The sequence below is a fragment of the Sphingobium sp. AntQ-1 genome, assembly GCF_028538045.1.
Taxonomy (GTDB): Bacteria; Pseudomonadota; Alphaproteobacteria; order Sphingomonadales; family Sphingomonadaceae; genus Sphingobium; species Sphingobium cupriresistens.
Map to the genome: position 1 here is coordinate 1,800,624 of NZ_CP117158.1, position 53,544 is coordinate 1,854,167.

Genomic DNA, 53,544 nt, shown 5'->3' on the forward strand with positions numbered 1-53,544 from the left:
TATCTCGACGCTGTGCTCGCCGACACACCGCTGGTCGGCGGGCTGGAGCCGCGGCTCGGTGACCTCCATGTCCGCACACTGACCATCCTCGGCTTCCCGAGCCTTAGCCGGCCGGGCATCCTTGATGCGCTCAATCACCAGCATTTCGGCTATCGCTGGGTTACGCGCTTCATTGCGCTCGATAAGATGTTGGCGACCAAGACGCTGACGTCATTGCGCCGCCAGTGGTTCAACAAGCGCAAGTCGGTCACCGCACTATTGCGCGAAGTGCTCTACAACCAGCCGGCGCAGCTGCTCGACAGCGACGCCGACAACAAGGTCGTCGATGCCGACCTTGCCCTGCAGGCGCTCGGTGGCGACCATGTTGCGTTCGGCTATCTGACCACAACGATCACGGTCACCGATCCCAATCGCACCGCAGTGGAGGACAAGGTCCGCGCGGTCGAGCGGATCGTCAACGGCTTGGGCTTCACCTGCGTTCGCGAAGGCGTGAACGCGGTCGAGGCCTGGCTTTCATCCTTGCCCGGCCATGTCTACGCCAATGTCCGGCAGCCGCTGGTCCATACGCTGAACCTTGCACATCTGATGCCGCTCTCGTCGGTATGGGCCGGGCCGGTTCGTAACGCGCATCTCGACGGACCGCCGTTGCTGATCGCGAAGACCGCTGGCTCGACGCCGTTCCGGCTGTCCACCCATGTCGGCGATGTCGGCCACATGATGGTGGTCGGGCCGACCGGTGCGGGCAAGTCGGTACTACTCAGCCTCATCGCTCTCCAGTTTCGCCGCTACCCTGACGCTCAGGTCTACATCTTTGATAAGGGCAATTCCGCCCGCGCCGCGGTGCTGGCTATGGGCGGCGCGCATCATGCGCTCGGCTCCGCCGAAGCGGACGGCGAAACGCTCGCGTTCCAGCCGCTTGTCGGCATTGACGATGCCAATGAGCGCAGCTGGGCCGCCGAATGGATCGCGGCGCTGCTCGCCGCCGAGAATGTGCTGGTCACGCCCGAGGTGAAGGACGCGGTCTGGACCGCGCTCGGTAGCCTCGCCTCGGCGCCACGCGAGGAGCGGACGATGACCGGCCTCGCGCTGCTGCTCCAGTCGAACGCGCTGCGCATCGCGCTCCAGCCCTACACGCTGGAAGGGCCGCACGGCCGCCTGCTCGACGCGGCCGAACAGCATCTGGAGCTGGCCGACGTCCAGTGTTTCGAAACCGAGGCGCTGATGGGCATGGGCACGGCGGTCGCGCCGGTGCTGACCTACCTGTTCCATCGCCTGGAGGAGCGGTTCACGGGAAAGCCGACCTTGCTGATCCTCGACGAGGCCTGGATATTCCTCGACCATCCGCTGTTCGCTGCGCGAATCCGCGAATGGCTCAAGGTGCTGCGCAAGAAGAACGTCGCGGTGCTGTTCGCGACCCAGAGCCTCGCTGACATCGCCGGGTCGGCGATCGCGCCGGCCATCATCGAGAGCTGCCCCCAGCGCATCCTGCTGCCCAACGACCGCGCGATCGAGCCGCAGGGCCACGACATCTATGCGCGGTTCGGGCTCAACTACGCCCAAATCGAGCTGATCGCCCGAGCCATGCCCAAGCGGCATTATTACCTCCAGTCTGCGCGCGGCAACCGGCTGTTCGAACTCGGCCTCGGCCCTGTCGCACTGGCGCTGTGTGGATCGTCCGACCCGGTCGCGCAGGCGCGCATCGACGCTGTCCTCGCCGAGCACGGCCGCGCCGGTTTCGCCGCCGGATTTCTGCGCGATGCCGGGCTCGACTGGGCGGCCGACCTCGCTGTCGACTTCCCCGCTCCGGACCTGTCGACCTCCCAAGCCCCCCAAGAAGGAGAAGAGTAATGCGTATCCCCACTCGAAAGCACGTCATCGCGTTGGCCCTCGGCCTCGGGACCGTTGGTGCGCTCGGCATGGGCCTGGTGATGTCGGCCACACCGGCGCATGCCCAATTCGGCGGCGTGGTGTTCGATCCCAGCAATTACGCGCAGAACATCCTGACCGCCGCGCGCACGCTGCAGACCGTCAACCAGCAAATCCAGCAGCTCCAGAATGAAGCGCAGATGCTGGTCAACATGGGGAAGAACCTGACCCGCATCGACTTTCCGCAGCTCGATGCCCTCAAGCAGAAGCTCGCCGAGATCGACCGGCTGATGGGCCGGGCACAGGCGATCGACTTCCGGGTCGACCAGCTCGACGACAAGTTCCAGTCGCTCTACCGCCAGGACTTCTCGTCGGCGCTGCGCACCGATGCTCGTGTACGCGATGCCCGCTCCCGGCTCGACGCCAGCATGGGCGCCTTTCGCCAGACGATGACCGTGCAGGCGCAGGTCGTGGAGAATATCCACTCCGACACCGAGACGCTCGCCGACATCGTCGCGCGCAGCCAGGGCGCCGAAGGATCGCTTCAAGCCCAGCAGGCCACCAACCAACTGCTGGCGCTCACCGCCAAGCAGCAGTTTCAGCTCCAGCACATGATGGCTGCGCAGTTTCGCAGCGAGGCGATCGAACAGGCGCGCCGCGCTACCCAGGCCGCCGAGGCGCGCGCGGCGACCAAGAAGTTCCTTGGATCCGGATCGGCCTACACGCCCCAATAGCCCCCCGAGGGCCGACAGGCCCGATCCGGACCTGCGATCGGCGGCGCGCCCTCTCGCCAACGGTCGCCGTCGCGGGGCGCGGCCAGCTCCCCATCCGCGTCCCGCGACACCTTTTTAACGCCAGCAGGAAGGCAGCCAATTGAACGACCTCAACGTTATCGACCGCTTTCTGCAGGTGTTCATCACCTACATCGACAGCGGGTTCGGGCTGCTCGGCCCCGATGTCGGGTTCCTGACCGCGACGCTGATCGGCATCGACATCACGCTCGCGGGGCTGTTCTGGGCGATGGGCGGCGAGGACAATGTCATCGGCCGGTTCCTCCGGAAGATTCTTTATGTCGGCGCGTTCGCCTTCATCCTGAACAGCTTCTCTACGCTCGCCGATATCATTTTCCGCTCGTTCGCTCAGGCCGGCCTGACCGCAGGCGGCGGCACCCTGTCGGCTGACGACCTGCTCAAGCCTGGGCGCCTCGCCGGCACCGGCTTTTCGGCGGCCTGGCCGCTGCTCGAACAGGCAAGCGAGATGGTCGGCTTCACGACCTTCTTCGATAATTTTCTGACGATCATGGTGCTGCTGTTCGCGTGGGCGCTGGTGATCGTCGCCTTCTTCATCCTCGCCGTGCAGATGTTCGTCTGCATCCTCGAGTTCAAGCTGACCAGCCTTGCTGGCTTCATTCTCGTGCCGTTCGCGCTGTGGAACCGGACGAGCTTCCTTGCCGAGCGCGTGCTCGGCAATGTCGTGAGCTCGGGCATCAAGGTGATGGTCCTCGCCGTAATCGTCGGCATTGGCTCCAACTTCTTTACCGAGTTCGCGCAAGCGCTCCAAGGCCAGGAGCCCGACATCGGGCAAGCCATGAGCCTCGTTCTCGCCAGCCTGTCGCTGTTCGGCCTCGGCATCTTCGGCCCATCGATCGCCTCGGGTCTTGTCGCCGGAGCACCGCAACTCGGTGCCGGCGCGGCGCTGGGTACCGCGGTCGGCGCGGCCGGCGTGACCATGCTGGCCGGTGGCGCTGCCGCCGGTGGCGCACGAGCGCTTGGCGGGGCAGCACTCGGCGCAGTGCGATCAGGCACGGCAATGGGGTCCGCGGCATCGACCGCCTACCATCTCGGTCGCGAAACCGCCGCCACGCCTTCGGTCGGTGCGGGCCTTGGCGGGGTTGCGCGTGCCGCCGGCAATGCCGCCAAGTCACGCGCCACCAGTGCGCTCGGGTTGGGCGAGGCCGCAGCCGGCGGACGTAAGGCGGCATGGAACGCGCTCAACGAGAACTCGACCCAGATTTCTTCGGCGTCGTCTCAGGGTGGACCGAGCGGTGGCGGGGCAACCGGCATGCCCGCCTGGGCACGCGCGATGCGCGACCAGCAGACCGACCGGCATCGGCGTCAACTTGCCATCCACAGCATTAGCCAAGGCGATCGCGGCGGCGCCTCCGCCACCCCCGACATCAAGGAAAGGAACGACTGAGCCATGTTCTTCAAGCGAAGTGCGCAGCGCTACGGGCGCACACCACCCCCTGAGACGCCGTACCAGCGTGCGGGCCAACTCTGGGACGACCGGATCGGCTCGGCGCGGGTGCAGGCGCGCAACTGGCGGCTGATGGCGTTCGGCTGCCTCGCCCTGACCGCTGGCACCTCCGTCGGCCTTGCCTGGCAGTCGCTGCAAAGCCGCGTGACGCCCTATGTTGTCGAGGTCGATCGGCTCGGTGAGGCGCGGTCGGTTCAGGCCGCCGATGTCGATTACCGGCCGACCGATCCGCAGGTTGCCTGGCACCTGTCGCACTTCATCAGCAATGTCCGCTCGATCTCGCTCGACCCGGTTCTGATGCGCCGCGGCTGGCTCGAGGCTTATGACTTCGCCACCAAGCGTGGCGCGCAGTTCCTAGACGACTATGCCCGCTCGGCCGCGCCCTTCGCCAATGTCGGCGAGCGCACCGTGTCGGTGCAGGTCACGAGCATCGTGCGGGCGTCGGACAAGTCGTTCCAGGTGAAGTGGACCGAGACGGCCTACGAGCGTGGCTCGCAGTCCAGCACCAGTCGCTGGACAGCCATCCTCACCACCGTCACGCGCCCGCCGGTCTCGGCCGATGTACTGCGCAAGAACCCGCTCGGCATCTACGTCCATGCAATCGACTGGAGCCGCGAACTGGACGGCGACGCCCGCGTGCACCCTGCGCCCGCCGCGTTACCCGCTCACGCATCCTCGACTGTCGCAGGCTCGACCCGACCAGACCCGACCGATGTCCCGTCGACGCTCAGCCCCGCGCCCGACATCCCGGCCGGCAACACCCAGGAGACACAGTCATGAAGCCGACCACCCTGATAGCGCTTTCCAGCATTTTCGCCGCCATGCCGGCACTCGCCCAGCCTCAGGTGACTTCGGGATCGATCCGCCATGTCGCGACTGCAAACCGTGTCGCGACGTTCCGGCCAACGCCGTCCGGGTTCATCGGCGGCGCGCAGGTCTATCCCTGGAGCGAGGGCACGATCTACACCGCCTACACGGCGCCCGGCATGGTGACCGACATCGTCCTCCAGCCCGGTGAATTGCTGATCGCAGTGGCGAGCGGCGATACCGCGCGCTGGGTGATAGGCGATACCACCAGTGGCTCCGGCGAAACGAAGCAGACGCATCTGCTCGTGAAGCCCTTCTCGGACGGTCTCGCTACCAATCTTGTCGTGACAACGGACCGTCGCACCTATCATGTCCGGCTTGTCAGCACTTTGGCGACCGCGCTGTCGTCGATGCGTTGGACCTATCCGCAGGATGAGTTGCTGGCGCTCCGTCGCAAGGCGGAAACCGAGCGAGCCGCCGCGCCGGTCGCGACGGGATTGTCGGTCGAAACGCTCAACTTCAATTACACGATCCGCGGGGACAAGCCGGGGTGGCGTCCGATGCGTGCATTCGACGACGGCCAGCGCACCTATGTAGAGTTTCCCGCATCGCTGGGGAGCAGCGAGGCACCGCCCCTGTTCCTTGTCGGTCGCGACGGCAAGGCCGAACTGGTCAACTACCGGCTGAATGGCCGCTTCTACATCGTCGACCGGATCTTCGACGCCGCCGAACTCAGGCTTGGTCTGAAGAAGCAGCAAATCGTGCGCATCGACCGATTTACGCCACCGGCCAAACGGAGGGGCGCATGACCGAGACCGGAGCAACCGCGCCAGCCGGATCGGGCGTGGCGCCCCAAATCGGTCCGGCAAAGCTCGATCCCGAGACCCTGGCCCTCCGTTCGCGGCCGGCACGCGCGATCCGCTTCCGCAAGGGTGCAATCATCGCGATCGCAGCGCTTGGGTCGGTCAGCCTGATGGGGATCGCCTGGATGGCGCTGAAGCCGCAGATGTTCATCAGGCAAGCCCAGGAAAGCGAGTTGTCCCAGCCGATGTCGAAACCGGCATCCGACGCGCTCTCCGGCCTACCGTCCAGCTACGACGACGCGCCGAAACTCGGACCGCCGCTTCCCGGCGACCTTGGTCGGCCGATCCTGCGGGCGCAGCAACAAGCAGAGGGCATTGCCCCATCCACGCGGGTCGATACCGCCGAAGCCGAACGCCAGCAGCATCTCGCCGATCTCAAGGCCGCGCGGGAATCTGGATTGATGGCGCAGATGCAATCAAGCCGCGCTGCTCCCGTTTCTCTGGAAGTCGATCCCGCCTCAAGCGTGTCAGGTGCAATGCCAAGTCCAGCCGCAACCGGCACGCGCAAGGAGCAGTTCGCTTCCGCGCGCGATAACGACAGCAACCTAAACTCCGGCAATGTGGTCGCGCCGGTCTCGCCTAACAGCCTGCTTGCAGGCAGCGTCATCGCGGCCAGCCTCATCACCGGTCTGAACTCCGACCTGCCCGGCATGGTCACGGCGCAGGTGACCCAGAACGTCTTCGACACGGTGACGGGCAATATTCTGCTGGTGCCACAGGGGGCCCGGCTTATCGGCAAATATGACTCCATCGTCGCGTTCGGCCAGCGTCGCGCGCTCGTCGTGTGGCAGCGCTTGATCCTCCCCGATGGCGGCTCGATCCGGCTCGACAATATGCCCGCGACCGATCCTTCTGGCTATTCGGGTGTCGCCGACAAGGTCGACTTCCACACCTGGACACTTCTGAAGGGCGTTGCGATCGCCACTTTGCTTGGCATTGGCTCAGAACTGTCGATCTCGGGTGAAAGCGATCTCGTCCAGGCAATCCGCGAATCCGCCCAGTCGAACACCGCCCGCGCCGGCGACCGGATCACACAGCGCAACCTCGACATCCAGCCGACCGTCACGATCCGGCCCGGGTCACCCGTTCGCGTTCTCGTGACCCGCGATCTCATCCTGGCACCCTATCAGAGCAGGACAAGCTGACATGGCCGAACTCAAGCTAGGGAAGCTGCCCGACCGCACGCCGGTCAAGTTGACCATCACCATCACCCCCGACTTGCAGGCCAGGCTTCAAGCCTATGCTGCTGTCTATGCCTCGACCTATGGTGTTGAAGAACCGGTCGTGGATCTTGTGCCAGCCATGCTGGCCGCGTTCCTCGAAAGCGATCGCAACTTTGTGCGATCGCGCGAAGCTGCGGCACGGAGGCAGACATGATCGAACGCGCTTGGGAGAAGAAGATCGAGCCGCTCACCGTGCGTATATCGACCGCTGTTCGGATCACTGGCCTCAGTCGGTCCCGGATCTATGAACTCATCCAATCCGGAGACCTTGAAACAACAAAAGTCGGGCGAGCCACCTTGGTCCAGTATCGAAGCCTGAAGCTGCTGACGGACAATGCCGGTCCCGTCATTGATGGACCGCCCTAGAGCCGCCTGGGAAGTTGCATCCCTGGCTGTTGGACGGCCACAATTCCGAACAGGGGCGCACAGGCCAGGACGGCGCGCATGGCGCAGGTTAGCGCACCCCAGTTCCGTCAATTGGGGAGAATGACCGTTATAAAGAGGGGATTTTCATGCCTGCCATGTCGATCATTTCCATCACGTTGAAGCTTTGATCGACCGGGCGCAAAATCGCTCGTCTATGATGGCATGCCGAATGCCGCACTGCGAACCTGTCATGCAAGCCAGCGGCATTTTTGGACATACGCGCTTTGGTCGGCCTTGGACGGACCTATGGCCTATTCCCGAAAATGCCTTCTTGAGCGGAACTGGCCGGCGCAACCGGCGACGGGACCAGAGGGACCGGCCGCATGCCGCATCAGCGCAGTTGACTATCCTTGCTGCCCCGGCGGTTGATCGCGCCGAGGGCTACATGCGCGCGGTCGCGCTCGCTCTGACAAGCAACGCAGGTGCGCGCACCCGGCAGCGCCTCGCGACGCTTCTTGGGGATTTCTTCACCGCACACTTCGCAGTCCTCGAGGCTTTCGCCACTCGGCAGGCGACTGCGCGCCGCATCAAGAGCATCCTTGATGCTGTCGTCGATCTGCTCCTGAACGGCGCCATCGGGCGCCCAGCCATTGGCCATGCGTGATCTCGTTTGTCGCTGTGGAATTGCTTCCCCGATATGGGGACCGGCGCGCGAACTTCCAAGTGCGGGAGAGCGGTGCCGGGAGGGTGGAGTGCCAGCAAAGGTGAAGGAATAGGGCCGGACTATCAACTCGTCCGGACCATCTCGCCGACGCTGACCGACGCCAGCCCCAGCCAGATGGCCATCCGGTCGAGTTCGATCGTCAGCCGTTCCACCGTTTCGGGCGGAGCGTTGGGTTCGAGCGCGATGCGGTGTGCGCGCAGCACGCCGGCTTGGCGGTCGGCCTTGAGATCGACGCGCCCGACCAGTGCCTCGTCGAGCAGGAATGGCAGTACATAATAGCCATGGGTGCGCTTGTCCTGCGGCACATAGATTTCGATCCGATAATGGAAGCCGAACAGCCGCTCGGCGCGGCCGCGTTCCCAGATCAGTGGATCGAATGGTGCGAGCAGCGCGGCGCCCTGGCGAGGGCGTGGGAACTTTGCGTCGCGGTGCATCCAGGCTTTCTGGCTCCAGCCCTGAACCTTGACAGGCACGAGGCTGCCCTGTTCGGCGAGGGCGGCAATGGCGTGGTCGCCCTCGTTGGGCTTGAGCCGAAAATAGCCGCGCAGGTCAGCGGCAGTCGCGACGCCCATTGCGCGGGCGCTGCGGTCGATCAGATGACGCTGCGCCGTGGCGGCGTCGGGCGTCGGAAGGTCTCGGATAGCCTGCGGGATGACCCGCTCAGGCAGGTCATAGACCCGCGCAAAGCTGCCGCGCCGCGTTGCGGTGGTGATGAGGCCGGCCCAGAACAGCCATTCGAGGGCATGTTTGGTATGGCTCCAGTCCCACCAGCCGCTCCTGCTCTTGCCGTCCTCGAAGGCGGCGGCGGTGAGCGGGCCATCGATCCTGATTCGATCCAGGATCGCGTCGGCTTCGGCGCGGCGCTCGGTCGCGAAGCGTCGAAGGCCGACATAGCCCGCTTCGCCGCGTTCAGCCTTGGCCATCCGCCAGCGCAGATTCGGGTGGAGATCGAGCGGCAGCAGCGACGCTTCGTGCGCCCAATATTCGAACATGCGACGCTGACGCTTGGGGCCCCAGGCATCGCGTTCGAGCAAGGCGGGATCGTAATTCCCAATCCGCGAAAAGGCGGGAAGATAATGCGCCCGGGTGAGGACATTCACGCTGTCGATCTGGAACAGGCCGAGCCGGTCATGGGTGCGTCGAAGCTGCAAAGCGCTGGCTTGCGGCAGCCCGCGCTGGCCGAACCCCTGCGCTGCGAGCACGATACGTCGGACCTGCTTTTGCGAGAGGCTGAGGGTCACTGGGGTCGGTGGCCGGGTCGTGTTCAGAAGCCGGAGCAGCGCGACGCGAGCGCCGCGGCGCTCAGAATCTCGATGCCGCTGCCCTGGTCCTGCAACTCTTGCGCTTTGCGGTATTGCGCGTCGTAGCGGACATAACCGAAAGGCTCTTGAGCGCAGACCGCGAGAACCGTGGTCGTCTTGCCGACCGCGGCTACGACGCGGCCGCCCTGCGCGGCGATACGTTGCGCAAGCGCACCATGGCGCGGCTCACCGAGAATAGCGATGCGCTGGCCGACGAGCGGACCACCGGGCGCGGGCTTTGGTGCCGGTGGAGCCGACGGGCGTTTAGGAGCGGTGAGCCAGCCCTGCAGTGGAATACCGGTCACCTCGCTCGCCTTCACGACGATGAGCCCGGCGGCGCGGGCGTCGCTCAGCGCGTCATGGTGCTTCAGGCGAATGCCGAGATGCTGCGAGACGACGTTGAGCCGATGGCTGGGCAGTTCGGGCCAGACCCGTTTTGCGACGCGAACGCTGTCGAGCCAGGTCGCCTCGATCGCCGTGCGGTCGTGCACGCGGCAGGCGGCGCTCAGCGCGCCCTTGTCGAAGTAGCTATGGGCGACCGTCACCCGCCCCGCGAGGTGACCATCGATGATCTGGTGGAGATCGCCGAAGCACGGCTTGCCCGCGACTTGGGTTGCGGTGATGCCGTGAATGCGCGTGTTGAAGCTGCTGAAATAATCTCTCGGATTGATCAGCGTCTCATATTCAAAAGCAATCTTGCCCCCGCGGAAGCCGACGATTCCGATCTGGCAGATGCTGCTAACGCGTCCGCATGCGGTCTCGACATCGACCGCCACGAAATCGAGGGCGTCTGGATCGACTGCGGGCGCGCAAAGGGCTGTCGGATCGCTAAGGACAGGACGGGACGACGAAAGGAACATAACGCGATCATAGCTTCCTGCGATCGCAGTTCCAAGCAGGAATGACGGCCACTCGGCCTGCTGATCGGGCGGCGGCACGACGTGGCGAAGCGAGGCTCCGCCACGTCTTAGTGTCGACAATGCGATGGGCTGACGATCAACCTGTTGCGCGTGCGGCTTTGAAGTCTGGGCGCAGCACCGTTCCACCATCCCGCAGCCGATCCAGATAGTCCGACCAGTGCTGCATCATTTCCACGCGCTCATCCCAATATTCGCCACGCGCATAAGCGCGCCGAACCTGATTGGTATCGACATGCGCCAGTTGGCGCTCGATCGCATCAGGATTCCACTGCCCCATTTCGTTGAGCAACGTGGCGGCCATTGCCCGGAAGCCGTGCGCGGTCATCTGGTCGGTCGTATAGCCGAGCTTGCGAAGGCCCTGGTTGACGGCATTCTCTGACATGGCCTTGCGCGGCTTGCCGAGGCACGGGAACAGATATTTCCACCAGTGCGTGTGCTCGTGGAGTTCTTTCAGCATCGCGATCACCTGCCGCGACAACGGCACGCGGTGCGGCCGCCGCATTTTCATCCGCTCCGCCGGAATGAACCAGATCGCCTCGTCGAAATCGATGTCGGTCCACTCTGCCTGTCTCAGTTCTCCCGGGCGGAGCAGCACGTGCGGGGACAGGCGCATCGCCATGATCGTGACCTTGTGCCCGCTATATCCGTCGATGGCACGCAACAGCTGCCCGACTTCCGACGGCTTGGTGATTGCGGCGAAATGCTTCACCTTAGGCGCGGCGATCGCACCGCGCAGGTCGGCTGCGACGTCCTTGTCGCACCGCACGGTCGCAACGCCGTAACGGAACACCCGGCTGAGTACGCTACGCATGCGCCGCGCGCTCTCATAGGCCCCGGTCGCCTCGACCTTGCGAAGGACGGCGAGCGCCTCATGCGGCGTGATCTGCGCGATCGGGATGGTGCCGATCAATGGATAGGCCTTGGCAAGCAACCAGCGAATCTTGTCGATAGTCACGGGCGCGAGGCCGTCACGCTCGCATTTGACGAGCCATTCCTCCGCCACCGCCTCGAAAGTATTGGCCGCGGCATATTTGGCGGCGATCCTCGCGCGCTTTTTCTCCAGCGCCGGATCGATCCCCTCGGCAATCTTCTTCTTGGCTTCGTCGCGCCGGACACGCGCCTCCGCGAGGCTTATGGTTGGCCACCCCCCGAGATGAAGCTTCTTCTGCTTGTCCAGAAAACGGTAGTTGAAGCGCCATAGCTTCGAACCGTTCGGCTGGATGACAAGATAGAGGCTCTGAGAATCGCTCAGGGTCCAAGCCTTCTCTCTCGGCTTGGCGGCATTGATCTGGATGTAGGTCAGCATGGTCGTTTTCCCAGCAAGGCCGGGTCGATCCGAGGGCAACAAAAAGAGCAACATCTTGTGGTCGCTGCTGTTGCCCTTAGCCGGATTTCGCCGGACGGTGTCTGGCGATCTTCGGTCAAGAAATGCTGTGAAACCAGCCGCTTACTGGACTTATCTGGACGCTGCCAGAGCCAGTATTGGTGCCCAGAAGAGGACTCGAACCTCCACGACCTTGCGATCGCCAGCACCTGAAGCTGGTGCGTCTACCAATTCCGCCATCTGGGCACGGGGTAGGAGGGCGCCTCTAACCGGGTCCCCCAAAGCTGTCAACGCATTGTCTCCAATATTTTTCTCGCCATCGCAAAAAGCCCGTCTAAGGCGGGATCGTCATCGCAAGATCATGAAGGATGCTGAACGTGAATGATATTCCCGCCACCCCGCCCGCGCTGTTCGCCCGGCCCGATGGGCTGCGCCTGGCCTATCGGCGGCAGGTCGGCAGCGGACCGACGATCGTCTTCCTGCCCGGCTACATGTCCGACATGGAGGGCGGCAAGGCGGTCGCGCTGGAGCGGTGGGCCGTAGAGCAGGGCCGCGCGATGCTGCGGATGGATTATGCGGGTTGCGGGGCCAGCGAGGGGCGGTTTGCGGACGGGACGCTGGCGGGTTGGCGCGACGATGTGCTGCTGTTGCTGGATGCGCTGGTCGAGGGGCCGGTGGTGCTGGTCGGATCGTCCATGGGCGGCTGGCTGGCATTGCTGGTGGCGTTGGCGCTGCCCGATCGCGTTGTGGGGCTGGTCGGCATCGCCGCGGCACCCGACTCTACCGAATGGGGCTTTACCGACGCCGACAAGGCGCTGCTGGCGACGGAGGGACGGATCGAGGAACCGTCTCCCTATGGCGAAGATCCCTATGTCACGACGCTGACCTTCTGGCAGTCGGGGCAGGCGTTGCGGCTGCTGGAGGGCGCAATCGCGATCGATTGCCCGGTGCGACTGCTCCACGGGCAGCAGGACCGCGACGTGCCCTGGTATGTGGCGGTCAAAACGGCGGGGCTGGTGCGTTCATCCGATGTGCAGACGCTGCTGATTAAGGACGGCGACCATCGCCTGTCGCGCGACGGCGACATCGCGCTGTTGATCCGCACCGTCGCCGATCTGGCCCAAAAGGTGGATATCCTCTGATGCCCTTTCTCCTGCCGCTCCTGCTCCAGGCCTATTCCCCCGAAACCGAGGCGGTGATGAATCGCAGCCGCAGGGAGAAGCAGGAAGAGCGCGCCGCTGCGGCAGCGGCCGTGAATCCTGCGGCGACGGCTCCCGCGCGGGCGGACGGAAAAATCCCTGTCCCCGCCAAATTCGCCGAACCGTTTCAGGCGTGCCTGGACCAGGCGATCGAATCGCCCGATGCCGGGATCGCCTTCGCCCAGAAATGGCGGATCGACGGGGGCAGCTTCTATGCGCGCCATTGCATGGGCTTTGCCTATGCGCGCGCCGAGCGCTGGACGCCGGCGATCGTGGCGTTCGAGCAGGCGGCCGAGGAGGCCGAGCGCAGCGGTGAAATGGTGGAGGCGGCGCGGCTCTGGGCGCAGGCCGGCAATGCCGCCATGGCCAGCGGCGACCTGCCCAAGGCGCGCGGCGATTTCGACGCGGCGCTGGCGCGCGGATTGCCCGACGGGCTGGAAAAAGGCGAGGTTCATCTGGACCGGGCGCGGGCGCTTGTCGCGCTGAACGAGCCGGATGCCGCGCGCGATTCGCTGGACGTTGCGCTGGCGCAGGCGCCCAAAGACCCGCTGGGCTGGCTGTTGTCGGCAACGCTGGCGCGCCGGTCAGGCGAGATGCGCCTGGCGCAGGCGCATATTGCGCGGGCGGTGCAATTGTCGCCCGACGATGCTTCGGTCGCGCTGGAGGAGGGCAATATCGCCGTCCTGACCGATCATGAAGATATTGCGCGCGCGGCCTGGGCGCGGGCGGTGAAGCTGGCCCCGGACAGCCCGTCCGGCAAGGCGGCGGCGGACAATCTGTCGCGGCTTCCCGTCGCCAAGCCTGCCCGTTAAGATCACCAGCAAGACTTTGTAACGGAACCGCTTTCGCCTTTGCCCCGTTCGCTCGACCGCAGCGGGATTGCACGAAGGAGACAGCGAGTTGGACAGTTATTGGAAGAAAGGCGCGGCGATCGGCCTGCTGCTGATCGGTGCGATGGCGACGACCGCCTGTTCGCGCGGCGCGACCCGCGGCGGCCTGATCGGCGGCGCGGGCGGCGCGGTCGTGGGTAGCGCCACCGGTCTTGGCACGGTCGAAGGTGCGGCGATCGGTGGCGCCGTCGGCGCGGTCATCGGCGACAAGGACGATCGCTGTTCGCGTCGGGATCGTCGCCGGGGCCGGTGCTGATAAGGCCGATTATTTGAGGTAGAAGTCGACGGTCGTGACGACGCGCACCTTCTTGTAGGGCGTGTCGCTCGATCCGTCGCCGCCCTCGCCATCGCGGGCGTCGATCGAAAAATAGCCCTGGGTGGCGCTCTTGATGCCCCCTACCCCGGACCCCGAATCCTTGGCGAATTGTTCGGCCGCGGCGCGCGCGTCGCGGGTGGCGGCGGCGACCATGTCGGGCTTGACGTCATTCAGCTTGGTGAAGCTGTATTTCATGCCCGACCCTTCCTGCAGCGTCACGCCCCGGCGGACCAGGTCGAATTGCTGCGCGACCGCCTTTTGCGCGCGGGCGATGTCGGTCGTGCGCAGCAGCATCCGCTGGGTGATGGTGATATTGTTGACGCCATTGTTGAGATATTGGTTCACCCCTGCGCCGGTCGGGGTCAACTCGCCCGGCTTGAAGCCCAGGTCTTTGAAATAGCTCTGCAATTCGCGCGTATTATTGTCGATTTCGGCGCGGACCGTCGGCAGGTCGAAACCAGTGGCCGAATAGCTGATCGACCAGGTGGCGAGGTCCGCCGTCACATCCTTTTCCGCCAGACCGCGCACCGTGACCGAGCGGTCCGCCGCCTTGGCCCGTTTCAACCCGTCGCCCAGCAGATAACCGCCCGCAATCGTCCCCAACGCCAGCAGCGCCGCGCCGCCCAGCACAATCTTGTCCCGCATTTCCAACGCCATTATCCGCTTTCCTCTTCCGTCTGGTGATGCGCGACCTTATCTTGGGGCTGTATCTAATACTCCTGAGGTGAACCGTTGCTTGACAGCGACGAACGGAGAATATCTTGCCCAAATTCCTGCATAGCATGATCCGCGTGCGTAACGTCGACAAGACGATCGCCTTTTTCGAACTGCTGGGCCTGGAGGAGGTCAAGCGCTTCGACAGCGAACAGGGCCGCTTCACGCTGGTCTATCTCGCCGCGCCGGGCGACGAGGACGCGCAGGTCGAACTGACCTATAACTGGCCGCCGGCCGATGGCAGTGCAGCCGAAACCTATGATGGTGGGCGCAATTTCGGCCATATCGCGTATCAGGTCGAGAATATCTACGACACCTGCCAGCGGCTGATGGACGCGGGCGTGACGATCAACCGGCCGCCGCGCGACGGGTATATGGCCTTCGTCCGCACGCCGGACGATATCTCGATCGAATTGTTGCAGGATGGACGGCTGGCGCCGGCCGAACCCTGGGCGTCGATGCCCAATATCGGGATTTGGTAAGCCATGCTGGAGGTCGTCCGCATCCCCGTGCTGACCGATAATTATGTCTGGCTGTTGCATGATGCCGCCGGCGGCGAGACGGTCGCGATCGACCCCGCAGTGGCGGAACCGGTGCTTGAGGCGGCGGCCGCGCGCGGCTGGACCATCAGCCAGATCTGGAACACCCATTGGCATGGCGACCATGTCGGCGGCAATGCGGCGATCAAGGCGGCGGCAAAGGCATGGGGCGGCTGTATGATCACCGGCCCGGCCGCGGAAGCCGAGAAGATCGGCACGCTGGACCGGACGGTGGATGAAGGCGACACCGTGCGGATCGGCGACCATATCGCCACGGTGATGGCCGTGCCGGCGCATACGGCCGGGCATATCGCCTATCATCTGGCCAACGATCGCGTGATCTTCGTCGGCGACACGCTGTTCGCCATGGGCTGCGGCCGGCTGTTCGAAGGAACGGCGGCGCAGATGTTTGCCAATATGGCGCGCTTGGCCAAGCTGCCGGACGAGACGATCGTCTATTGCGCGCATGAATATACGCTCTCCAACGGCCGCTTCGCGCTGGGCGTGGAGCCAGACAATGCGGCGCTGGCGCAGCGTGTGGCAGCAGTAGAGGCGGCGCGGGCGCGAGGCGAGGCGACGGTGCCGACCAGCATCGGGATCGAGCGGGAGACGAATATCTTCATGCGCGCGCGCGATGTGGCGCAGCTGGCGGAACGGCGCGCGGCTAAGGACGCGGCCTGACGGTTTTTGCGCTATAGTGCCGTCCTATGGTCGATGTAGGGAGAATCACGATGCGCGCGTGGATGGGGATGGCGCCGCTGCTGCTGGCGGCCTGCGCCGGCAGCTATGAGCCGGCACCGCTGACCGAAAAGCAGACGGCGAAACTCGACAAGGCGTTGGCGGGCAAGGTCGCCGGCGAGAAGGTCGGTTGCATCAATCGCGAGCCGCAGAGCAACCTGACCGTCATCAGCAATAATGTGCTGCTCTACAGGGTCAGTCGCAGGCTGGTGTACAAGAATGAACTGATCGGCAGTTGCAGCGGCCTGACCTATGGCGACACGATGATCGTGCGCAGCTATGGATCGCAAATGTGTCGGGGCGACTTCACCACGACCGCCAATTTGCAGACCGGCATTACGACCGGCGCCTGCGCGCTGGGCGACTTCATCCCCTATCGCGAACCCAAACCGTAAGACGGATCAATCTCCGATCGCCCTGGCAAGGGCCGTACGGATAGCCATGAGCCGGGCCAGAAGATCAGGCAGGTCGGACGGCTCAGCCTTGGCGACGGGGGCGTGGCCATTGCCGTCCACTAGCGCCTTTTGCGCGCCTTTGACGGTGAAGCCCTCGACATTGAGCAACTGGTGGATGCGGCGCGCCAGCGCGACGTCGGTGGGCCGATAATAGCGGCGGTTGCCCGATCGCTGGAGCGGACGCAGTTGGGGAAAGCGCGTTTCCCAATAGCGCAATATATGCTGGGGAAGACCAAGTTCGCCCGCCAGCTCGCTGATGGTCAGAAATGCACCCTCTGCCTTTTCCATGACAGCGATGTTGCACCCATAATTGTACAGACGTCAACTATGGTAAAGCAATGGTAATGCTGGAAAAGCGGCCAGCCGCCATTTAAACCGAGGCGACCCGGTCGCGCATCGTCTGGCTGGCGCGGAAAGTCAGCACCCGGCGCGGTTCGATCGGTACTTCCACGCCGGTCTTGGGATTGCGCCCCATACGCTGCGTCTTGTCGCGCAGGACGAAGGTGCCGAAGCTGGAAATCTTCACATTTTCCCCGCGTTCGAGCGCGCAGGACATATGTTCAAGGATCGATTCGACCAGCGCAGCGGCTTCCGCCCGCGACAGGCCGACATGGCGGTTCACGCTCTCAGCCAGATCGGCCCGCGTCAAGGTTGCATTGCCGCTCATAGACCATCCCCACTTCTTCGCCCCAGCGACCATCTTCGCGGACGATCTGCCTGAAATGTGATCGATTCGCAGCGCTTTGGCAAGCGCCGCCTATCCTGCATCCAGCCCTAGAGACGCAGGACGCATGCGCCCCAGGTGAAGCCGCCGCCCATCGCTTCCAGCACGACCAGGTCGCCCATCTTGATCCGGCCGTCGCGCATCGCGACGTCGAGCGCCAGCGGCACGGACGCGGCGGACGTGTTGGCGTGGCGATCGACCGTCACCACCACGCGATCGGGTGACAATTTAAGCTTGCGCGCGGTCGCGTCCAGGATGCGGGCATTGGCTTGATGCGGGACCAGCCAGTCGATCTCGTCCGTCGACAGGCCCGCTACGTCCATCACTTCCCTGAGCACCGAGGCGAGGTTGACCACGGCGTGGCGGAACACTTCCTGCCCCCGCATCCGCAGCTTGCCTACGGTCTGGGTCGTGGACGGACCACCATCGACATAGAGAAGCTGGTTGTGGCGCCCGTCGGCATGGAGCTTGGCGGCCAGGATGCCGCGCTTGCCGTCCACGCTTTCTTCCGCGCCCAGCACGATCGCTCCCGCGCCGTCGCCGAACAATACGCAAGTGGTGCGGTCTTCCCAGTCCAGGATGCGACTGAAGGTTTCCGAGCCGATCACCAGGGCGCGGTTGGCCGCGCCAGACCGGATCATGCTGTCCGCCACGGTGACGGCGTACAGAAAGCCCGAACAGACCGCCGCCACGTCGAAGGCGACGCAATCATCGATGCCGAGCGCAGCCTGGACCTTGGTCGCGGCGGCCGGGAAGGTCTGGTCGGGGGTCGCCGTCGCCAGGATGATGAGGTCGATATCCTGTGCGGCGACGCCCGCCGCCGCGATCGCCTGACGCGCGGCTTCCGCGCCCAGGCTGGCGGTGGTTTCGCCCTCACCCGCAATATAGCGGTTGCGGATGCCGGTGCGCTCGACAATCCATTCGTCGCTGGTGTCGACGGTCTGCGCCAGTTCGGCGTTGCTGACCGCACGGACGGGCAAGGCCGAGCCGGTGCCCAGCAGGATGGAGCGGCGGATCACTTGACGGGCTGCTCCAGCTTGGACGCGGCGGCCGACAGCGACTGGATGCCGGCCATGTCGGCGGCGATCCGACGGGTGATGTCTTCCTCCAGCAGCCGGGCGGCGACATGGACGGCGTTGGCCACGCCCTTTTCGTCCGCGCTGCCATGGCTTTTCACGACCACGCCGTTGAGGCCCAGGAAGACCGCGCCATTATGGTTGTTGGGATCGAGATGATGTTTAAGCAGGTGCATCGCGGGCTTCGAGATCAGGAAGCCGATCTTCGAGCGGATCGAACTGGTGAACGCCTTGCGCAGCACGTCGGTGACGAAGCGGGCGGTCCCCTCCGCCGTTTTCAGGGCGACATTGCCGGAAAAGCCGTCGCACACGATCACGTCGGCGTCGCCACGGGATATCTTGTCGCCTTCGGTGAAGCCGTCAAATTGCAGCGGCAGGCTGGTCGCGCTGCGCAGCACGGCGGCGGCTTCGCGAATCTCGTCGGTGCCCTTGAGATCTTCGGTGCCGATGTTGAGCAAGCGCACACGCGGCCGTTCAAGATCGAAGGCGATACGCGAATAGGCCGCGCCCATCACCGCGAACTGGACGAGGTTGCGGGCGTCGCATTCGGTGTTGGCGCCCAGGTCCAGCATCACGACGTCATTGTCGCCCAGCGTCGGCAGCAAGGCCGCCAGCGCAGGACGATCGACGCCCGGCATGGTGCGCAGCGCCAGCTTCGCCATCGCCATCAGCGCACCGGTATTGCCGGCGGACACGGCGGCGCCCGCCTGGCCCGATTTCACGGCGGCGATCGCCATGCTCATCGAGCTGCTTTTCTTGCGAATCGCCACGCTCGGCTTGTCGGAGCCCGCAACCACGGCGTCGGCGTGGACGATTTCCGACGCCGCCCGCAGATTCGGGTGATGATCGAGCGCAGCCTTGATCTGCGTCTCGTCGCCAAACAGGGTGAAGCGGAGCCCATCATGACGGTGGCGGGCCAAAGCCACGCCCGCCATCATCACGCGCACGCCTTCGTCCCCGCCCATCGCGTCGACTGCGATTCGCGGCTGACTGGACACTTAAGATCACCCCTTTGCGGAGATGGGGATGGGCTTACGCCCCGACGGCGACGATTTCGCGGCCGTTATAATGCCCACAGGCGTCGCACAGATTGTGGGGACGCTTCAATTCGCCGCAGTTGGAGCATTCCTGAAATGCTTCGACGCGCAGCGAATCGTGGCTACGGCGCATGCCGCGCTTGGAGGGGGACGTTTTCCTTTTGGGGACAGCCATGTCGGCACCTTGTTCCGTATAATATCAAGTTGTGCGACCGGCCAGTTCCGAACAGAAAAGCGGACGCCAACGGCGCCGCAGACCCATGCGGCCCGGTGATCGCGAAGCCCTGCGCCTATAGCGCTTTTTGTCCGCGGCGCAAGGGTTTCCTTTCCCTTTGGGCTTGCCCCCTTGCCCATGCGGTCTAGGATATGGCGCTAGAAACGAGGGGATATTCCATGCTGCTGCCGATCACGCTGACCTTTGCCGCCGCCTGCGCGTTGCTTAACCTGTGGATCGCGACTCGCTGCGCGCGGATTCGCATCGCCGACAAGGTGATGCATGGCGATGCGGGCAACGACCTGCTGGCGCGGCGGATGCGCGCGCACGCCAATTTCGTGGAATATACGCCGATCGTGCTGATCCTCTTCGCGCTGGTCGAAATGGCCGTGGGCGCGTCCCTATGGCTGTGGATCGGCGCCCTGGTCTATGTGGTGGCGCGGGTCGCTCATGCGTTCGGCATGGACGCGGACAAGCCCACGGTCTGGCGCGCGGGCGGCGCGCTGCTGACCTGGGGCGTGATGGTCGCGATGGCGATCGCGGCGCTGATGATCGCCTATATGGCGACGCGGGAAATGCCAGTGCCGCCGGCGATGGCGGCGCGGGGATAATCAACCCGCCAGCACCGAATCGGCGACGAAGGGGTTGGTGCGGCGTTCATGGGCGAAATTGCTCATCTGGCCATGGCCAGGCACGAACGCCGTCTCGCCGCCCAGCGGCCACAGCTTGCCGGTGATCGCGTCGATCAGATCCTGATGATTGCCGCGCGGGAAATCGGTGCGGCCGATCGAGCCTTGGAACAACACGTCGCCGACGATAGCCAGCTTGCTGGGCGCATGGTGGAAGACGACATGGCCGGGCGTGTGGCCGGGACAATGATAGACATCGAAGGTCAGATGGCCGACCGTCACCCGATCGCCGTCGCTCAGCCAGCGATCCGGCTCGAAACTCTCGCCTGGCACGCCCCAGCGCTCGCCATCCTGCGGCAACCGGTCGATCCAGAAACGGTCATCCTCATGCGGCCCCTCGATCGGGACATTGAGGTCGCGCGCCAGAACGCCAGCTTGGCCGCAATGGTCGATATGACCATGGGTGACGAGGATCTTCTCGATCGTTACCCCCTTATCGGCGGCCGCCTTCTTGAGCACCGGCAGATCGCCGCCCGGATCGACAAAGGCGCCGCGCATCGTTTCGGTGCACCAGAAGAGGGTGCAATTCTGCTGCAACGGAGTGACGGGGATCAGGACGGCTTTGAGCGGCGGCATGGTCATGGGAATGATGTGGCGAAGGTGACGCGCTAGCGCAAGGCTCAGGCCTCATCCATCGTCGCGAACGGTTCGGCCAGGCTGATGCTGTCCAGCACCTTGGCCGTCTCGTCGCGCACGCGCAGCATCACACGGTGCAGGCGACATTCCGATTCGGGCAGGCAGTTGGTGCAGCTTTCATGCGCAAAGCGGCTGGCGCAGGGCGTCAGCGCGAGCGAGCCGCGGGTCAGCCGGACGATGTCGCCATAGCTGACATCCACCGGCGCCAGCGCCAGCCAATAGCCCCCGTCCCGCCCCCGCTGGGTCGCGACCAGTCCTTCCCGCGACAGTTCCGATAGGATCACGGTCAGGAATTTGGACGGGATATTCTGGCGCGTCGCAATGTCGTTGAGGGGCACTGGACCCTGGCGGTAGCGATCGGCGAGATGCTGAAGCGCACGGATGGCGTAACGGGTCTTCTGGGACAACATGCGGCTGTTATTCGCCCGCCCACCCGCTTTGGCAAGTCAAGCGTGGCGAGAGAGAAAGAAGTTTTCGGTGTGGCAGCCGGCAGAGTGAAGAACGAATGACTGATTAGCGCACCGACTCCAGCGCAGCCTTCACCTGCCCCGGAAAATCGCTGAAGACGCCATCGACGCCGGTGGCCGCAATGGCGCGGACCCAGGAGGCGAAGTCGCCACGGCCCTGCGGGTCGTCGGCACGCTGATATTGGGCGGGCAGGAAGATGTTTTCCATCCGCAGCGTCCAGACATGCACCTGCAGGCCCGCATCATGGGCGCGGCCAACCAGCGCGGTGGGGCCTTCGGGCGCGATGATGAGCGCCGCCGACGGACCAACGCCATCGGCATAGGTGGCGATGTCGGTGAGGCCCTGGACCGTCAGCATGTCGGCATAGGTCGTGCCGGGCAGGTCGGCCGGGCCGCCTTCCGCATCGACCAACTGGATCAGGCGCAGGCGCGAGGCGGCGCGCAGCGCTTTCAAATTGCCGACCTCGAACGACTGGATGAAGACGGGGTCGGCCTCGATTTGATAGCCGTAGCGGCCCAGCAGGTCGAGCAAGGCGGCCTGATGCGGCAGGCCGATGCCCGCAAAATAGCTGGGATGCTTGGTTTCGGGATAGAGGCCGATGCGACGGCCGGCCTCGGCCTCCTTCGCGCGGACCAGCTTCAATATCTCTTCGAAGGTCGCGATCGGATAGAGATCGTCAAAGCGCCTGTTCGCGGGACGCACATCGGGCAGCCGTTCGCGGGCGCGCAGGGTGCGCAGTTCGGCCAGGGTGAAGTCCTCGGTGAACCAGCCTGTCATGGCGACGCCGTCGATCGTCTTGCTTGTCTTGCGATCGGCGAATTCGGGATGATCCGCGACATCGGTCGTGCCGCCAATTTCATTTTCATGCCGGGCGACCAGGACGCCGTCCTTGGTCAACACCAGGTCGGGTTCGATAAAGTCGGCCCCCTGGTCGATCGCGCGCTCATAGGCGGCGAGCGTATGTTCGGGCCGTTCGCCGCTGGCGCCACGATGGGCGATCAGGATCGGTTCGGCCTGAACCGCAGAGAGGGGAATGAGGCTCATCAACAGATACAGTCCGATGCGCGCCAGCCCCCGCCCGATCATGCCTTCACGCCCTGCAGTGCATTTTCATAGGTCGTCGCCTTGAACCCGACGAGGGTTTCGCGGCCGGTGTCGAGGATCGGGCGCTTGATCATCGATGGATTGGTGATCATCAGCAGGATCGCCTTGTCCGCGTCGATATGCGCCTTGTCGCCCGCATCCAGCGCCTTGAAGGTGGTGCCGGACCGGTTGAGGATGGTTTCCCAGCCATGTTCCATCACCCACTCTTCCAGCTTCGCCTTGTCGACGCCCGCGACCTTATAATCGTGGAAGCTGTAGCTGACCCGTTCATTGTCCAGCCAGTTGCGGGCCTTCTTGATCGTGTCGCAATTTTTGATGCCATACATGGTAATCATGATGCGGTGCTCCTGTTACCCTTTGAAGGCGGTGACTTCGATTTCGATCTTCATGTCCGGCTTGACGAGACCGGCGATGACGCAGCTGGCCGCAGGGCGGATGTCGCCGAACACGGAGCCGGCAATCTCGCCCATCACGTCCCAATAGGCCGCGTCGGTGATATAATAGGTCACGCGCACCACATCGGCAAAAGCAAAGCCGGCCTCGTCCAGCGCCTTGCCGATCACCTTGAGCGCGTTCCTGCCCTGCGCCACCACATCGTCCGGCATGGCCTTGGTTTCGGGATCGGCGCCGGTGGTGCCGGCGACGAAGCACCAGTCGCCCTGGACGACGGCGCGCGAATAGCCGACCTGCGCCTCGAAGGGCGAGCCGGAGGAAATGAGCTGGCGGGGCATGGGAGATTCCTGCTGCAGTGCGAAAGGATCAGAGCGGCCTTTGCCTCCTTGACGAAAGACTGTCCAGTCATTTCCGGGCCAGTCATTTCCCCGGAACGGCGGGCGCGCAAGGCCGTTGGGGAGGGATCGGGCATCAGGCCCCAAGGAGACATGCGATGGACCGCCCTACCCCCGACCGCGAACTGGAAGACAATAAGGAACAGGCCGAAGCCGGCACCCAGGCGCAGGATGTCGCGGACGATGCGCAGGCGCGCTCCACCGACCTTGCCGAAGAAAGCGAGCATGGCGGGCGTACCAACCCGGCGCAGATCATCCCCGACGACACGCCCGACCTGGTCGACAAGATGACCGAGATGGACCGGTCCGGCCGGATCGACATGGACGCCTATGCCGGCGAGCCGCAAATGGATGACGAAGAGGAAGAGATGGGGCCGACCGAGGAGGACGAATAGCGCCGGGCGCCCGCGACGGCGTTCATCCTTTAAACGCCGTTTCGGATGATCCCGAACGGGATGGCAGCTCGCCGGGCCATGGCGTTGACCGGCGTCAAATCGGATCGCCGCCGGATCGGTGAAAAGCTGGATCGGCTTTAACGCCCTGTTTGCCGGACGCTCGATAGAGCGGGGGCATGGCGAGACAGAAATATGCGCGCGGCCGGCAGGTCCGATCGGGATTTAGCGGGCCGGCGCTCCTCTATATGCTGTGCCTGGGCTTGCTGCTTGGCTGGTACGGGCCGGACTGGATCGCGCGGATCGACCTGCCTCCGATCGCTGCGCCGGCGCCGGAGGTTGCGGCCGACGGCCTGCGGGCCGATTTCAGCTTCTGCCATAGCGGCGGCGGGACCAATTGCGTTGTCGATGGCGACACATTCTGGTTCCGCGGCGAGAAATATCGCATCGCCGACATCGACACGCCCGAAACCCATGGTCCGCGCTGCCTGGCGGAGGGCGAATTGGGCGCGCGCGCGACGCGGCGGTTGCAGACGCTGATGAATGATGGCGCCTTTTCGCTGGAAAGCGGCGATCGCGACAGCGACCGCTATGGTCGCGCCCTGCGGATCGTGACGCGCGGGGGCCAGTCGATCGGCGACCAACTGGTCGCCGAAGGACTGGCCCGACGCTGGGATGGCAGTCGCCACCCCTGGTGCTAGTGCCGACTTAGCGGCAGTTGACGCCGCCGCGGTCGATTTCACGGCCCAGCAGTGCGCCGGCGCCGCCGCCGATCAGGATGCCCGCGACGTTGGACTGGCCGCGGTCGATCTGGCTGCCGAGCAGGCCGCCCAGCGCCGCGCCGACGATCAGGCCGGTGGTGCCGTCCGACCGGCGGCAATAATAGCGGTCGTCATAGCCGCGGTAGATGCGAGTGCGGCGATCGACCCGGATTGGGGCGTAGCCGGTGCGATAATAGCGGTCGGGCCGATAGGAACGACCATAGCGCGGATCGGGACGGTTCCAGTCATAGCTGTAGACCGGGCGGCCGGGACGGCGATAGTCGGCGCGACGATTGTCCGCGCGGCGATCCTGGCGCCAATCGCGGCGGTCGGCCCGACGATCCTGGCGGAAATCACGGCGGTCGGCGCGGCGATCCTGCTTGAAGTCGCGGCGATCCTCGCGCTTTTCCTGGCGAAATTCACGACGATCTTCGCGCCGCTCCTGGCGATGTTCGCGATTATTATGGCCGGGCTGGGCGAAGGCCGGGGTGGCGGCGATGCCGGTCAGCGCCATCGCGCCAAGCGACAGGGCGGCGATGGCCTTGTGCAACGAAAATCTCACGGGTGGGACTCCTTCCCTCTGGGTATCGTGGCGGTAGAACCCGTGAGATTAGGGGATGTTGCATGAACGGAACAAAACGCATCGTTCAGTCCGGAGACAGGGACGAAAAGCGGCGACGCGGGCATCCGGAACTTCATGCCTGTCGATCATGGCAAGTTTTTTGCAGGACGATTTCCCCCTCGCGCGGCGGGATGCGGCCTGACGATGCGAAGGAACGGGCAGAGCATAGCGTAGCGGCGGCATGTAGGACAGCGCGGACGGGATCGGCCGGATGCGCCCAGAGCGCCAACGGCGTCAGAGCGCGTTGGCGAGGGCGGCGCGCTGGTCGTTGGTGAGGCCGTCGGCGGCAGCGTTGTCGTCCTGCGCGCCGGGACTGTCGTCGCCGGAGCCGACGAACTGGATGGCGGTCAGGATCACCAGCAGCGCCCAGAGCAGCGCGAACCAGCGGCTGGTGAAGAGCGAGCGGAGGCGGACGCCGAAGAACATGGCGCGCAGGATAAGCGAGCGGGGTTAAGGAAGCTTCACCCCGGCGACGCGGTCCTTTGCGGGATCGGGGCCGGATCGGGGGCGGCAAAGGTGATCGGGCTGGTCAGCACGACCCGGTCGAGCCGCGTGGCGCTCATGCAGCGATGACACCAGCACTGGTCGAAGACGACCTCCAGCACCCATTGCTGCGCCGCCATGTCCCACGCCGCCCAGGCATCGCGCGTGACATGGTCGCTGCCGCAGACATTGCAGATATAGCTGTGGCGGCGGGACGTGTGAGGGGGCGGGGCTGGCTCGGTCATGGGGCGAGCATAAAGCGGATTTCGCCATTTTGGCGGAAGATGGGTCCGTTATGGACGCAAAGCGCCGGTCCCGCCGTCGGAGGCATATTGGAAGCGTAAAGGTGGCGCCATCGCATCGGCGCCACCTTGGATCATTGTCACTCCGCCGCGATGCCCGCCGCCTTGAACATGTCCGGGTCGCTTTCGTCGGTGTTGGCCGCGTCGCTGCCCTTGACCTTCTGGCGGCGGTCGAAGGCGTCCCAGACGTCATTCCACTGGCCGCGCGTCGCGCCCTTCGAATATTCGGTCGCGCGGGTTTCGAAGAAGTTCGCGTGCTCGACGCCGTTCAACAGCGGGGCGAGCCAGGGCAGCGGATGCTCGTCGATCATGTAGATGGGCTTGAGGCCCAGCTGGCCCAGGCGCCAGTCGGCGATGTAGCGGACATATTTCTTGATGTCCTTGGGCGTCATGCCGGGCACCGGCCCCATTTCGAAGACCAGATCGACGAAGGCGTCCTCGATCCGCACCGTCTTCTGGCACATGTCCATGATATCGTCCTTGACCGCCGGGGTCAGGCAGTTGCGTTCCGCGCAGAAGGCGTGGAACAGCTTGATGATGCCTTCGCAATGGAGCGTTTCGTCGCGGATCGACCAGGTGACGATCTGCCCCATGCCCTTCATCTTGTTGAAGCGCGGGAAGTTCATCAGCATCGCGAAGGAGGCGAAGAGCTGCAGCCCTTCGGTAAAGCCGCCGAACATGGCGAGCGTGCGGGCGATATCCTCGTCCGTGTCGACGCCGAACTGCTGCAGATAGTCGTGTTTGTCCTTCATCTCCTTATACTGCATGAAAGCGCTATATTCGCTTTCGGGCATCCCGATCGTGTCGAGCAGATGCGAGTAAGCGGCGATGTGGACGGTTTCCATGTTGCTGAACGCGGTCAGCATCATCTTGACCTCGGTCGGCTTGAACACGCGGCCATATTTTTCGTGGTAGCAATCCTGCACCTCCACGTCGGCCTGGGTGAAGAAGCGGAAAATCTGCGTCAGCAGGTTGCGCTCATGGTCGGACAGCTTCTGCGCCCAGTCGCGGCAATCCTCACCCAAGGGCACTTCTTCGGGCAGCCAGTGCAGCTGTTGCTGGCGCTTCCAATATTCATAGGCCCAGGGATATTCGAAGGGCTTGTACACCTTGGAGGCTTGAAGAAGGGGCATGGTCGGTTACTCCGCGAAATCTGTTCATTCCCTCTCCCATCGGGAGAGGGAGGGACCCGCGCCGTCAGGCGTGGGAGGGTGAAGGTGTTTGATCGCCCGGCCATTTGCCCTCACACTCTCGGCGCTTCGCGCCTCCTTCCCTCTCCCGCAGAGAAAGGGAAATCCGGGTCAGGACTCCGTCCAGATTATCCATCACGTCATGGTTCCAAAAACGCAGAACCTTATAGCCTTGCGTTTCGAAATAGCGGGTGCGCACGTCATCCTGTTCGATGCTTTCCACATGGGTAGCACCGTCTGCTTCCACGATCAGCTTCGCCGAAAAGCAGAGGAAGTCCGCAACATAGAGGCCATGGGGGACCTGACGACGCCATTTGTAGCCAGCCAGTTTTTCTCGCAGTGCGCGCCATAACAGCTTTTCAGCGTCGGTGGCGTTGCGACGGAGAGCGCGGGCCTTGCTGACAGACCCGGAGGACAGATTGCGATAATTGCGCACCAACCTCACCCTTCCGCCGCTTCGCGGCTCCCTCCCTCTCCTGAAAGGAGAGGGAATCATGGCATCACTGACAGGCCAGACATTCGTCATAGTCGGTGGTCTCGCCGATTTCGAACTTGGGTGCGTCGATCGTATTGTCAGCCTCCACGCCGCCGGCGAAGCCCGCGCGCTGAACCGATTTCGACCGCAGATAGTAGAGCGACTTGATGCCCAGTTCCCAGGCGCGGAAGTGGAGCATGAGCAGATCCCATTTTTCCACATCAGCCGGGATGAACAGGTTCAGCGACTGCGCCTGGTCGATATAGGGCGTGCGGTCGGCGGCCAGTTCGAGCAGCCAGCGCTGGTCGATTTCGAAGCTGGTCTTGAACGTGTCCTTTTCTTCCTGGCTCAGGAAGTCGAGATGCTGGACCGAGCCGCCCTTTTCCAGGATCGAGTTCCACACCGCACTGCTGTCCTTCGCCTTGGCGACCAGCAGCTTTTCGAGATAGGGATTCTTGATCGAGAAGCTGCCCGACAGCGTCTTGTGGGTGTAGATGTTCGCCGGGATCGGTTCGATACAGGCCGACGTGCCGCCGCAGATGATGGAAATCGATGCGGTCGGCGCGATCGCCATCTTGCAGGAAAAGCGTTCCATCACGCCCTGATCGGCGGCGTCGGGGCACGGACCGCGCTCCTGCGCCAGCATCATCGACGCTTCGTTCACCTGGGCGTTGATATGTTTGAAGATGCGCAGGTTCCACGACTTGGCCATCGCGCCTTCGAAGGGAAGCCCACGCGCCTGGAGGAAGCTGTGGAAGCCCATGACGCCCAGGCCGACCGAGCGTTCGCGCATCGCGCTATATTTGGCGCGCGCCATTTCGGGCGGGGCGCGGTCGATATAATCCTGCAACACATTGTCGAGGAAGCGCATGATATCCTCGGCAAAGGTCGGATGATCCTTCCATTCGTCCCAGGTTTCCAGGTTCATCGACGACAGGCAGCAGACCGCCGTGCGATCATTGCCCAGATGGTCGCGGCCGGTGGGCAGCGTGATTTCCGAGCAGAGGTTGGAGGTCGATACTTTGAGGCCCAGATCGCGATGATGTTTGGGCATCATGCGGTTCACCGTGTCGTTGAACACGATATAGGGCTCGCCGGTGGCCAGCCGTACTTCGACCAGCTTCTGGAACAGGGCGCGGGCGTTGACCGTGCCGCGGATCGACTGATCCTTGGGGCTGCGCAGATGGAAGTCCGCGCCGTCGCGCACCGCTTCCATAAACTCGTCGGTCAGCAGGACGCCATGGTGGAGGTTGAGCGCCTTACGGTTGAAATCGCCCGACGTCTTGCGGATTTCCAGGAACTCCTCGATCTCCGGATGGGAGACGTCGAGATAGCAGGCGGCCGAACCACGGCGCAGCGACCCCTGGCTGATCGCCAGGGTCAGCGAATCCATCACCCGGACGAAGGGGATGATGCCGCTGGTCTTGCCGTTGAGGCCGACCGGTTCGCCGATGCCGCGGACATTGCCCCAATAGGTGCCGATACCGCCGCCGCGCGAGGCGAGCCAGACATTCTCGTTCCAGGTGTTGACGATACCTTCCAGGCTGTCGTCCACGCTGTTGAGATAGCAGCTGATCGGCAGGCCGCGGCCAGTGCCGCCGTTCGACAGGACCGGCGTCGCGGGCATGAACCAGAGGCGCGAAATATAGTCATAGACGCGCTGGGCGTGGGCGGCGTCGTCCGAATAGGCGGCCGCCACGCGAGCGAAGAGATCCTGATAGGATTCGCCGGGCAACAGATAGCGGTCGTTCAGCGTATCCTTGCCGAACTCCGTCAGCAGCGCGTCGCGCGACGAATCGGTTACGACGGGGAAGCGCCGCGCCTGCACGGTCGAGGAGGTCAGCACCTCCGGCTCGGCCCGCGCTTCCACCGGCGCCGCTGAGGCCTGCGCCTTCATATCGTCCAAAAGATCGTCCATCACAGTCGCCACGTCGCCAGCACCTTGTCCACTATCTCGAAAATCCATGCGAGCCCCCGATGTTCCTGTTCCGTTCGATTCGGTCAAGCGGGTCGCGACAAGCCGCGCATCCTAGCATGAACCGTACCGCGCCGGGGACGGAAAAGGCCCAACCGAGCGATTGCAGGGGCAGGAATCCCCCCGCGCTGGAAATTTCACCAGCGACGCAATCACAATCTGTTGGGTGACCCCCGTTAACCCGATACCACAGATAGTGCCATAGCCCGTTGCAGGCGCAAGAGGGTAAATGACAATTGAAAGACTCGGCACATCGCCAACGGAAGCCATTTCGCTGTCAGGCGCGCAGGCGACGCATGGACTTGCCTTGCCCCCAAAAAAGGCAAGGGGGATATGCAGGCCGAAAAATAAATTTCGCTTGTCAGCCAAATTCAGACCGAGGTCTAAACGGTTGTGACGATCGATCGTCAGCGCCGCCCGCCATGGACGGGGCGCGCCATGCCCGGCTGCTGCCAAATGTGCAGATATTGCTGTTATACGGAGAACGCCCGATGATTCTCTATTATCACCCCCTCTCCTCCTATTGCTGGAAAGTTCTGATCGCGTTCTACGAAAATGGCGCTCCCTTTGCCGCGCGGACTCTGGAGGAAGCGGACGTCGCGCAGGAATGGATGACGCTGTGGCCGATCGGCAAATTTCCGCTGCTGCGTGATCCGGCGCGCGACGCCACAATCGGTGAAGCGAGCATCATTATCGAATATCTCGCCCAGCACGAACATGACGTAATCGCGGGAGCGCCGGCCACGGGCCATGTGCACGAGATTAGTGGAAGGTTGGTTGCCCCCCGATAAGATGAAGAACGGGCTCACGATTTTGGACCGGGCCCAGCATCAAATGGAGGACAACCGTGGATCAGCATATAGGACTCGACGTCTCCTTAAAAGATACTTCGATATCGGTTCGTCAGGATGGCAAGCGCGTTTGGCGTGGCAAGTGTGCATCCGACCCAAAGTTGCTCGCAGAAATTATTCGCAAGCGCGCGCCGAATGCAAAGCGTGTGGTATTTGAGACCGGACCGTTGTCAGTCTGGTTCTACCATGCGCTCATAGCGGAAGGCTTGCCAGCGATCTGCATAGACGCGCGCCATGCCAAGGCTGCTCTGGATATGGCTGCCAACAAGACCGATGCGAACGACGCTGACGGTCTGGCGCACTTGGCTGAGGTCGGTTTTTATCGGGAGGTTCGCGTCAAAGGCTTCGACAGCATGTTGATGAGGACGCTGATTGCCGCCCGCCGCCAACTTATGAAGATGCGAGTGCAGATGTCGAACCAGATACGCGGGCTGATGAAGACGTTCGGGCTGGTCGTACCCAAAGGCGCCGGCAGCGTCTTTGAGCGCAACGTTCTGACGCTTCTGGAAGCCGAAGACGATTTGTCGCGCATCATTCTACCGCTCCTTAAAGCTTGGGGCGATATTCGGCTTCGCGTTGCGGAGTTGACCAAGCAGCTGGTCGCGATGGCGGGCACGGATCAACGCTGCCGCCTGCTCACTTCAGTGCCTGGTGTGGGAACGGTCACCGCCACGGCCTTTGCAGCAGCCGTAGAGGATCCGATCAACTTCAAGAACTCGCGCGCTGTAGGCGCCTGGGTCGGTCTAACCCCGAAGCGATATCAGTCGGGAGAGGTTGACTATGAAGGCCACATCTCGCGTCGCGGCGACGCAAAGTTACGCACCTTGTTGTACGAGGCGGCTTCGGTCATTTTGAACAGGTCGACGGAGACGAACACCTTGCGCACCTGGGCTCTGGCGCTGAAGGAACGGCTCGGTTTCAAACGAGCCGCCGTCGCCCTCGCGCGCAAACTGGCAGTCATCATGCATGCGATGTTGAAGTCGGGCGAGCTGTTTGATCCCAATGCTGGAGCCGCCGTGCCTACTTGATCTACATCGGCACACCTTCACCAGCACATCTAACGTTTCACTGATAGCGTCCTTTGAGGACGCGCCGAGCCGTCCCTGCCGGGACGCGGCTGAGATCATTCCGCGAAGCGGGAAGCAACTGCCCTCGTGAGCAGATTGCGTCACGAACATAGGAAGATCTTGCCTACGGAACACATCCTGCGGCGATCAACTTGCGTCGACCGCGTAGACGACCCTGTACCCGGCATACGCATGGCTTCAGTTATAAACGATTTGATTTGGCTGGCTTGACAAAGGGGCGATTAGACGACCCGGCACCTTCCGCCCCATCCCTGCCGATCCCGACGCGGCGCTGGAGGTGCGGCTGATGGACCGATTGTTCGACAATTATGTCATGGCGCCGATGCAGGCGATCGTGGCCGACCGGTTGCGGCCGCAGGAGCAGCGCGATTCGCTGGGCGTGGCGCAGGCCCGCGACCTGCTGGCCAAGGCCTATGCGATGTTGGAGGCGCGGATGGCCGGGCGGCGCTGGGCGGTGGGCGAAGCCTTCACCCTGGCCGATTGCGCCGCCGCCCCGGCGATCTTTTATGCCGACCAGATCGTGCCGCTGGGTACGGATTTTCCGGTGCTCGCCGCCTATCTGGCGCGGCTGGAGGCGCGACCCAGCTTTGCCCGCGTGCTGGAAGAGAAAGAGCCATGGTGGCGCCTCTTCCCCTTCGCATGAGCAGAGAAAGGGCGGGGATGGACGAGGTGCCCGAATCGCGACTACAGCGTCGCCCACAAGGGCGGCCGCACAGACGGACGGTCCAAACCGTTAACGCAGAGACTATTCGCCCATGCCCGTCCAGATCCGCAATGCGCCAGACAATGATGTCCGCATTCCCGAAGATTTCCTTGCCAACCAAGGCGGCGTCGTCACCTTCACGGGCAAGGGCGGGTCGATCGAGATCGGCGCGGACTGCTACGCCGCGCAGATCAACCTGACGATAGGCGACGGCTGCGCCGTTCGCATCGGCAATGGTTGCCGGCTGGGGGCGATCACCATCCACACTGTCCGCGACTCCACCGTGTCGATCGGCGACCTGACCGGCTTCACCTGGACCTGCAACATGCAGTGCCATGAGTCCTTCGACATCAGCATCGGCAACGGGTCCCTGTTCGCGGGCGGCACATGGATCACGGTCAGCGACATGCATTCGGTGGTTGACGTCGCCAGCGGGCGGCGCATCAATCCGGGTGGAAACGTCCAAATAGGCGATCGGGTCTGGGTGGGGGATGGCGCCGCGATCCTGAAGGGATGCAGCATCGGCGCGGGCAGCGTCATCGCCGCGCGTGCGTTGGTGAGCAAGTCCGTGCCGGCGCAATGCGTGGCGGCCGGGGTGCCCGCACGCGTCGTGCGCACCGGCACGAGCTGGGATTTCCGGCTGCTGCCGGTAGAGGTCGAAACGGAAGAGGTCGATCCTGCGCCGCGTCGGGCCGGATGGTTCCGGCGACTGCTGGATGCGGCGCGCGGCTGATCGGGTCGCGCGGTAGTGGAATCTCCGGCATCCTCCAGATTCGGCGCCTTCTGGACTTGAACGGCCAAATGCCTATAGCCGCGCCTGCATGGACCCGCTGTGCAGAGGCGGGCCGCAGATAAGGACCAGGGTAGATGACGCTCATCAAAACCGCCGACCTGATCGAGAGCGTGGCCGACGCGCTCCAGTTCATCAGCTATTATCATCCGATGGATTATATCCGCGCGCTGGGCAAAGCCTATGACGCCGAAGCCAATCCGGCGGCCAAGGACGCCATCGCCCAGATCCTGACCAACAGCCGCATGTGCGCGGAAGGGCATCGCCCGATCTGCCAGGACACCGGCATCGTCAACGTCTTTATCAAATGGGGCATGGACTGCCGGCTGGACGATAACAGCCGTTCGATGCAGGAGATCGTCGATGACGGCGTGCGCAAGGCCTATCTGAACCCGGAAAACCGCCTGCGCGCGTCGATCCTGCGCGATCCCGCCTTTGCGCGGCAGAACACCAAGGACAACACGCCCTGCGTGCTGAACGTCGAAATGGTGCCGGGCAACAAGGTCGTCATCGACGTTGCGGCCAAGGGCGGCGGGTCGGAGAATAAGACCAAGTTCAAGATGATGAACCCCAGCGATTCGATCGTCGATTGGGTGCTGGAGATGATCCCGCAGATGGGCGCAGGCTGGTGCCCGCCCGGCATGTTGGGCATCGGCATCGGCGGCACCGCGGAAAAGGCGGTGGCGCTGGCCAAGGAAAGCCTGATGGAGCCCATCGACATGGGCGAATTGAAGCTCCGCGGGCCGCAGAACAAGATCGAAGAGATGCGGATCGAGATTTTCGACAAGGTCAATGCTCTGGGCATCGGCGCGCAGGGTCTGGGCGGGCTTTCCACCATCCTCGACGTCAAAATCCATGACTATCCCTGCCATGCGGCGGGCAAGCCCGTGGCGATGATCCCCAATTGCGCCGCGACGCGCCACGCGCATTTCACGCTCGACGGGTCCGGCCCGGCTTATCTGGAAGCGCCCAAGATTTCCGAATGGCCCGACGTGAACTGGGCACCGAGCAAGGAAGCGATCAGCGTCGATCTGAACGCCCTGACGCCGGAAATCGTGCAAAGCTGGAAGCATGGCGACCGGCTGTTGCTCAACGGCAAGATGCTGACCGGGCGCGACGCCGCGCACAAGCGGATCAAGGACATGCTGGCCAAGGGCGAGAGCCTGCCGGTCGATTTCAAGGGCCGCGTGATCTATTATGTCGGCCCGGTCGATCCGGTCGGCGACGAAGTGGTCGGCCCGGCCGGTCCCACCACCGCGACCCGCATGGACAGCTTCATGGACATGATGCTGGAACAGGGCCTGCTCAGTTGCGTCGGCAAGGCCGAGCGCGGCGTGGCGGCGACCGCGGCGATCGCCAAGCATAAAAGCGCCTATCTGATGGCGGTCGGCGGCGCGGCCTATCTGGTCGCGCGCGCGATCAAGGGCGCCAGGGTCGTGGGCTTTGAGGATCTGGGCATGGAGGCGATCTACGAGTTCGACGTGCGGGACATGCCGGTGACAGTGGCGGTCGACAGCGAAGGACAGAATGTCCATCACCTTGCCCCGCTGGTCTGGCAGGAGAAGATCAAGCGCGAGAAACTGCTCGAAGGCGCGTGACCCTCATCAACCCTCCCCGTCGCCAGATGGGGAGGGTTTGAAGAATCACGCTAACCCCGATCAAGTCCCCTGCCGACACCGGAACTCGCCCCCTCATCCCGCATTGTCACCGGCAGCCTCATACCGCCGGAGCAGCGCCCATGTCCTTTACCCAACTCGATCCGCCCCTGCCCGTCCATGTCGAGGGCAAGGGAAAAGGCTATGCCCTGGCCGTCATCGATTATGGGCAGGAACATAATCTGATCTGGGTGACCGGCCTGACCGATTCGGGCGAAATCTGGTGCGCGCCCAATCCGCTGGTGCGGATGGAGGCGAACTGGACCATGGGACGAACGGGTTTCCCGCACGCGCTGCCGCCCGGCGCGAAGCCGAGTTGATACCAGCCGATCAAGCCGTCTGGCATCCGTCATACACCGCTGATAGTCTCCCGATCCATGACGGGGGAAATCGAAGCGGCGGGTGACGCGATCACTGGGGGGATGCTGGCGCGCGCGGTCGAGCCGGGCCATGGCGAAGCGCATGACGCCGGCCATGGCGGGTGCCTCAATTGCGGGGCGGCGATCAACGGCAATTATTGCGCGCAATGCGGTCAGGCGGCGCATCTGCATCGCAGCTTCGGCGCGATCGGCCATGATCTGGCCCATGGCGTGCTGCATTTCGAGGGCAAGATATGGACCACCCTGCCTGAACTGGCGCTGCGGCCGGGTCATCTGACGCGGCGCTATATTCACGGCGAGCGTGCGAAATTCGTGTCGCCCTTCGCCCTGTTCCTGTTTTCCGCTTTCCTGATGTACGCGATCTTCTCGCTCACCAGCCATGGCCCGGAAGCCGGGAAAATGGTGCAGATGGACAAGGGCGAGATCGCCGAACTGAAGCAGGAAGAGGCCAAGGCCGACGCGCAGATCGCCAAGATCGAGGCCAAGCTGGCGGCGCCTGGCCTGTCGGCGTCACGCAAGGCGGCGCTGACCGAAAATCTGGTTGAAGCGCGCGAGGAGCGGCAGGGCCTGACCATGGCGAGCGGCCTGACCGACGCTCTGAGGGGCGAAGGCGTAAATGGCGGCGTGGCGCAGACCGTCGGCACGGCCATCAGCGCCGCGGCCAAGAATCCCGAATTCGCTTATTACAAGCTCAAGGCCAACGCCTATAAATTTTCCTGGGCGCTGATCCTGATTTCACTGCCCTTCATCTGGCTGCTCTTCCCCTTCAACCGCCGCTACAAAATGTACGATCATGCGATCTATATCACCTATTCGATCGCCTTCATGTCGCTGCTCTTTTCGCTGTCGATGGTCCTGACGACGGTCCATGCGACCAGCGGGCTGGTGACGCTGGCGCTGCTGCTCTTCGCCATCTGGCATATGTATCGCCAGTTCAAGGACGCCTATGCGCTCTCGCGGATGGGGGCGCTCTGGCGGCTGCCTCTGCTTTACGGCTTTGCCTGCGTGTCGCTGTCGCTCTTCTTCACCTTCCTCGTGATGATGGGGTGACGGGCTGTGTCCACCCTGTATAGGGCGGGCATGATCACATCCCCGATCTGGTTGCCCGCAACGCTGATCGCCGGGGCCGTGCAGGCTTGGCGCACAGCGATCCAGCGGCGCGTCAGCCACAGCCTGTCGATCAATGCGGCGGGGCTGGTCCGCTATCTCTACGGCATCCCTTTCACCTTGTTGCTGCTCGGCGGCTATGCCCTGCTCGTCCCCGCATCGCTGCCCGCTATAGCGCCGACATTCCTGCTCTTCTGCGTCGGCGGCGGGCTGGCGCAGATCGTCGCCACCAATTTGCTGATCGCCGCGTTCAAGCATCGCAATTTCGTGGTCGGCACCGCTTATTCCAAGACGGAGGCGGTTCAGGGGGCCATCCTGTCTTTCCTGCTGCTGGGCGAACGGCTGCATCCACTGGCCTGGGCCGGGATCGGCTGCGGCGTGACCGGCGTGATGCTGCTGTCCGCCGGGGGCAAGCGCATGGGGCCGGGCGATTTCCTGCGCGCGCTGGGGCAACCGGCAGCGAAGGCGGGCATGGCGTCGGGATTTTTCTTCGCGCTGACCGCGATCGGCATCCGCCGGGCGACGCAGGCGGTGGGCGGGGACGACCGCATTCTCGCCGCGCTGCTGGTGCTGGTCGCCACGGTGCTGGTCCAGACGCTGATGCAGGGCGCCTGGCTGATGGCGCGCGAGCCGGGCGAGATGCGGCGGGTGCTTGCAAGCTGGCGGGTGTCGGGACAGGTCGGATTGCTGTCCGCGCTGGGCAGCGCCTGCTGGTTCGCGGGCTTCGCCACCGCGCCGGTGGCGCTGGTGCGGATCGTGGGTCAGGTCGAGGTCGCCTTCACTATGGCGTTCGGCCATTTCTACCTGAAGGAGCGGATGCGGGGAAGCGAGGCGGCCGGGCTGCTGCTGGTCGTCGTCGGCGTGGCGCTGGCGTTGATGGGCGCGCTCTGAACGGCGCGCCGCATCGCTAAGCTTTCCTTTACCATGGACTGTTAGCCCTGTTTATGTGGGAAAAGAAGCGCACTCCGAGAACGTCGCCAGAGCGGTGATGAAGGTCGCCAAATTGTCTGGCGATTTGGGCATCCGCACGCTTGATTTGCAGGCGGACATCAGCGAACTGGCCGATCGGGTGACGCACCAGGCGCGCACGATCGAGGCGATCAGCGGCGCGGCCGCGCAATTGTCGCGCGACGGCGACAGCGTCGCGATGGCCGGGCAGGAAGCCCGCGTGCAGGCGGTGGCCGCCCGCGGCATCATCGACGATTCGGGGCGGCAGCTTTCAACAGCCAATCATAATTTCGTTGGCCTGATCGACCAGGTGAGCCTCATCCATGCGCGGCTGGACGGCTTTGGCGAGGCGCTCAAGACCGTAGCGCATGTCACCAGCGTCATCAGCGGCATCGCCAGCCAGACCAATCTTCTCGCGCTCAACGCCACGATCGAGGCGGCGCGCGCCGGCGACGCGGGGCGCGGCTTCGCCGTGGTCGCGTCAGAAGTGAAGAAACTGGCGCAGGAAACGGCGGCGGCGACCCATACGATCGAGCAGTCGATCGCGGCGCTGACCGGTGAAGCAGGCGGCATGTTGGCCAGCATCACACATGGCGCGCAGACCGCGCGCACCGCGCTCAACGACACCAAGAATATCGAGGCGCTGGTCGATCGGCTGGGCACGCTGATGCAGGGGCTGTCGAACAATAGCGAGGCGGTGGCCGAACGAATCGCGTCGATGGTGGGATCAGCCGGTGAGATTCGCGGCGGGCTGGCCGCGCTCGCCAGCACGTCTACCGACAATGCCGACGGGCTGCAGCGCCTGTCGGGCCGCGTCTCCACCGCCAGCGACGACACCAACGAATTGCTGCAATATCTGGCCGAAAGCGGCGTCGATATTCCCGATTCGCCCTATATCCGTTTCAGCCTGGAGAGCGCGCAACAGGTCGGCCGCGCGATCGAGCGCGCGATCGACGCGGGCGCGGTCAGCGAGGCGGCGATCTTCAGCGACTATTATGCGCCCATCACCGGCACCAATCCGCCGCTCTTCACCCACCCGGTGCAGGAGGCGATGCTGCCCGCCGCGCGCACCGCGCAGGAAAAGGCCCGCACCTTCCCTGGCCTGTTCGGCATGACCTTCACCGACCGCAACGCCTATGGCGCGGTCGCCATGCCGGAACGCGCGCAGCGGCAGCGCCCCGGCGACGACAGCTGGAATCTGGAACATGCGCGCCAGGGCGTGATCTTCGACTTTCCCGACACGCGCGAGCAGGCGAAGATCACCAAACCCTTCTGCATCAAGGCCTATCGCCGCCTGACCGCGCAGGGCGACGTCATCCTGCTGAAACAGGTGATCGCATCCATCCATGTGAAGGGTCGCCACTGGGGCATATTGCAAATGGCCTATCAGGATCAGAGCTGAAGCGACGACAGGTCAGTCGAGCAACGGCGCACAAACAAAGGCGGCCCTCTTGAGCATGGCGATGTCTGTGATGGCGTCCAACCCCCTATAACCAACCTCCGCCCTTGCTCCATCGTCGCCTTGCGCTATGTCGCTGTCGTCATCTTCAGGAGCAGCCATGGGTCGCCTTGTCAGCATCGTCCGGGGCGCAGGGATCGCGCTGCTGTTCGCCGTGATCGCCCTGTGCCTGGCGGTGACGATCGTTCCGCCGTTCCTGGACCGCATCTATTATCAGGGACCGGTCAGCCGCCATTATGACGGCGCGCATTTTTTCAATCCCGATGGGGCGATCGACGTACCCGCGCCTCCCGGCGCCAGTCGGCAGGGCTTCATCGTGCGCTGGCTGATCGGTAATGACGACCGGCCGGAATGGCCGCTGGGAATCGCGGTCAAGCCCGCCCGACCCGCCCCCTTCGCCGCGCCGCGGGGCATGGTGGCGACCTGGGTCGGCCATGCGACCGTGCTTGTGCAGGCGGCGGGGCTCAACATCCTGACCGATCCGATCTGGTCCGACTATGCCAGCCCCCTCCCCCCGCTCGGCCCGAAGCGGATCGCGCGGCCGGGCATAAAGTTCGACGACCTGCCGAAAATCGATCTGATCCTGCTCAGCCACAACCATTACGACCATATGGACCTGCCCACGCTGAAAAGACTGTGGGAGCGGGACCGGCCCAAGATCGTCACCAGCCTGGGCAATGACACGATCCTGAAGGCGCACGGCATTCCGGCGACGGCGCTGGACTGGGGGCAGTCGGTCAGCGGCGCGGCGTTGAACGGCCTCGCCCCCCAAGCGGTGATCCAGTGCGGCAGCTACGAACATTGCCCCGATTATCAGGTGCATGTGACCCGCAACCATCATTGGGGCAGCCGCTGGGGCGCGGATCGCAACCGGGCGCTCTGGTCGAGTTTCGTGATCGAGACGCGGGCGGGCAATATCTTCTTTGCCGGCGACACCGGGGCGGGCGATATGGGATGGCCCATGCAAGCCCGGCGCTATGGCCCGATCCGGCTGGCGCTGATCCCAATAGGCGCGTTTCGCTTCTGGAAGGGCCAGATGCGGTCGGATGCGCATATCGGCCCATTACAAGCTGTGGACGTTTTCCAGCGGCTGGGCGCGTCGACCGCGATCCCGATCCACTGGGGGACGTTCCGCCTGTCCTACGAACAATGGGACACACCGCCCCGGATGCTGGAACTGGCGCTGCGCTGCGCGGGGATTGCGCGCAAGCGCTTCGCCCCGTTACGGATCGGCCAGTCGCTGCCAGTGCCCACGGTCAGTGCGGTGCCGATCGGGCCGAAGCGGTGTGACGATCGGGCCATCCGGGCGCTGGAATAGGCGTCGGGGTTCAACCAACCCCGGCGCTCGGTTTCAGCCCGGCTTGGGGCAATCCCCCGTCCGCTTGCCGGTGATGTCATGAGTTGTGCGCAACACCGCATTGCCGCCCTGCATCTTGGTCATGGTGGTGCCCAGCGTCAGCGTGTCGGCGGTATAATTGCCCTCCACCACGATTTCCGACGTGCCGGACCCCGCGGTGCAGGACAGGGTGGCGATCAACCGCCCCTTGCGCACCATCTTATCCTTGTAGGTGCAAGCCGTGCCCTCCTTGCCCGCCAGCGCATCCGCATCGGGCACGCCCTGCGCATTCACGGCGACGCATAATTTATCCTCGCCGATCTGCTTGAGCGCCGCCTGATATTCGGCTGGCGTGACGGTGGGCGTATTGTAGCCGGTGGTCTTGCGGATAATCGTCCATTCGCCCGCCTGCATCAGCACCGGCGCTTCCTCCGCCTGGGGCGCGGGGGCCGGATCGCCGCCACAGGCGCCAAGGCCAAGGGTCAATCCAAGCAGCGGCGCCGCCAGCAGTTTCATGCGCATATCCTCGTCCCCTGTCCTGTCGCTGTTCTCTGATCGGAACGGCGCCAAGGCTCTACCCGCCATCGCCAAAGCGCAAGCGGAAATGACGCATGTCCCCGATTATCGTGGAGGCGAGTGAGGCGTGGGAATCGGGGCGGCCGCGGCCTCAGCCATGGCACGCCGCGATCATTTGTCAGCCACGCACGCCGGTCCGATCCACTTGCCCTCCGACCGGGCGGTCATCGCCATGGTCATGCCCTGCGGGCCGCCGACCATCTTCATGTCCATATCCATCGCATAGTTTTCCGGCGCATAGGTGCCGGACATGGTGGCGTTCATCGTGCCGCCCTCCGACTTGCACGACACCTGCCCCTGCACCGCGCCGCCTTTCGCCTCGAACCCGCCATAGGTGCAGTTCTTATTCTCCTGGCCGGCGAACATCTCGCCGCTCGGATTGGCGGCCTGCTCCGGCGTGACGCAATATTTAAGCGCGGTCTGGTTCATCGCGCTCTTCATCTGCTCCTTCATGTTCGCGGGCGCGCCGGGCATGTCGCCCAGGTCCAGATCCTTGACGGTGAAGCGGCCCTCCCACTGGCCGGGTTTGAGTTGCACCTTGTCGACCTGCGCCTTCACCTCCTGCTTGCTCATGGCGTCGGTGGCGGCGATATCGCCCGTTTTGTCGCCGGGCTTTTCGCTGCAGGCAGCGAGGCCGATCGTCAGAACCGCAAGCGTCAAGACTGTCCGGCGCATCATCATTCCTCCCTGTTTTCCCTGCCCTCGCCCCGATCATAACAGCGCCGCGCGGGGGTTCAATGACGGGATGCAAGGATTATAAGCTCTTGTTTTGTTCGTTCCTTCCTTGGGAAGCCTGGTAGGTCGAGTCCGACGAAGGCGGCATCAAGCGCTGGTCGATCATGGAATATGAGATCAAGGACGGGAAGTTCGACGTCAGCTTCCGATATTCCGACGAGGTGGATGTCGCAGTGATCGATGACGAACGCCGCCAGGCCGCCCTGCGCGCCCGTTTCGGCGACAAGCCGGTCATCTTTCCGCCCATGCCCAAGACCGCGTTCGAGCTGAAGCCCTGATCCCGATTGCGTCCCGGCCCAAAGACCCCATATTCGCCCCATGTCGATTCAGATCCGCACCACGCTCGATGAACCGGAAACTGGCGCAGGCTTCGTGCCCCATCGCCCGGCCCGCCCCGAAAAGAGCGAGGGCGGCCGGCCCTTCACTTTGGTCAGCGACTATGAACCGTCGGGCGACCAGCGGACCGCTATTCCCGAACTGGTCGAGCAGGCGCTGGCCGGGGAGCGGGACCAGGTTCTGCTGGGCGTCACCGGATCGGGCAAGACCTTCACCATGGCCAAGGTGATCGAGGCGTTGCAGCGTCCTGCGCTGATCCTGGCGCCCAACAAGATTTTGGCGGCGCAGTTGTACGGCGAGTTCAAGAGCTTCTTCCCCGACAATGCGGTCGAATATTTCGTCAGCTATTATGATTATTACCAGCCCGAAGCCTATGTCGCGCGGTCGGACACCTATATCGAGAAGGAAAGCAGCGTAAACGAGAGCATCGACCGGATGCGTCATTCGGCCACTCGCGCGCTGCTGGAGCGAGACGATTGCATCATCGTCGCGTCAGTATCCTGCCTCTATGGCATCGGGTCGGTCGAAACCTATTCTGCCATGACTTTCACGATGACGAAGGGGGGGATCGAGGACCAGCGTGAGATTATCCGCAAGCTGGTCGCGCTCCAATATAAGCGCAACGATGCGGGCTTCGCGCGCGGCAATTTCCGCGTAAAGGGCGACAATCTGGAGATTTTCCCGTCCCATTATGAGGATACCGCCTGGCGCATCAGCTTCTTTGGCAACGAAATTGAGGAGATTGTCGAATTCGACCCGCTGAGCGGCAAGAAGGTGGCGAGCCTCGATTATGTGAAGGTGTTCCCCAATTCGCACCATGTCACCCCCGGCCCGACGCTCAAGCAGGCGATGGAGGCAATCCGGCACGAACTGACCGAGCGGCTGAAGGAACTGGAGGCGGAGGGCAAGCTGCTGGAGGCGCAGCGGCTGGAGCAGCGCACCAATTTCGATCTGGAGATGATCGCCGCGACAGGCAGTTGCGCGGGGATCGAGAATTATTCCCGCTTCCTGACCGGCCGCCTTCCGGGCGAACCGCCGCCGACCCTGTTCGAATATCTGCCTGAAAATGCACTATTGTTCGTCGACGAAAGCCACCAGACCGTGCCGCAGATCGGCGCAATGGCGCGTGGCGACCACCGGCGCAAGATCAACCTGGCCGAATATGGTTTCCGCCTGCCCAGTTGCATCGACAACCGGCCGCTGCGTTTCAACGAATGGGATGCGATGCGGCCGCAGACGGTCAGCGTCTCCGCGACCCCCGGTCCGTGGGAAATGGAACAGACCGGCGGCGTGTTTTCCGAACAGGTGATCCGCCCCACCGGCCTCATCGACCCGCCGGTCGAAATCAAGCCGGTGGAAGATCAGGTCGACGACCTTATCAACGAGTGCCGCAAGGTCGCGGCGCAGGGCTATCGCACGCTCGTCACGACGCTGACCAAACGGATGGCCGAGGATCTGACCGAGTTCATGCACGAGGCGGGCATCAAGGTCCGCTATATGCACTCAGACGTCGAGACGCTGGAGCGGATCGAACTGATCCGCGATTTGCGGCTGGGCGTCTATGACGTGCTGATCGGCATCAACCTGCTGCGCGAGGGGCTGGACATTCCCGAATGCGGGCTGGTCGCGATTTTGGATGCGGACAAGGAGGGCTTTTTGCGCTCCGAAACCTCGCTGATCCAGACGATCGGCCGCGCCGCGCGCAATGTGGAGGGGCGCGTGATCCTCTATGCCGACCGCATCACCGGATCGATGGAGCGCGCGCTCAACGAAACCGGGCGGCGGCGCGAAAAGCAGGAAGCCTACAACCTCGAACATGGCATCACGCCGACCACGATCAAGCGCAACATCGGCGACATCATCGCCCATGTGTCCAGCCGCGATCAGGTGACGGTCGATACGGGGCTGGAGGATCGCCCGCATCTGGTGGGCCACAATCTGCGCGCGCATATCGAGGACCTGGAAAAGAAGATGCGCACGGCGGCGGCCGACCTGGAGTTCGAGGAAGCCGGGCGGATTCGCGACGAAATCAGGAAACTGGAGGCGGAGGAGCTGGGGTTGCCGGTGGATCAGCAGGTCGCGGCGCCAAGGGGGCGGGCGACCGAGGGCAAGCCGGGGACGCGAAAATTGCGGTACGGGAAGACGCAGAAGAAATTTGGGCGGTGATAAATGACTTCGACAGCGACATTCGACCCTCGCCAGCTTGGCGTTCGCAAAGCAGTCTTTGATACAAGGCTCCGCTTTTCCATGACCGCTGTTCATGGTGGGCTATCTGTTTGCACTGCCTATGTCGCAGCGGGCGCGACCTACTGGACCACCGCGGCAGCGTGATTATTAGAAGGCTTGGTCTTTAGAAGAGAGCAAGCCGTGATTCGCAGCATCGATGACCCCGAAGCAGAGAAAATCTGGCACGGCCAGCGCAGCCGCAAATTGCCACCCAACATTCAGGATCGCGCACTTTATAAATTGAAGCTGCTCAACCGTGCGCGAACCCTCGACGACCTGCGCAATCCGCCTAGTAATCGGCTCCACCCGTTGAGCAGCGACCGGGCCGGGCAACATTCAATTTCCATCAACATGCAATGGCGTATATGCTTCGTTTGGAAGAACGGACACGCGCACAATGTCGAAATCACCGATTACCACTAATCCCGATTGGCTGCACAACGCCCATGCCGGCGAAATGCTGTGGCTGGAATTCATGGAGCCGCTGGGCATGACGGCTGCCGACTTGGCCGCTGCGATCGGCCTGTCCGTTGAGCGCGTGCAAACGGTGATCGACGGCGATCGGCCGATGGACGGCGAACTGGACCTGCGCCTTGCGCGCTATTTCCGCATGTCGGAAGGCTTTTTCCTCGGCCTCCAAATCGATTATGAACTGCTCGAAGCGAAGCGTGCGCTGAACGGGGAACTGGATCGCATCGTTCCCCGCGCCGCCTGACCCTTCACCCCTTATACAGCGCGTCCAGCCGGTCGGCGTACCGCTTGCGGATCACATGCCGCCTGATCTTCATCGACGGCGTCATTTCCTCATTGTCGATTCCGAACGGCTCATCGGCCAGGATGAAGCGGCGGACGCGCTCCAGCACCGACAGGTCGGCGTTCACCCGGTCCACCGCCGCGCGCAGCGCTGCCATATAGGCCGGGTTCGTCTCCACCCCGTCCACCGCCACGCCCTGCGCCGCCGCCCATTCGCGGGTCCATTCGGCGTCGGACACGATCAAGCCGACCAGATAGGGGCGGCGATCGCCATGGACCATCGCCTGGCCGATCTCGCTCTGGAGCGTCAGCATCCCCTCGACCTTTTGCGGCGAGACATTGTCGCCCTTGTCGTTGACGATCAGATCCTTCTTGCGGTCGGTGATGCGAATGCGGCCCTTCGCGTCGAATTCGCCGATGTCGCCGGTGTGGAGCCAGCCATCCTGGAGCGCCTTTTCGGTTTCCGCCGGGTTGCGCCAATAGCCGTGCATGACCAGTTCGCCGCGGACCAATATCTCGCCATCCTCGGCGATCTTTACCTCCACCCCGTCAAGCGGCGGGCCGACCGTGTCCATCGCGATGCCCGCTCGCGGGCGATTGCAACTGACCACCGGCCCCGCTTCGGTCTGGCCATAACCCTGGAGCAGGGTCAGCCCCATGGCGTGGAAGAACAGGCCGACATCCGGGTTAAGCGGCGCCCCGCCCGACACCAATGCCTTCATCCGCCCGCCAAAGCGCGCGCGAATCTTGGGGATCAGAGTGCGCGACAGCAATAGTTTCATCGGCAGATCGAGCACCGAACCCTTGCCTGCTTGCTCCTTGGCCGCGATGCGCAACGCCTGGGCCAGCAGATAGGTTGGGAATTTTCCCTGCTTCTCGATCGACTTGATGATGCGGGTACGCAGCACTTCGAACAGACGCGGGACCACGACCATGATGGTCGGCCGCGCTTCCTCGATATTACTGGCGAGCTTCTCCAGCCCTTCGGCATAATAGATCTGCCCGCCCAGCAGGATGGGGAGGAACTGACCGCCGCTATGTTCATAGGCGTGGGACAGCGGCAGAAAGGACAGGAACACCTCATCGCCCCAGCCGAAATCCTCCGCTACGATCGTGCCCGCGCCCTCTACATTGGCCAGGATCGCGCCATGATGCTGCATCACCCCGCGCGGGGCACCGCCGGTGCCGCTGGTGTAGATGATGCAGGCCTGGTCGTTGCGGGTCGCGCACTGGGCCGCGGCGATGGCGTCCACGTCGGCCGGATGCGTCGCCAGAAGCTCGCGCCATAAATGGCAGGTGGACGTCCCCTGCGCCCCGCGCAGCGGCTCGATGCCGATGACGAAGCCGACCTGCGACCGGACGACCGCGGGCATCAGCGCCTGCGCCAACTTGGCGGTCGACACGATCACCGCGCGGGCGCCGCTATCGGTGAGGATATGCTGGTGATCGCGCGTCGTGTTGGTGGTGTAGGTCGGCACGGCGATGCACCCCGCCGCCATGATCGCCAGGTCGGCGATGCAGAATTCCGGCCGGTTTTCGCTGACCAGCATCACCGGATCGCCGGGCTTCAGACCCTGCGCCTTCAAGGCGGCGGCGAGCGACGCGACCTGCCGCGCGACCTCTGCCCAACTCTGGCTATGCCAGGCGCCGCCACTCTTATGCCAAAGAAAGGGCGCATCCCCCTTTTCCGCCGCGCGGGCGAAGAACATGGTGACGAGGTTGGGAAATTTCTCAATGGCCCTCAAGGCTCGACTCCTGCGGTTTCCGGCGCATCTGACGCGCGCCTGAGCGTTCGGCAAGGCTATAGCGTCGCCCTGCCGTAACGGCCAAGGACTTTGACGGGTGTCTCAGTCAAAAAGCCCGTTCTGGACATCCTGCGGCGGATTGAGGCCCAGATGCTTCCAGCCCGGCCCGTTGAGGCAGCGGCCACGCGCAGTCCGGGCGATAAGACCGAGCTGGATCAGATAGGGTTCGACCACCTCCTCGATCGTGTCGCGCGCTTCGGAAAGTCCCGCGGCGAGCGTTTCGACACCCACCGGCCCGCCGCGATAGATATCGGCGATCATCATCAGGTAACGCCGGTCCATCAGGTCGAGGCCGAGATGATCGACCTCCAGCCGCATGAGCGAGGCGTCGGCGACCTTCGCATCGACCGCGGCCACACCCGCGACATTGGCGAAATCGCGCACCCGGCGCAGCAGGCGACCGGCGATGCGCGGGGTGCCGCGCGATCGGCGGGCGATTTCGACCGCGCCATCGGGGGTGACGGCGAGATCGAGCAGCCGCGCGGCGCGGCGCACGACCAGTTCCAGTTCGTCCACCGTGTAGAATTGCAGCCGCACCGGGATGCCGAATCGGTCGCGCAGCGGCGTGGTGAGCAGCCCCTGCCGCGTGGTAGCGCCGACCAGGGTGAAGCGCGGCAGGTCGATGCGGACGGAGCGAGCGGACGGCCCCTCCCCGATCATCAGGTCGAGCGCCCGATCCTCCATCGCGGGATAGAGGACTTCCTCGACCGCGGGACTGAGCCGGTGGATTTCATCCACGAACAGGACGTCACCCTCGTCCAGATTGGTGAGCAAGGCGGCCAGATCGCCCGACTTGGCGATGACCGGGCCGGACGTCGCGCGAAAGCCCACGCCCATTTCCTTCGCGACGATCTGCGCCAGCGTGGTCTTGCCCAGGCCCGGCGGGCCGAAGAACAGCACATGGTCGAGCGCATCCCCGCGCGACCGCGCCGCCTGGATGAAGATGCGCAGATTTTCGCGCGCCGCCTGCTGGCCGATAAATTCGTCGAGCGATTTCGGACGCAGAGCCGCGTCGACATCTTCGGGACGACGCGCGGGGGTGAGGAGGCGATCATCGTCCGTCACTTCGCCGCCTTCCGCAACGCCAATCTGACCAGCGCGTCGAGACTGGCATTGTCGCCCAGTTCCTCTTCGGCGGCGGCGACGGCAGTGCTGGCCTCATGCGGTTTGAAGCCCAGATTCTGGAGCGCCGACAGGGCGTCGGCGGCGAACCCGCCAGTCGGGAGCGCGGCCAAGCCGCCGATGCCGATCGGGCCGCCGGCGGGCGCGGTGCCGATCTTGTCCTTCAATTCGTTGACGATGCGCTGGGCGAGTTTGGGGCCGACGCCGTTGGCGCGCGCGATCATCGCCTTGTCCCCCATCGCCACGGCGCGGTGCAGTTCCAGCGGTTCGAGCGCGGAGAGGATCGCCAGCGCCACGCGCGATCCCACCCCTTGCACATGGGTGAGCAGCCGATACCAGTCGCGTTCCTCGGCGCGGGCGAAGCCGACCAGCCGGATCGAGTCCGCCGCGACCAGCATTTCGGTGTGGATCGTCACCGCTTCGCCGACCGACCCCAGCGCCGCCAGCGTGCGCGAGGAAGCGCCGACCAGATAGCCCACCCCGCCCACGTCGATGATGGCATGGTCGATGCCGGTGCTGTCCAGCAACCCTTTGAGTTTCGCGATCATCTGCCCTGCCCTTCGGCGTCCCGCCCTTTGGTCATGATCTGTTCTTTACAGCCTGTCGCGCCCCGCGCCAGTCAAAAGCGCGGCACCTTTTGCTGTCCCGTGCGTAGTGCAGCGCGACTTTATCGATTCAAGGACGAACAGATGCAAATGACAGCCCCCCTGCTTTCCCCCAAGGATTTCGAATTTCCCGCGATCATGCTGTCGGGCGTGGTCGACCATGGCATGTATCTGCATTTCAAGAATTGCCTCTCCACCGCTCCGCAACAGGGGCTGGTCGTGGTGGAGCTGTCCACTCTGGGCGGCGACCCGGAGATCGCCCGGCTGATGGGCGAGGATATCCGCTTTCATTCCGAACTCTATCCCGACCGGCGGCTGGTGTTCATGGGGCGCACCGCGGTCTATTCCGCCGGCGCGACCTTCATGAGCTTCTTTGCGACCGAAAATCGTTATCTGACGCGCGGCACCCGGCTGATGATCCACGAGCGGGTCATCACCAAGAATATCCAGTTGGCCGGCCCGCTTTCCACCTGCATCGCGACCCTGAAGGCGACGCTGAACGAGATCGAATCGTCGATCGCGATCCAGAATGAAGGCTTCGCCAACCTGATCCTGGGATCGCAGGTGACCATGGAGCAACTGCTCCAGCGGGCGCCGGAAAACTGGTATATGGAGGCGAATGAGGCGCAGGCGCTGGGGCTGATCGCGGCGGTTCTTTAAGCGCTTGCCAGATGGCGCGGCTGCGCCTTTGATGCGGGCCATGCGGTCCTCGTCCCTCTTCCCCTGGCGTTATGGCATGTTCCTGGCGCTGCTGGCGCTGGTCGCGCCGCTGGCCTTGTGGATGCCGTGGCATGAAGCGGTGATGGCGGGTTTCGACCTCGCCGCCATCGCCTTCATGATCGCGGTGGCGCCGCTGATCGGCGCGGCGCCCGCCACGATGCGCAAAAATGCCGCGTCCAACGACGCCAATCGCGAACTGATGCTATTGTTGACCGCGATCGTCAGCCTGGTGATCCTGGTCGCGGTGGGGGTGGCGATCAGCCAGCACGGCGGGCCGAACGGGGCGATGATCGCGCTGCTGCTGGCGACTTTGCTGATCGCCTGGCTTTTTTCCAACCTCGTCTATGCGATGCATTATGCGCATAATTTCTACCTGCCGGACAAGAGCGGGAAAGATCGGGGCGGACTGGATTTCCCGGAGGAGGACGAACCGGGCTATTGGGATTTCCTCTATTTCGCCTTCACCCTGGGCATGACCTTCCAGACGTCCGACGTGTCGGTGACGGCGACCGCGATGCGCCGGACGGTATTGTTCCAGTGCCTGGCGGCCTTCCTGTTCAACCTTGGCATATTGGCCTTCACCATCAATGTGCTGGGCGGCAGTTAAGGCTTAGCCATGTTCCCAGCCGAGCGAGTCGGGCAACGGGATGACCGCGCCGTCGATCATCAGCGTCAGACCCGATCCTTCCGCGACATGGCCGACCGGGATGGCCCGCATCGGCGGGGTCAGCCCGCGCGGCAGGGTGAAGAGCAGTTCATAATCGTCGCCCGCCCGCGCCGCGGCGATCTGGACCGCGGTGCTGGCGCCGCGCACCCGCTCCAGCGCCGGGGACAGCGGAATGTGGTCGATGGTGATCGCGACGCCGCTCGCTTGGCCCATGCGCGATGCGTCGATCAGCAGGCCGTCCGACACATCCATCATCGCGGTCGCATGGGGCGCGAGCAGCGCGCCTTCCGCCAGGCGCGGGCGCGGGCGGCGATAGGCCTCCACCAGCGGCCCGGTCGCTGCCGGATCGGCGCTGGCGAGGGCGAGGCCAATGCCAGCGTCGCCGACCGGGCCGGTGAGATAGAGCCGGTCGCCCGGCTGCGCCCCGTTGCGGGTGGGGACGGCGCCAGTCGCCTCGCCGATCGCGGTCAGGCTGTAGCTGCGGGCCGATCCGGCGGGCATCTTGACCGTGTCCCCGCCCAGCAGCGGCATGGCGTGGCGGTCGAGCGCCTCGCCCAGCCCCGCGACGAAGGCCTCATCCCACGCATCGTTGCCGGACAAGGCGTAGTTCAGCAGGCAACCGACCGGCTTCGCGCCCTTGGCGGCGAGATCGGACAGGTTTACCGCAGCAAGTTTCCAGCCGATGTCGGCGGGCGGATCGGTGGGCAGATAATGGACGCCCTCGACCATCGTGTCGCTGGTCAGGATCAGGCGGGCGTCGCCGACCGGCAGGATAGCGACATCGTCGACCAGCCCCTGCGCCGCGGGATCGTTCGCCAGCAGGCGCAACAGGGTGAGGAAGCGGGATTCGGCGGACATGGGTCATCCTACCGTTCAGGCTGAGCGAAGTCGAAGCCCATCATCGCGCGGCGCGAAATGCCCGCGCTCCGCTCGGTATGGGATTTACGTCCGCACATCCTTCGACACGCCGTCGAGCAGGCCGTTGACGAAGCCGGACTCGCGCTTGTCGTAGAAGGCGTGGGCGACATCGACATATTCGCTGATGACGGTGCCGGTGCCGACATCGGCGCGGGCCAGCAGTTCATAGGTGCCCGCGCGCAGAATCTGGCGCATCGGCTTGTCGAGCCGGTCTAGGCTCCAGCCGCTCGACAGGCGGGCGGCGATCAGCGCGTCGATCTCGTCGCGGCGCTTGTCCACGCCGGTCACGACATCGTCGAAGAAAGGCTCCTCCGCCGGGGCGTATGTGACGTCCTCGATCGTGGCGCCCAGGCGATGTTGGTGGAATTCGTGCAGCAGGACATGGACGGGCGTACCCTCCATTTCGAGCTGATAGAGCGCCTGGACCGCGGCGAGTCGCGCGGCGGAGCGGGATTTGGAGCGGTCGTTCATTATATGTCCCTATGTCTTTTTGAGGCGCAACGCCACCGAAGCAGCGTGGGCGGGCAAGCCTTCCGCCCGCGCCAGCGCGACGGCGGCGGGGCCGATCGTGCCGATCGCCGCGGCGTCGAGGCTGAGGAAGCTGGTGCGCTTCATGAAATCGAGCACCGACAGGCCCGATGAGAAACGGGCGCGACGGCCGGTGGGCAACACATGGTTCGGCCCGGCGACATAATCGCCCACGGCTTCGGGCGTCATGCGGCCGAGGAACACGGAGCCGGCATGGCGCACCTGCGCGAAATAGCGGTCGGGATCGTCCACCGCGAGTTCGAGATGTTCGGGCGCAAGACGGTCGATCAGCGGCATGGCTTCATCCAGGTCGCGGACCAGGATGATCGCGCCATTGGCGTCCCAGCTGGTGCGGGCGACCGCGCTGGTGGAGAGCGCCGGAATCTGACGATCGACAGCTTGCGCGACCGCGTCGGCGAAGGCCGCGTCGTCGGTGAACAGAATAGACTGGCTGGTCGGGTCATGTTCCGACTGGCTAAGCAGGTCTGCGGCGGTCCATTCCGGGTCGTTCTTGCCATCGGCGACGACGACGATTTCCGACGGGCCGGCGACCATGTCGATGCCGACCACGCCATAAAGTTGCCGCTTGGCTTCGGCGACCCAGGCGTTGCCGGGGCCGGTGATGACGTCCACCGGGCTGATCCGGTCGGTGCCATAGGCGAGCGCGGCGACCGCCTGCGCGCCCCCGACCCGCCAGATTTCCTCGATCCCCGCAATCTGGGCTGCGGCCAGGACGAGCGGGTTGATCTCTCCATTGGGAGTGGGCGTGACCATGGCGATGCGGCGGACGCCCGCGACCTTGGCGGGAATGACGTTCATCAGCAGCGAGCTGGGATAGGCGGCGCGGCCGCCCGGCACATAAAGGCCGGCGGCATCGACCGCGCTCCAGCGCGCGCCGAGGCGGACGCCCGCGCTGTCCACGCCATCGCTGTCCTGCGGACGCTGCTTTTCATGATAGGTGGTGATGCGCGCCGCGGCGAGTTCCAGCGCGTCGCGGAGTTCCGTAGAGAGGCCATCGAGCGCAGCGCGGGTTTCCGCCGTCGTCACCGCCCAGCCGCTGACGTCCAGGTCATGGCGGTCGAAACGCTGGGTATAATCGGCCAGCGCGGCGTCGCCGCCGGCGCGCACGGCCTTCAGGATCGCGGTAACGTCGCGCGACACATCCTCGTCCGCTTCGCGGCGGTCATCGACCAAGGCGGTGAAGGCGGCGGCGAAACCGGCGTCTCGACTATCGAGCCTAAGCGGCATCCTGCACCCCCACGGCGGCGCGGAACGCCTCCACCAATGGCGAGAGTTCGGCAGAACGCATCTTGTAGGCGGCGCGGTTGACGATCAGGCGGGCGCTGATCTGCATGATGATGTCGGTTTCGATGAGGCCGTTGGCTTTCAGCGTCGCGCCCGACGACACGAGATCGACGATCCGGCGCGACAGGCCGAGCGAGGGGGCCAGTTCCATCGCGCCGTTCAATTTCACGCATTCCGCCTGCAATCCCCGCGCTTCATAATAGCGGCGGGTGAGGTGCGGATATTTGGTCGCGACGCGGACATGGCTCATCGCAGCCTGATCCTCGTCAGCAGCGTCGACCGGCTCGGCGACCGACAGGCGGCAATGGCCGATGTCGAGGTCGACCGGCGCGTAGAGTTCGGAATAGTTGAACTCCTCGACCACGTCGGAGCCGACGATGCCGATCTGCGCCGCGCCATGGGCGACGAAGGTGGCGACGTCGAACGCGCGCACGCGGATGATCGACACGTCGGGCCGGTTGGTGGCGAAGCGCAGCGCGCGGCTCTTCTTGTCGTGAAACTCCGCCTCCGGTTCGATACCGGCTTTGGCGAGCAGGGGCAGCGCTTCATCGAGGATGCGGCCCTTGGGGATGGCGAAGGTGAGCGGGCGAGTCATGACGCGCGGGCCTTACGCGCGGGGGCGTAAAAGGGCAAGGTTTGGGGGATATCAACAAACCTTCTCCCTTGGGGAGAAGGATATGGAGCCTTACAGAGCGAAGCGAAGTTAGGCGGAGTTGGATGAGGGGGCACGGGTGCAGCGAACCCATGCCGATCGAGCGATGCCCCCTCACCCAGCTTCGCCTAAGCTCGCTCCGCTCGCCAAGGCTGCGCAACCCTCTCCCTCAAGGGAGAAGGGCTGGAGGGAGCATCTCTACAAAAACATTCGTCAGATCGTCGATCGGCGCATCACTGGCGACGCGATAGGCCGTTCCAATGACGAGCCAATTTTGACGCTGATCCCAATCCTGTTGCATCACGCCGCTTCCGCCATCGCCGCCTGCGTGCTGGCGATCCAGCCGCCACCCAACACGCGCTCGCCCGCATACAACACAGCCGCCTGCCCCGGCGCGACGCCATATTCCGGCGCATCGAACAGCAGCCGGTCGCCGTCCAGCCGCGCCGGCACAGGCTTCGCCATCGATCGCACCTTGGCGGTCAACGGCCCGCTGAAATCCCCGCCCAGCCAGTTGATGTCGCTCAGCACCGCGCCCGATACCGCCAGCGCCGCGCGTGGCCCCACGATCACGCGCCTGGCCGCCGCATCCAGACGCACGACATAGAGCGGGTCGGGCTGGCCGCCGATGTCCAGCCCTTTGCGCTGGCCGACGGTGAAATGGATCATCCCCTTGTGCCGACCCAGCACCCGGCCGTCGATATGAACGATGTCGCCGCCCTCGTCCGCATCGGGGCGCAGCTTGCGCACGATCTTGGCATAATCGCCGTCGGGGACGAAGCAGATGTCCTGGCTGTCGGGCTTGAGCGCCACCGAAAGACCCAATTCGGCGGCAATCTCGC

Annotated in this window: 63 protein-coding genes, 1 tRNA gene and 2 pseudogenes (2 of these 66 running past the window's edge); 33 read left to right on the forward strand and 33 right to left on the reverse strand. The window is 64.2% G+C overall.

Translation table 11 applies throughout. The features are described from left to right. From trbE to sphantq_RS09010, 8 genes are all read left to right on the forward strand, one after another. Positions 1–1,848, forward strand: partial view of a conjugal transfer protein TrbE gene (gene trbE, locus sphantq_RS08975; RefSeq protein ID WP_272800116.1) — the 3' portion only. The gene continues 618 nt to the left of window position 1, outside the view; the window shows 1,848 of its 2,466 coding nt (coding positions 619–2,466); its start codon lies off the left edge, out of view; its stop codon occupies positions 1,846–1,848. Continuing rightward, positions 1,848–2,600, forward strand: coding sequence for a P-type conjugative transfer protein TrbJ (gene trbJ / locus sphantq_RS08980; RefSeq protein WP_272800117.1), 753 nt, complete (start codon positions 1,848–1,850; stop codon positions 2,598–2,600). The genes trbE and trbJ overlap by 1 nt, the downstream gene beginning before the upstream one ends. 139 nt (positions 2,601–2,739) lie before the next feature. Further along, positions 2,740–4,062: a P-type conjugative transfer protein TrbL gene (gene trbL, locus sphantq_RS08985; protein WP_272800118.1), complete on the forward strand. Its 1,323-nt coding sequence runs from the start codon at positions 2,740–2,742 to the stop codon at positions 4,060–4,062. A gap of 3 nt (positions 4,063–4,065) precedes the next feature. Then, entirely contained in the window at positions 4,066–4,902 is an 837-nt protein-coding gene (trbF, locus tag sphantq_RS08990) for a conjugal transfer protein TrbF (protein WP_272800119.1), read from the forward strand. Next, entirely contained in the window at positions 4,899–5,738 is an 840-nt protein-coding gene (trbG, locus tag sphantq_RS08995; protein WP_272800120.1) for a P-type conjugative transfer protein TrbG, read from the forward strand. Before trbF ends, trbG begins: the two co-directional genes overlap by 4 nt. Beyond that, positions 5,735–6,937 (forward strand): TrbI/VirB10 family protein, encoded by a 1,203-nt coding sequence (locus sphantq_RS09000; protein ID WP_272800121.1) that lies wholly within the window; start codon positions 5,735–5,737, stop codon positions 6,935–6,937. Before trbG ends, sphantq_RS09000 begins: the two co-directional genes overlap by 4 nt. A gap of 1 nt (position 6,938) precedes the next feature. Then, complete coding sequence (locus sphantq_RS09005) at positions 6,939–7,169, forward strand: DUF2274 domain-containing protein (RefSeq protein ID WP_272800122.1); 231 nt, start codon at positions 6,939–6,941, stop codon at positions 7,167–7,169. Continuing rightward, on the forward strand, positions 7,166–7,381 hold the full coding sequence (locus tag sphantq_RS09010) for a DNA-binding protein (RefSeq protein WP_272800123.1): 216 nt from the start codon (positions 7,166–7,168) through the stop codon (positions 7,379–7,381). The genes sphantq_RS09005 and sphantq_RS09010 overlap by 4 nt, the downstream gene beginning before the upstream one ends. A 391-nt stretch (positions 7,382–7,772) precedes the next feature. On the opposite strand, the gene sphantq_RS09015 is transcribed toward sphantq_RS09010, so the two are convergent. The 5 genes from sphantq_RS09015 to sphantq_RS09035 form a co-directional block, all read right to left on the reverse strand. Continuing rightward, positions 7,773–8,039 carry a DksA/TraR family C4-type zinc finger protein gene (locus tag sphantq_RS09015; protein ID WP_272800124.1) on the reverse strand — a complete coding sequence of 89 codons (267 nt, stop codon included), beginning with the start codon at positions 8,037–8,039 and terminating at the stop codon, positions 7,773–7,775. Positions 8,040–8,167: 128 nt separating this feature from the next. Beyond that, entirely contained in the window at positions 8,168–9,346 is a 1,179-nt protein-coding gene (locus sphantq_RS09020; protein ID WP_272800125.1) for a winged helix-turn-helix domain-containing protein, read from the reverse strand. Between the two features lie 23 nt (positions 9,347–9,369). Then, the gene (locus sphantq_RS09025) at positions 9,370–10,266 is read right to left on the reverse strand and encodes an exonuclease domain-containing protein (RefSeq protein ID WP_272800126.1); all 897 of its coding nucleotides are present in this window, start codon (positions 10,264–10,266) and stop codon (positions 9,370–9,372) included. Positions 10,267–10,402: 136 nt separating this feature from the next. After that, positions 10,403–11,632, reverse strand: a complete 1,230-nt coding sequence (locus sphantq_RS09030) for a tyrosine-type recombinase/integrase (RefSeq protein WP_272800127.1) — start codon at positions 11,630–11,632, stop codon at positions 10,403–10,405. A gap of 177 nt (positions 11,633–11,809) precedes the next feature. Continuing rightward, a tRNA-Leu gene (locus sphantq_RS09035) sits at positions 11,810–11,896 on the reverse strand. Between the two features lie 122 nt (positions 11,897–12,018). Here sphantq_RS09035 and sphantq_RS09040 point away from each other — a divergent pair. The 3 genes from sphantq_RS09040 (at position 12,019) to sphantq_RS09050 (ending at position 13,995) form a co-directional block, all read left to right on the forward strand. Further along, positions 12,019–12,792, forward strand: coding sequence for an alpha/beta fold hydrolase (locus sphantq_RS09040; protein ID WP_443021544.1), 774 nt, complete (start codon positions 12,019–12,021; stop codon positions 12,790–12,792). Then, complete coding sequence (locus sphantq_RS09045) at positions 12,792–13,661, forward strand: tetratricopeptide repeat protein (RefSeq protein ID WP_066606708.1); 870 nt, start codon at positions 12,792–12,794, stop codon at positions 13,659–13,661. Before sphantq_RS09040 ends, sphantq_RS09045 begins: the two co-directional genes overlap by 1 nt. A gap of 88 nt (positions 13,662–13,749) precedes the next feature. Then, positions 13,750–13,995 (forward strand): hypothetical protein, encoded by a 246-nt coding sequence (locus sphantq_RS09050; RefSeq protein ID WP_242496129.1) that lies wholly within the window; start codon positions 13,750–13,752, stop codon positions 13,993–13,995. Between the two features lie 9 nt (positions 13,996–14,004). Here sphantq_RS09050 and sphantq_RS09055 read toward each other — a convergent pair whose 3' ends face one another. Beyond that, positions 14,005–14,712 carry an SIMPL domain-containing protein gene (locus sphantq_RS09055; protein WP_272800129.1) on the reverse strand — a complete coding sequence of 236 codons (708 nt, stop codon included), beginning with the start codon at positions 14,710–14,712 and terminating at the stop codon, positions 14,005–14,007. Between the two features lie 104 nt (positions 14,713–14,816). On the opposite strand from sphantq_RS09055, the gene sphantq_RS09060 reads away from it, so the two are divergent. From sphantq_RS09060 to sphantq_RS09070, 3 genes are read left to right on the forward strand one after another with little or no spacing between them, the layout of a single operon-like run. Continuing rightward, the gene (locus tag sphantq_RS09060) at positions 14,817–15,251 is read left to right on the forward strand and encodes a VOC family protein (protein WP_272800130.1); all 435 of its coding nucleotides are present in this window, start codon (positions 14,817–14,819) and stop codon (positions 15,249–15,251) included. 3 nt (positions 15,252–15,254) lie between these two features. Further along, entirely contained in the window at positions 15,255–15,989 is a 735-nt protein-coding gene (gloB, locus tag sphantq_RS09065) for a hydroxyacylglutathione hydrolase (protein ID WP_066606716.1), read from the forward strand. A gap of 50 nt (positions 15,990–16,039) precedes the next feature. Then, complete coding sequence (locus sphantq_RS09070) at positions 16,040–16,441, forward strand: hypothetical protein (RefSeq protein ID WP_272800131.1); 402 nt, start codon at positions 16,040–16,042, stop codon at positions 16,439–16,441. A gap of 6 nt (positions 16,442–16,447) precedes the next feature. On the opposite strand, the gene sphantq_RS09075 is transcribed toward sphantq_RS09070, so the two are convergent. The 5 genes from sphantq_RS09075 to rpmF all read right to left on the reverse strand — a co-directional run bounded on the left by sphantq_RS09075 (position 16,448) and on the right by rpmF (position 19,513). Further along, positions 16,448–16,789, reverse strand: a complete 342-nt coding sequence (locus sphantq_RS09075; RefSeq protein ID WP_066606724.1) for a MerR family transcriptional regulator — start codon at positions 16,787–16,789, stop codon at positions 16,448–16,450. Between the two features lie 82 nt (positions 16,790–16,871). Beyond that, the gene (gene ihfA / locus sphantq_RS09080; RefSeq protein WP_066606727.1) at positions 16,872–17,168 is read right to left on the reverse strand and encodes an integration host factor subunit alpha; all 297 of its coding nucleotides are present in this window, start codon (positions 17,166–17,168) and stop codon (positions 16,872–16,874) included. A 107-nt stretch (positions 17,169–17,275) separates the two neighbouring features. Beyond that, complete coding sequence (locus sphantq_RS09085) at positions 17,276–18,244, reverse strand: beta-ketoacyl-ACP synthase III (protein ID WP_272800132.1); 969 nt, start codon at positions 18,242–18,244, stop codon at positions 17,276–17,278. Next, positions 18,241–19,266 (reverse strand): phosphate acyltransferase PlsX, encoded by a 1,026-nt coding sequence (plsX, locus tag sphantq_RS09090; protein WP_066606731.1) that lies wholly within the window; start codon positions 19,264–19,266, stop codon positions 18,241–18,243. Before plsX ends, sphantq_RS09085 begins: the two co-directional genes overlap by 4 nt. 67 nt (positions 19,267–19,333) lie before the next feature. Next, a complete protein-coding gene (rpmF, locus tag sphantq_RS09095) occupies positions 19,334–19,513 on the reverse strand; it encodes a 50S ribosomal protein L32 (protein WP_066606737.1) in 180 nt (59 codons plus the stop codon). 218 nt (positions 19,514–19,731) lie between these two features. Here rpmF and sphantq_RS09100 point away from each other — a divergent pair, with 218 nt between their 5' ends. After that, complete coding sequence (locus sphantq_RS09100; protein ID WP_066606739.1) at positions 19,732–20,163, forward strand: MAPEG family protein; 432 nt, start codon at positions 19,732–19,734, stop codon at positions 20,161–20,163. Here sphantq_RS09100 and sphantq_RS09105 read toward each other — a convergent pair whose 3' ends face one another. The 5 genes from sphantq_RS09105 to sphantq_RS09125 all read right to left on the reverse strand — a co-directional run bounded on the left by sphantq_RS09105 (position 20,164) and on the right by sphantq_RS09125 (position 23,180). Then, entirely contained in the window at positions 20,164–20,823 is a 660-nt protein-coding gene (locus sphantq_RS09105) for an MBL fold metallo-hydrolase (RefSeq protein WP_066606741.1), read from the reverse strand. A 38-nt stretch (positions 20,824–20,861) separates the two neighbouring features. Then, positions 20,862–21,287, reverse strand: coding sequence for an RrF2 family transcriptional regulator (locus sphantq_RS09110; protein WP_066606744.1), 426 nt, complete (start codon positions 21,285–21,287; stop codon positions 20,862–20,864). Positions 21,288–21,390: 103 nt separating this feature from the next. Further along, on the reverse strand, positions 21,391–22,431 hold the full coding sequence (locus sphantq_RS09115) for a glycerophosphodiester phosphodiesterase (RefSeq protein WP_129925581.1): 1,041 nt from the start codon (positions 22,429–22,431) through the stop codon (positions 21,391–21,393). Then, on the reverse strand, positions 22,428–22,784 hold the full coding sequence (locus sphantq_RS09120) for an ArsC family reductase (RefSeq protein WP_224546372.1): 357 nt from the start codon (positions 22,782–22,784) through the stop codon (positions 22,428–22,430). Before sphantq_RS09120 ends, sphantq_RS09115 begins: the two co-directional genes overlap by 4 nt. Positions 22,785–22,799: 15 nt before the next feature. Continuing rightward, on the reverse strand, positions 22,800–23,180 hold the full coding sequence (locus sphantq_RS09125) for a RidA family protein (RefSeq protein WP_066606754.1): 381 nt from the start codon (positions 23,178–23,180) through the stop codon (positions 22,800–22,802). A 155-nt stretch (positions 23,181–23,335) separates the two neighbouring features. On the opposite strand from sphantq_RS09125, the gene sphantq_RS09130 reads away from it, so the two are divergent. Further along, on the forward strand, positions 23,336–23,632 hold the full coding sequence (locus tag sphantq_RS09130; protein ID WP_272800133.1) for a hypothetical protein: 297 nt from the start codon (positions 23,336–23,338) through the stop codon (positions 23,630–23,632). Positions 23,633–23,808: 176 nt separating this feature from the next. Next, on the forward strand, positions 23,809–24,330 hold the full coding sequence (locus sphantq_RS09135) for a thermonuclease family protein (RefSeq protein ID WP_272800134.1): 522 nt from the start codon (positions 23,809–23,811) through the stop codon (positions 24,328–24,330). Between the two features lie 7 nt (positions 24,331–24,337). Here the strand turns inward: sphantq_RS09135 and sphantq_RS09140 are convergent, their stop codons facing one another. From sphantq_RS09140 to sphantq_RS09165, 6 genes are all read right to left on the reverse strand, one after another. Continuing rightward, positions 24,338–24,904, reverse strand: a complete 567-nt coding sequence (locus tag sphantq_RS09140; RefSeq protein WP_082679175.1) for a glycine zipper 2TM domain-containing protein — start codon at positions 24,902–24,904, stop codon at positions 24,338–24,340. 342 nt (positions 24,905–25,246) lie between these two features. Next, positions 25,247–25,438 carry a hypothetical protein gene (locus tag sphantq_RS09145; RefSeq protein ID WP_066606761.1) on the reverse strand — a complete coding sequence of 64 codons (192 nt, stop codon included), beginning with the start codon at positions 25,436–25,438 and terminating at the stop codon, positions 25,247–25,249. Between the two features lie 35 nt (positions 25,439–25,473). Beyond that, positions 25,474–25,740, reverse strand: coding sequence for a hypothetical protein (locus sphantq_RS09150; protein WP_066606763.1), 267 nt, complete (start codon positions 25,738–25,740; stop codon positions 25,474–25,476). Positions 25,741–25,877: 137 nt separating this feature from the next. After that, entirely contained in the window at positions 25,878–26,930 is a 1,053-nt protein-coding gene (locus sphantq_RS09155; RefSeq protein WP_066606765.1) for a ribonucleotide-diphosphate reductase subunit beta, read from the reverse strand. 64 nt (positions 26,931–26,994) lie between these two features. Further along, the gene (locus sphantq_RS09160) at positions 26,995–27,513 is read right to left on the reverse strand and encodes an endonuclease domain-containing protein (protein WP_272800135.1); all 519 of its coding nucleotides are present in this window, start codon (positions 27,511–27,513) and stop codon (positions 26,995–26,997) included. Further along, entirely contained in the window at positions 27,488–29,428 is a 1,941-nt protein-coding gene (locus sphantq_RS09165) for a ribonucleoside-diphosphate reductase subunit alpha (protein WP_408021512.1), read from the reverse strand. The genes sphantq_RS09160 and sphantq_RS09165 overlap by 26 nt, the downstream gene beginning before the upstream one ends. Positions 29,429–29,928: 500 nt before the next feature. Between sphantq_RS09165 and sphantq_RS09170 the strand changes: the two are divergent. The 10 genes and pseudogenes from sphantq_RS09170 to sphantq_RS09215 form a co-directional block, all read left to right on the forward strand. Continuing rightward, positions 29,929–30,153: pseudogene (locus sphantq_RS09170) on the forward strand (glutathione S-transferase N-terminal domain-containing protein); the annotation flags it as partial. 131 nt (positions 30,154–30,284) lie between these two features. Beyond that, the gene (locus sphantq_RS09175) at positions 30,285–31,316 is read left to right on the forward strand and encodes an IS110 family transposase (protein WP_272798661.1); all 1,032 of its coding nucleotides are present in this window, start codon (positions 30,285–30,287) and stop codon (positions 31,314–31,316) included. A gap of 286 nt (positions 31,317–31,602) precedes the next feature. Next, positions 31,603–32,019 (forward strand): annotated as a pseudogene (locus sphantq_RS09180) (glutathione S-transferase family protein); the annotation flags it as partial. Positions 32,020–32,131: 112 nt separating this feature from the next. Next, a complete protein-coding gene (locus sphantq_RS09185) occupies positions 32,132–32,812 on the forward strand; it encodes an acyltransferase (RefSeq protein ID WP_129925577.1) in 681 nt (226 codons plus the stop codon). A gap of 134 nt (positions 32,813–32,946) precedes the next feature. Further along, entirely contained in the window at positions 32,947–34,467 is a 1,521-nt protein-coding gene (locus sphantq_RS09190; protein WP_272800136.1) for a fumarate hydratase, read from the forward strand. 140 nt (positions 34,468–34,607) lie between these two features. Further along, complete coding sequence (locus tag sphantq_RS09195; protein ID WP_129925575.1) at positions 34,608–34,844, forward strand: hypothetical protein; 237 nt, start codon at positions 34,608–34,610, stop codon at positions 34,842–34,844. A gap of 57 nt (positions 34,845–34,901) precedes the next feature. Next, entirely contained in the window at positions 34,902–35,954 is a 1,053-nt protein-coding gene (locus tag sphantq_RS09200; RefSeq protein WP_272800137.1) for a DUF3667 domain-containing protein, read from the forward strand. A 30-nt stretch (positions 35,955–35,984) separates the two neighbouring features. Next, positions 35,985–36,902: an EamA family transporter gene (locus sphantq_RS09205; protein ID WP_272800138.1), complete on the forward strand. Its 918-nt coding sequence runs from the start codon at positions 35,985–35,987 to the stop codon at positions 36,900–36,902. A 97-nt stretch (positions 36,903–36,999) separates the two neighbouring features. Beyond that, positions 37,000–38,361, forward strand: coding sequence for a methyl-accepting chemotaxis protein (locus sphantq_RS09210; protein WP_066606789.1), 1,362 nt, complete (start codon positions 37,000–37,002; stop codon positions 38,359–38,361). A gap of 157 nt (positions 38,362–38,518) precedes the next feature. Beyond that, positions 38,519–39,736, forward strand: coding sequence for an MBL fold metallo-hydrolase (locus sphantq_RS09215; RefSeq protein WP_272800139.1), 1,218 nt, complete (start codon positions 38,519–38,521; stop codon positions 39,734–39,736). Positions 39,737–39,769: 33 nt separating this feature from the next. Here the strand turns inward: sphantq_RS09215 and sphantq_RS09220 are convergent, their stop codons facing one another. Both sphantq_RS09220 and sphantq_RS09225 read right to left on the reverse strand, forming a co-directional pair. Next, positions 39,770–40,276 carry a DUF3617 domain-containing protein gene (locus sphantq_RS09220; RefSeq protein ID WP_066606795.1) on the reverse strand — a complete coding sequence of 169 codons (507 nt, stop codon included), beginning with the start codon at positions 40,274–40,276 and terminating at the stop codon, positions 39,770–39,772. Positions 40,277–40,441: 165 nt separating this feature from the next. Then, on the reverse strand, positions 40,442–41,005 hold the full coding sequence (locus tag sphantq_RS09225; protein WP_066607496.1) for a DUF3617 domain-containing protein: 564 nt from the start codon (positions 41,003–41,005) through the stop codon (positions 40,442–40,444). A gap of 164 nt (positions 41,006–41,169) precedes the next feature. Here sphantq_RS09225 and sphantq_RS09230 point away from each other — a divergent pair, with 164 nt between their 5' ends. The 4 genes from sphantq_RS09230 (at position 41,170) to sphantq_RS09245 (ending at position 44,342) form a co-directional block, all read left to right on the forward strand. Beyond that, complete coding sequence (locus sphantq_RS09230) at positions 41,170–41,343, forward strand: hypothetical protein (RefSeq protein WP_201785531.1); 174 nt, start codon at positions 41,170–41,172, stop codon at positions 41,341–41,343. 40 nt (positions 41,344–41,383) lie between these two features. Then, a complete protein-coding gene (gene uvrB, locus sphantq_RS09235) occupies positions 41,384–43,567 on the forward strand; it encodes an excinuclease ABC subunit UvrB (protein ID WP_272800140.1) in 2,184 nt (727 codons plus the stop codon). Between the two features lie 201 nt (positions 43,568–43,768). After that, the gene (locus sphantq_RS09240; protein ID WP_082679155.1) at positions 43,769–44,050 is read left to right on the forward strand and encodes a type II toxin-antitoxin system RelE/ParE family toxin; all 282 of its coding nucleotides are present in this window, start codon (positions 43,769–43,771) and stop codon (positions 44,048–44,050) included. After that, entirely contained in the window at positions 44,025–44,342 is a 318-nt protein-coding gene (locus sphantq_RS09245) for a HigA family addiction module antitoxin (RefSeq protein WP_066606800.1), read from the forward strand. Before sphantq_RS09240 ends, sphantq_RS09245 begins: the two co-directional genes overlap by 26 nt. A gap of 4 nt (positions 44,343–44,346) precedes the next feature. On the opposite strand, the gene sphantq_RS09250 is transcribed toward sphantq_RS09245, so the two are convergent. From sphantq_RS09250 to ruvA, 3 genes are all read right to left on the reverse strand, one after another. After that, entirely contained in the window at positions 44,347–46,089 is a 1,743-nt protein-coding gene (locus sphantq_RS09250; protein WP_272800212.1) for an AMP-dependent synthetase/ligase, read from the reverse strand. Positions 46,090–46,227: 138 nt separating this feature from the next. Further along, positions 46,228–47,250: a Holliday junction branch migration DNA helicase RuvB gene (ruvB, locus tag sphantq_RS09255; RefSeq protein WP_272800141.1), complete on the reverse strand. Its 1,023-nt coding sequence runs from the start codon at positions 47,248–47,250 to the stop codon at positions 46,228–46,230. Next, positions 47,247–47,855 (reverse strand): Holliday junction branch migration protein RuvA, encoded by a 609-nt coding sequence (gene ruvA, locus sphantq_RS09260; RefSeq protein WP_066606812.1) that lies wholly within the window; start codon positions 47,853–47,855, stop codon positions 47,247–47,249. The genes ruvB and ruvA overlap by 4 nt, the downstream gene beginning before the upstream one ends. Before the next feature lie 141 nt (positions 47,856–47,996). Here ruvA and sphantq_RS09265 point away from each other — a divergent pair, with 141 nt between their 5' ends. Both sphantq_RS09265 and sphantq_RS09270 read left to right on the forward strand, forming a co-directional pair. Further along, positions 47,997–48,572, forward strand: coding sequence for a peptidase S14 (locus sphantq_RS09265; protein WP_066606814.1), 576 nt, complete (start codon positions 47,997–47,999; stop codon positions 48,570–48,572). 40 nt (positions 48,573–48,612) lie between these two features. Further along, a complete protein-coding gene (locus sphantq_RS09270) occupies positions 48,613–49,239 on the forward strand; it encodes a DUF1345 domain-containing protein (protein ID WP_272800142.1) in 627 nt (208 codons plus the stop codon). Positions 49,240–49,242: 3 nt separating this feature from the next. On the opposite strand, the gene thiL is transcribed toward sphantq_RS09270, so the two are convergent. From thiL to mnmA, 6 genes are all read right to left on the reverse strand, one after another. Next, on the reverse strand, positions 49,243–50,157 hold the full coding sequence (gene thiL / locus sphantq_RS09275) for a thiamine-phosphate kinase (RefSeq protein ID WP_272800143.1): 915 nt from the start codon (positions 50,155–50,157) through the stop codon (positions 49,243–49,245). 84 nt (positions 50,158–50,241) lie between these two features. Next, the gene (gene nusB / locus sphantq_RS09280; protein ID WP_066606826.1) at positions 50,242–50,688 is read right to left on the reverse strand and encodes a transcription antitermination factor NusB; all 447 of its coding nucleotides are present in this window, start codon (positions 50,686–50,688) and stop codon (positions 50,242–50,244) included. Positions 50,689–50,697: 9 nt separating this feature from the next. Next, complete coding sequence (gene hisD, locus sphantq_RS09285) at positions 50,698–51,993, reverse strand: histidinol dehydrogenase (protein WP_129925569.1); 1,296 nt, start codon at positions 51,991–51,993, stop codon at positions 50,698–50,700. Continuing rightward, positions 51,983–52,645, reverse strand: coding sequence for an ATP phosphoribosyltransferase (hisG, locus tag sphantq_RS09290; protein WP_066606830.1), 663 nt, complete (start codon positions 52,643–52,645; stop codon positions 51,983–51,985). Before hisG ends, hisD begins: the two co-directional genes overlap by 11 nt. Positions 52,646–52,871: 226 nt before the next feature. Further along, the gene (locus sphantq_RS09295) at positions 52,872–53,006 is read right to left on the reverse strand and encodes a hypothetical protein (RefSeq protein WP_272800144.1); all 135 of its coding nucleotides are present in this window, start codon (positions 53,004–53,006) and stop codon (positions 52,872–52,874) included. Beyond that, positions 53,003–53,544, reverse strand: partial view of a tRNA 2-thiouridine(34) synthase MnmA gene (gene mnmA / locus sphantq_RS09300; RefSeq protein ID WP_129925568.1) — the final stretch only. Its footprint extends 580 nt past the window's final position; only the last 542 of its 1,122 coding nucleotides appear in the window; its start codon lies beyond the right edge, outside the window; it ends in the stop codon at positions 53,003–53,005. Before mnmA ends, sphantq_RS09295 begins: the two co-directional genes overlap by 4 nt.

Bases quoted from the DNA above. Each gene is read 5' to 3' on its own strand.
- trbJ (WP_272800117.1), top strand. From the start codon at position 1,848: ATGCGTATCCCCACTCGAAAGCACGTCATCGCGTTGGCCCTCGGCCTC.
- trbF (WP_272800119.1), top strand. From the start codon at position 4,066: ATGTTCTTCAAGCGAAGTGCGCAGCGCTACGGGCGCACACCACCCCCT.
- trbG (WP_272800120.1), top strand. From the start codon at position 4,899: ATGAAGCCGACCACCCTGATAGCGCTTTCCAGCATTTTCGCCGCCATG.
- sphantq_RS09000 (WP_272800121.1), top strand. From the start codon at position 5,735: ATGACCGAGACCGGAGCAACCGCGCCAGCCGGATCGGGCGTGGCGCCC.
- sphantq_RS09005 (WP_272800122.1), top strand. From the start codon at position 6,939: ATGGCCGAACTCAAGCTAGGGAAGCTGCCCGACCGCACGCCGGTCAAG.
- sphantq_RS09010 (WP_272800123.1), top strand. From the start codon at position 7,166: ATGATCGAACGCGCTTGGGAGAAGAAGATCGAGCCGCTCACCGTGCGT.
- sphantq_RS09015 (WP_272800124.1), bottom strand. From the start codon at position 8,039: ATGGCCAATGGCTGGGCGCCCGATGGCGCCGTTCAGGAGCAGATCGAC.
- sphantq_RS09025 (WP_272800126.1), bottom strand. From the start codon at position 10,266: ATGTTCCTTTCGTCGTCCCGTCCTGTCCTTAGCGATCCGACAGCCCTT.
- sphantq_RS09030 (WP_272800127.1), bottom strand. From the start codon at position 11,632: ATGCTGACCTACATCCAGATCAATGCCGCCAAGCCGAGAGAGAAGGCT.
- sphantq_RS09040 (WP_443021544.1), top strand. From the start codon at position 12,019: ATGCTGAACGTGAATGATATTCCCGCCACCCCGCCCGCGCTGTTCGCC.
- sphantq_RS09045 (WP_066606708.1), top strand. From the start codon at position 12,792: ATGCCCTTTCTCCTGCCGCTCCTGCTCCAGGCCTATTCCCCCGAAACC.
- sphantq_RS09055 (WP_272800129.1), bottom strand. From the start codon at position 14,712: ATGGCGTTGGAAATGCGGGACAAGATTGTGCTGGGCGGCGCGGCGCTG.
- gloB (WP_066606716.1), top strand. From the start codon at position 15,255: ATGCTGGAGGTCGTCCGCATCCCCGTGCTGACCGATAATTATGTCTGG.
- sphantq_RS09070 (WP_272800131.1), top strand. From the start codon at position 16,040: ATGCGCGCGTGGATGGGGATGGCGCCGCTGCTGCTGGCGGCCTGCGCC.
- sphantq_RS09075 (WP_066606724.1), bottom strand. From the start codon at position 16,789: ATGGAAAAGGCAGAGGGTGCATTTCTGACCATCAGCGAGCTGGCGGGC.
- ihfA (WP_066606727.1), bottom strand. From the start codon at position 17,168: ATGAGCGGCAATGCAACCTTGACGCGGGCCGATCTGGCTGAGAGCGTG.
- plsX (WP_066606731.1), bottom strand. From the start codon at position 19,266: ATGGGCGGGGACGAAGGCGTGCGCGTGATGATGGCGGGCGTGGCTTTG.
- rpmF (WP_066606737.1), bottom strand. From the start codon at position 19,513: ATGGCTGTCCCCAAAAGGAAAACGTCCCCCTCCAAGCGCGGCATGCGC.
- sphantq_RS09100 (WP_066606739.1), top strand. From the start codon at position 19,732: ATGCTGCTGCCGATCACGCTGACCTTTGCCGCCGCCTGCGCGTTGCTT.
- sphantq_RS09105 (WP_066606741.1), bottom strand. From the start codon at position 20,823: ATGACCATGCCGCCGCTCAAAGCCGTCCTGATCCCCGTCACTCCGTTG.
- sphantq_RS09110 (WP_066606744.1), bottom strand. From the start codon at position 21,287: ATGTTGTCCCAGAAGACCCGTTACGCCATCCGTGCGCTTCAGCATCTC.
- sphantq_RS09115 (WP_129925581.1), bottom strand. From the start codon at position 22,431: ATGATCGGGCGGGGGCTGGCGCGCATCGGACTGTATCTGTTGATGAGC.
- sphantq_RS09120 (WP_224546372.1), bottom strand. From the start codon at position 22,784: ATGATTACCATGTATGGCATCAAAAATTGCGACACGATCAAGAAGGCC.
- sphantq_RS09125 (WP_066606754.1), bottom strand. From the start codon at position 23,180: ATGCCCCGCCAGCTCATTTCCTCCGGCTCGCCCTTCGAGGCGCAGGTC.
- sphantq_RS09130 (WP_272800133.1), top strand. From the start codon at position 23,336: ATGGACCGCCCTACCCCCGACCGCGAACTGGAAGACAATAAGGAACAG.
- sphantq_RS09135 (WP_272800134.1), top strand. From the start codon at position 23,809: ATGGCGAGACAGAAATATGCGCGCGGCCGGCAGGTCCGATCGGGATTT.
- sphantq_RS09140 (WP_082679175.1), bottom strand. From the start codon at position 24,904: ATGGCGCTGACCGGCATCGCCGCCACCCCGGCCTTCGCCCAGCCCGGC.
- sphantq_RS09145 (WP_066606761.1), bottom strand. From the start codon at position 25,438: ATGTTCTTCGGCGTCCGCCTCCGCTCGCTCTTCACCAGCCGCTGGTTC.
- sphantq_RS09150 (WP_066606763.1), bottom strand. From the start codon at position 25,740: ATGACCGAGCCAGCCCCGCCCCCTCACACGTCCCGCCGCCACAGCTAT.
- sphantq_RS09155 (WP_066606765.1), bottom strand. From the start codon at position 26,930: ATGCCCCTTCTTCAAGCCTCCAAGGTGTACAAGCCCTTCGAATATCCC.
- sphantq_RS09160 (WP_272800135.1), bottom strand. From the start codon at position 27,513: ATGACGAATGTCTGGCCTGTCAGTGATGCCATGATTCCCTCTCCTTTC.
- sphantq_RS09165 (WP_408021512.1), bottom strand. From the start codon at position 29,428: ATGGATTTTCGAGATAGTGGACAAGGTGCTGGCGACGTGGCGACTGTG.
- sphantq_RS09185 (WP_129925577.1), top strand. From the start codon at position 32,132: ATGCCCGTCCAGATCCGCAATGCGCCAGACAATGATGTCCGCATTCCC.
- sphantq_RS09190 (WP_272800136.1), top strand. From the start codon at position 32,947: ATGACGCTCATCAAAACCGCCGACCTGATCGAGAGCGTGGCCGACGCG.
- sphantq_RS09195 (WP_129925575.1), top strand. From the start codon at position 34,608: ATGTCCTTTACCCAACTCGATCCGCCCCTGCCCGTCCATGTCGAGGGC.
- sphantq_RS09200 (WP_272800137.1), top strand. From the start codon at position 34,902: ATGACGGGGGAAATCGAAGCGGCGGGTGACGCGATCACTGGGGGGATG.
- sphantq_RS09205 (WP_272800138.1), top strand. From the start codon at position 35,985: ATGATCACATCCCCGATCTGGTTGCCCGCAACGCTGATCGCCGGGGCC.
- sphantq_RS09210 (WP_066606789.1), top strand. From the start codon at position 37,000: ATGAAGGTCGCCAAATTGTCTGGCGATTTGGGCATCCGCACGCTTGAT.
- sphantq_RS09215 (WP_272800139.1), top strand. From the start codon at position 38,519: ATGGGTCGCCTTGTCAGCATCGTCCGGGGCGCAGGGATCGCGCTGCTG.
- sphantq_RS09220 (WP_066606795.1), bottom strand. From the start codon at position 40,276: ATGCGCATGAAACTGCTGGCGGCGCCGCTGCTTGGATTGACCCTTGGC.
- sphantq_RS09225 (WP_066607496.1), bottom strand. From the start codon at position 41,005: ATGCGCCGGACAGTCTTGACGCTTGCGGTTCTGACGATCGGCCTCGCT.
- sphantq_RS09230 (WP_201785531.1), top strand. From the start codon at position 41,170: ATGGAATATGAGATCAAGGACGGGAAGTTCGACGTCAGCTTCCGATAT.
- uvrB (WP_272800140.1), top strand. From the start codon at position 41,384: ATGTCGATTCAGATCCGCACCACGCTCGATGAACCGGAAACTGGCGCA.
- sphantq_RS09245 (WP_066606800.1), top strand. From the start codon at position 44,025: ATGTCGAAATCACCGATTACCACTAATCCCGATTGGCTGCACAACGCC.
- sphantq_RS09250 (WP_272800212.1), bottom strand. From the start codon at position 46,089: ATGTTCTTCGCCCGCGCGGCGGAAAAGGGGGATGCGCCCTTTCTTTGG.
- ruvA (WP_066606812.1), bottom strand. From the start codon at position 47,855: ATGATCGCGAAACTCAAAGGGTTGCTGGACAGCACCGGCATCGACCAT.
- sphantq_RS09265 (WP_066606814.1), top strand. From the start codon at position 47,997: ATGCAAATGACAGCCCCCCTGCTTTCCCCCAAGGATTTCGAATTTCCC.
- sphantq_RS09270 (WP_272800142.1), top strand. From the start codon at position 48,613: ATGCGGTCCTCGTCCCTCTTCCCCTGGCGTTATGGCATGTTCCTGGCG.
- thiL (WP_272800143.1), bottom strand. From the start codon at position 50,157: ATGTCCGCCGAATCCCGCTTCCTCACCCTGTTGCGCCTGCTGGCGAAC.
- nusB (WP_066606826.1), bottom strand. From the start codon at position 50,688: ATGAACGACCGCTCCAAATCCCGCTCCGCCGCGCGACTCGCCGCGGTC.
- hisD (WP_129925569.1), bottom strand. From the start codon at position 51,993: ATGCCGCTTAGGCTCGATAGTCGAGACGCCGGTTTCGCCGCCGCCTTC.
- hisG (WP_066606830.1), bottom strand. From the start codon at position 52,645: ATGACTCGCCCGCTCACCTTCGCCATCCCCAAGGGCCGCATCCTCGAT.